The sequence below is a fragment of the Candidatus Nanopelagicales bacterium genome, assembly GCA_041393815.1.
In the GTDB taxonomy this organism is placed as follows: Bacteria; Actinomycetota; Actinomycetes; order S36-B12; family JAWKJK01; genus JAWKJK01.
The window spans coordinates 513188-570230 of the sequence record JAWKJK010000003.1 but is presented as its reverse complement, the minus strand read 5'-3'; the positions used below and the strand labels follow the sequence as shown (position 1 = coordinate 570230).

General features: G+C 74.1%; 55 protein-coding genes (1 of these 55 only partly in view). 29 read left to right on the top strand and 26 right to left on the bottom strand.

What is annotated here, in order from left to right; all coding sequences use genetic code 11:
* Positions 1 to 47, bottom strand: partial view of a sugar kinase gene (locus R2737_12305; GenBank protein ID MEZ5117038.1) — the start only. Its footprint begins 862 nt before the window's first position; 47 of the gene's 909 nt are visible here — the first part of the coding sequence; it begins with the start codon at positions 45 to 47; the stop codon falls past the left edge of the window.
* Positions 44 to 1018 carry a pseudouridine-5'-phosphate glycosidase gene (locus R2737_12300; protein MEZ5117037.1) on the bottom strand — a complete coding sequence of 325 codons (975 nt, stop codon included), beginning with the start codon at positions 1016 to 1018 and terminating at the stop codon, positions 44 to 46. The genes R2737_12305 and R2737_12300 overlap by 4 nt, the downstream gene beginning before the upstream one ends.
* 77 nt (positions 1019 to 1095) lie before the next feature.
* On the opposite strand from R2737_12300, the gene R2737_12295 reads away from it, so the two are divergent.
* The 6 genes from R2737_12295 (at position 1096) to R2737_12270 (ending at position 8340) form a co-directional block, all read left to right on the top strand.
* Positions 1096 to 3768: a GNAT family N-acetyltransferase gene (locus R2737_12295; GenBank protein ID MEZ5117036.1), complete on the top strand. Its 2673-nt coding sequence runs from the start codon at positions 1096 to 1098 to the stop codon at positions 3766 to 3768.
* 72 nt (positions 3769 to 3840) lie between these two features.
* Positions 3841 to 5166, top strand: a complete 1326-nt coding sequence (locus R2737_12290) for an MFS transporter (protein ID MEZ5117035.1) — start codon at positions 3841 to 3843, stop codon at positions 5164 to 5166.
* Positions 5167 to 5179: 13 nt separating this feature from the next.
* Positions 5180 to 5764, top strand: coding sequence for a DUF5998 family protein (locus tag R2737_12285; protein MEZ5117034.1), 585 nt, complete (start codon positions 5180 to 5182; stop codon positions 5762 to 5764).
* Positions 5765 to 5811: 47 nt separating this feature from the next.
* Complete coding sequence (locus tag R2737_12280; protein ID MEZ5117033.1) at positions 5812 to 6945, top strand: alkaline phosphatase family protein; 1134 nt, start codon at positions 5812 to 5814, stop codon at positions 6943 to 6945.
* A 4-nt stretch (positions 6946 to 6949) separates the two neighbouring features.
* Complete coding sequence (locus R2737_12275) at positions 6950 to 7594, top strand: thymidine kinase (protein MEZ5117032.1); 645 nt, start codon at positions 6950 to 6952, stop codon at positions 7592 to 7594.
* Positions 7595 to 7599: 5 nt separating this feature from the next.
* Entirely contained in the window at positions 7600 to 8340 is a 741-nt protein-coding gene (locus tag R2737_12270) for an acetolactate decarboxylase (protein MEZ5117031.1), read from the top strand.
* A gap of 39 nt (positions 8341 to 8379) precedes the next feature.
* Here R2737_12270 and sepH read toward each other — a convergent pair whose 3' ends face one another.
* Both sepH and R2737_12260 read right to left on the bottom strand, forming a co-directional pair.
* Positions 8380 to 9294 (bottom strand): septation protein SepH, encoded by a 915-nt coding sequence (gene sepH, locus R2737_12265; protein MEZ5117030.1) that lies wholly within the window; start codon positions 9292 to 9294, stop codon positions 8380 to 8382.
* Positions 9295 to 9400: 106 nt separating this feature from the next.
* Positions 9401 to 10708 carry an MFS transporter gene (locus tag R2737_12260; protein MEZ5117029.1) on the bottom strand — a complete coding sequence of 436 codons (1308 nt, stop codon included), beginning with the start codon at positions 10706 to 10708 and terminating at the stop codon, positions 9401 to 9403.
* A 64-nt stretch (positions 10709 to 10772) separates the two neighbouring features.
* Here R2737_12260 and R2737_12255 point away from each other — a divergent pair, with 64 nt between their 5' ends.
* Together R2737_12255 and R2737_12250 are read left to right on the top strand one after the other, a co-directional pair.
* On the top strand, positions 10773 to 11927 hold the full coding sequence (locus R2737_12255; GenBank protein MEZ5117028.1) for a ferrochelatase: 1155 nt from the start codon (positions 10773 to 10775) through the stop codon (positions 11925 to 11927).
* Positions 11924 to 12760 carry an inositol monophosphatase family protein gene (locus tag R2737_12250; protein ID MEZ5117027.1) on the top strand — a complete coding sequence of 279 codons (837 nt, stop codon included), beginning with the start codon at positions 11924 to 11926 and terminating at the stop codon, positions 12758 to 12760. The genes R2737_12255 and R2737_12250 overlap by 4 nt, the downstream gene beginning before the upstream one ends.
* A 162-nt stretch (positions 12761 to 12922) precedes the next feature.
* Here R2737_12250 and R2737_12245 read toward each other — a convergent pair whose 3' ends face one another.
* Positions 12923 to 13441: a gamma carbonic anhydrase family protein gene (locus R2737_12245; GenBank protein ID MEZ5117026.1), complete on the bottom strand. Its 519-nt coding sequence runs from the start codon at positions 13439 to 13441 to the stop codon at positions 12923 to 12925.
* Positions 13442 to 13731: 290 nt separating this feature from the next.
* Between R2737_12245 and R2737_12240 the strand changes: the two genes are divergently transcribed.
* A complete protein-coding gene (locus R2737_12240; protein ID MEZ5117025.1) occupies positions 13732 to 14028 on the top strand; it encodes a DUF4193 domain-containing protein in 297 nt (98 codons plus the stop codon).
* Positions 14029 to 14130: 102 nt separating this feature from the next.
* Here R2737_12240 and R2737_12235 read toward each other — a convergent pair whose 3' ends face one another.
* Positions 14131 to 14448: a DUF4235 domain-containing protein gene (locus tag R2737_12235; GenBank protein ID MEZ5117024.1), complete on the bottom strand. Its 318-nt coding sequence runs from the start codon at positions 14446 to 14448 to the stop codon at positions 14131 to 14133.
* Positions 14449 to 14564: 116 nt separating this feature from the next.
* Positions 14565 to 15140, bottom strand: coding sequence for a DUF3093 domain-containing protein (locus R2737_12230; protein MEZ5117023.1), 576 nt, complete (start codon positions 15138 to 15140; stop codon positions 14565 to 14567).
* 80 nt (positions 15141 to 15220) lie between these two features.
* Between R2737_12230 and R2737_12225 the strand changes: the two genes are divergently transcribed.
* Genes R2737_12225 through R2737_12215 form a run of 3 tightly spaced genes read left to right on the top strand, consistent with a single transcriptional unit; the run spans position 15221 to position 17153 of the window.
* Positions 15221 to 15826 (top strand): PaaI family thioesterase, encoded by a 606-nt coding sequence (locus tag R2737_12225; protein ID MEZ5117022.1) that lies wholly within the window; start codon positions 15221 to 15223, stop codon positions 15824 to 15826.
* Positions 15823 to 16299 carry a dUTP diphosphatase gene (dut, locus tag R2737_12220; protein MEZ5117021.1) on the top strand — a complete coding sequence of 159 codons (477 nt, stop codon included), beginning with the start codon at positions 15823 to 15825 and terminating at the stop codon, positions 16297 to 16299. Before R2737_12225 ends, dut begins: the two co-directional genes overlap by 4 nt.
* 56 nt (positions 16300 to 16355) lie before the next feature.
* Positions 16356 to 17153, top strand: a complete 798-nt coding sequence (locus R2737_12215; GenBank protein ID MEZ5117020.1) for a DUF3710 domain-containing protein — start codon at positions 16356 to 16358, stop codon at positions 17151 to 17153.
* On the opposite strand, the gene R2737_12210 is transcribed toward R2737_12215, so the two are convergent.
* On the bottom strand, positions 17150 to 17929 hold the full coding sequence (locus R2737_12210; protein MEZ5117019.1) for a hypothetical protein: 780 nt from the start codon (positions 17927 to 17929) through the stop codon (positions 17150 to 17152). The two genes, R2737_12215 and R2737_12210, sit on opposite strands and share 4 nt — an antisense overlap.
* 38 nt (positions 17930 to 17967) lie before the next feature.
* Here R2737_12210 and R2737_12205 point away from each other — a divergent pair, with 38 nt between their 5' ends.
* Positions 17968 to 18360: an OB-fold nucleic acid binding domain-containing protein gene (locus R2737_12205; GenBank protein ID MEZ5117018.1), complete on the top strand. Its 393-nt coding sequence runs from the start codon at positions 17968 to 17970 to the stop codon at positions 18358 to 18360.
* Positions 18357 to 19130 (top strand): DUF3159 domain-containing protein, encoded by a 774-nt coding sequence (locus R2737_12200; protein MEZ5117017.1) that lies wholly within the window; start codon positions 18357 to 18359, stop codon positions 19128 to 19130. Before R2737_12205 ends, R2737_12200 begins: the two co-directional genes overlap by 4 nt.
* 25 nt (positions 19131 to 19155) lie before the next feature.
* Here R2737_12200 and R2737_12195 read toward each other — a convergent pair whose 3' ends face one another.
* A complete protein-coding gene (locus R2737_12195; GenBank protein MEZ5117016.1) occupies positions 19156 to 19818 on the bottom strand; it encodes a TrkA family potassium uptake protein in 663 nt (220 codons plus the stop codon).
* Entirely contained in the window at positions 19815 to 20483 is a 669-nt protein-coding gene (locus R2737_12190; GenBank protein MEZ5117015.1) for a TrkA family potassium uptake protein, read from the bottom strand. The genes R2737_12195 and R2737_12190 overlap by 4 nt, the downstream gene beginning before the upstream one ends.
* Before the next feature lie 86 nt (positions 20484 to 20569).
* Between R2737_12190 and R2737_12185 the strand changes: the two genes are divergently transcribed.
* From R2737_12185 to R2737_12160, 6 genes are all read left to right on the top strand, one after another.
* Complete coding sequence (locus R2737_12185) at positions 20570 to 22645, top strand: APC family permease (GenBank protein ID MEZ5117014.1); 2076 nt, start codon at positions 20570 to 20572, stop codon at positions 22643 to 22645.
* Entirely contained in the window at positions 22635 to 23909 is a 1275-nt protein-coding gene (locus tag R2737_12180; protein ID MEZ5117013.1) for a class I SAM-dependent RNA methyltransferase, read from the top strand. The genes R2737_12185 and R2737_12180 overlap by 11 nt, the downstream gene beginning before the upstream one ends.
* A gap of 76 nt (positions 23910 to 23985) precedes the next feature.
* A complete protein-coding gene (locus R2737_12175; GenBank protein MEZ5117012.1) occupies positions 23986 to 26763 on the top strand; it encodes an aconitate hydratase in 2778 nt (925 codons plus the stop codon).
* A 41-nt stretch (positions 26764 to 26804) separates the two neighbouring features.
* Positions 26805 to 27176, top strand: coding sequence for a hypothetical protein (locus R2737_12170; protein ID MEZ5117011.1), 372 nt, complete (start codon positions 26805 to 26807; stop codon positions 27174 to 27176).
* Positions 27177 to 27291: 115 nt separating this feature from the next.
* Positions 27292 to 29232, top strand: a complete 1941-nt coding sequence (gene dxs, locus R2737_12165) for a 1-deoxy-D-xylulose-5-phosphate synthase (protein ID MEZ5117010.1) — start codon at positions 27292 to 27294, stop codon at positions 29230 to 29232.
* 72 nt (positions 29233 to 29304) lie between these two features.
* Positions 29305 to 32289, top strand: coding sequence for an EAL domain-containing protein (locus tag R2737_12160; protein ID MEZ5117009.1), 2985 nt, complete (start codon positions 29305 to 29307; stop codon positions 32287 to 32289).
* 89 nt (positions 32290 to 32378) lie between these two features.
* Here R2737_12160 and R2737_12155 read toward each other — a convergent pair whose 3' ends face one another.
* The 7 genes from R2737_12155 to R2737_12125 all read right to left on the bottom strand — a co-directional run bounded on the left by R2737_12155 (position 32379) and on the right by R2737_12125 (position 40184).
* The gene (locus R2737_12155) at positions 32379 to 34496 is read right to left on the bottom strand and encodes a 3-hydroxyacyl-CoA dehydrogenase NAD-binding domain-containing protein (protein MEZ5117008.1); all 2118 of its coding nucleotides are present in this window, start codon (positions 34494 to 34496) and stop codon (positions 32379 to 32381) included.
* 2 nt (positions 34497 to 34498) lie between these two features.
* Positions 34499 to 35701: an acetyl-CoA C-acyltransferase gene (locus R2737_12150; protein ID MEZ5117007.1), complete on the bottom strand. Its 1203-nt coding sequence runs from the start codon at positions 35699 to 35701 to the stop codon at positions 34499 to 34501.
* Positions 35702 to 35852: 151 nt separating this feature from the next.
* Entirely contained in the window at positions 35853 to 36245 is a 393-nt protein-coding gene (locus R2737_12145; GenBank protein MEZ5117006.1) for a hypothetical protein, read from the bottom strand.
* A gap of 18 nt (positions 36246 to 36263) precedes the next feature.
* Positions 36264 to 37112 carry an iron uptake transporter permease EfeU gene (efeU, locus tag R2737_12140; GenBank protein ID MEZ5117005.1) on the bottom strand — a complete coding sequence of 283 codons (849 nt, stop codon included), beginning with the start codon at positions 37110 to 37112 and terminating at the stop codon, positions 36264 to 36266.
* A gap of 59 nt (positions 37113 to 37171) precedes the next feature.
* Complete coding sequence (locus R2737_12135) at positions 37172 to 38584, bottom strand: ribonuclease D (GenBank protein MEZ5117004.1); 1413 nt, start codon at positions 38582 to 38584, stop codon at positions 37172 to 37174.
* A 196-nt stretch (positions 38585 to 38780) separates the two neighbouring features.
* Positions 38781 to 39401, bottom strand: a complete 621-nt coding sequence (locus R2737_12130; GenBank protein ID MEZ5117003.1) for a response regulator transcription factor — start codon at positions 39399 to 39401, stop codon at positions 38781 to 38783.
* A gap of 195 nt (positions 39402 to 39596) precedes the next feature.
* The gene (locus R2737_12125) at positions 39597 to 40184 is read right to left on the bottom strand and encodes a DUF3000 domain-containing protein (GenBank protein MEZ5117002.1); all 588 of its coding nucleotides are present in this window, start codon (positions 40182 to 40184) and stop codon (positions 39597 to 39599) included.
* Between the two features lie 99 nt (positions 40185 to 40283).
* Here R2737_12125 and R2737_12120 point away from each other — a divergent pair, with 99 nt between their 5' ends.
* Both R2737_12120 and hemE read left to right on the top strand, forming a co-directional pair.
* A complete protein-coding gene (locus tag R2737_12120) occupies positions 40284 to 41114 on the top strand; it encodes a DMT family transporter (GenBank protein MEZ5117001.1) in 831 nt (276 codons plus the stop codon).
* Between the two features lie 143 nt (positions 41115 to 41257).
* Positions 41258 to 42364, top strand: a complete 1107-nt coding sequence (gene hemE / locus R2737_12115; GenBank protein MEZ5117000.1) for a uroporphyrinogen decarboxylase — start codon at positions 41258 to 41260, stop codon at positions 42362 to 42364.
* On the opposite strand, the gene R2737_12110 is transcribed toward hemE, so the two are convergent.
* Positions 42337 to 43338: a DUF4349 domain-containing protein gene (locus R2737_12110; GenBank protein MEZ5116999.1), complete on the bottom strand. Its 1002-nt coding sequence runs from the start codon at positions 43336 to 43338 to the stop codon at positions 42337 to 42339. The two genes, hemE and R2737_12110, sit on opposite strands and share 28 nt — an antisense overlap.
* 121 nt (positions 43339 to 43459) lie before the next feature.
* Between R2737_12110 and hemG the strand changes: the two genes are divergently transcribed.
* Both hemG and hemQ read left to right on the top strand, forming a co-directional pair.
* Positions 43460 to 44956 carry a protoporphyrinogen oxidase gene (gene hemG / locus R2737_12105; protein ID MEZ5116998.1) on the top strand — a complete coding sequence of 499 codons (1497 nt, stop codon included), beginning with the start codon at positions 43460 to 43462 and terminating at the stop codon, positions 44954 to 44956.
* Positions 44949 to 45689 carry a hydrogen peroxide-dependent heme synthase gene (gene hemQ / locus R2737_12100; GenBank protein MEZ5116997.1) on the top strand — a complete coding sequence of 247 codons (741 nt, stop codon included), beginning with the start codon at positions 44949 to 44951 and terminating at the stop codon, positions 45687 to 45689. The genes hemG and hemQ overlap by 8 nt, the downstream gene beginning before the upstream one ends.
* A gap of 49 nt (positions 45690 to 45738) precedes the next feature.
* On the opposite strand, the gene msrB is transcribed toward hemQ, so the two are convergent.
* The gene (msrB, locus tag R2737_12095) at positions 45739 to 46191 is read right to left on the bottom strand and encodes a peptide-methionine (R)-S-oxide reductase MsrB (GenBank protein MEZ5116996.1); all 453 of its coding nucleotides are present in this window, start codon (positions 46189 to 46191) and stop codon (positions 45739 to 45741) included.
* A gap of 69 nt (positions 46192 to 46260) precedes the next feature.
* Positions 46261 to 46887: a LysE family transporter gene (locus tag R2737_12090; GenBank protein ID MEZ5116995.1), complete on the bottom strand. Its 627-nt coding sequence runs from the start codon at positions 46885 to 46887 to the stop codon at positions 46261 to 46263.
* 93 nt (positions 46888 to 46980) lie between these two features.
* Between R2737_12090 and ligD the strand changes: the two genes are divergently transcribed.
* On the top strand, positions 46981 to 48054 hold the full coding sequence (gene ligD, locus R2737_12085) for a non-homologous end-joining DNA ligase (protein ID MEZ5116994.1): 1074 nt from the start codon (positions 46981 to 46983) through the stop codon (positions 48052 to 48054).
* A 2-nt stretch (positions 48055 to 48056) separates the two neighbouring features.
* On the opposite strand, the gene R2737_12080 is transcribed toward ligD, so the two are convergent.
* Together R2737_12080 and R2737_12075 are read right to left on the bottom strand one after the other, a co-directional pair.
* Positions 48057 to 48500 (bottom strand): MarR family transcriptional regulator, encoded by a 444-nt coding sequence (locus R2737_12080; GenBank protein MEZ5116993.1) that lies wholly within the window; start codon positions 48498 to 48500, stop codon positions 48057 to 48059.
* The gene (locus tag R2737_12075; GenBank protein ID MEZ5116992.1) at positions 48487 to 49098 is read right to left on the bottom strand and encodes an HXXEE domain-containing protein; all 612 of its coding nucleotides are present in this window, start codon (positions 49096 to 49098) and stop codon (positions 48487 to 48489) included. The genes R2737_12080 and R2737_12075 overlap by 14 nt, the downstream gene beginning before the upstream one ends.
* Positions 49099 to 49352: 254 nt before the next feature.
* On the opposite strand from R2737_12075, the gene R2737_12070 reads away from it, so the two are divergent.
* From R2737_12070 to R2737_12060, 3 genes are all read left to right on the top strand, one after another.
* Positions 49353 to 50717: an MmgE/PrpD family protein gene (locus R2737_12070; protein MEZ5116991.1), complete on the top strand. Its 1365-nt coding sequence runs from the start codon at positions 49353 to 49355 to the stop codon at positions 50715 to 50717.
* Between the two features lie 490 nt (positions 50718 to 51207).
* Complete coding sequence (locus tag R2737_12065; protein ID MEZ5116990.1) at positions 51208 to 51453, top strand: hypothetical protein; 246 nt, start codon at positions 51208 to 51210, stop codon at positions 51451 to 51453.
* Positions 51454 to 51606: 153 nt separating this feature from the next.
* Entirely contained in the window at positions 51607 to 52773 is a 1167-nt protein-coding gene (locus R2737_12060) for a chondroitinase-B domain-containing protein (protein ID MEZ5116989.1), read from the top strand.
* A 19-nt stretch (positions 52774 to 52792) separates the two neighbouring features.
* Here the strand turns inward: R2737_12060 and R2737_12055 are convergent, their stop codons facing one another.
* From R2737_12055 to R2737_12040, 4 genes are all read right to left on the bottom strand, one after another.
* On the bottom strand, positions 52793 to 53569 hold the full coding sequence (locus R2737_12055; GenBank protein ID MEZ5116988.1) for a sigma-70 family RNA polymerase sigma factor: 777 nt from the start codon (positions 53567 to 53569) through the stop codon (positions 52793 to 52795).
* A 34-nt stretch (positions 53570 to 53603) separates the two neighbouring features.
* Positions 53604 to 53843: a DUF2892 domain-containing protein gene (locus R2737_12050; protein MEZ5116987.1), complete on the bottom strand. Its 240-nt coding sequence runs from the start codon at positions 53841 to 53843 to the stop codon at positions 53604 to 53606.
* Between the two features lie 189 nt (positions 53844 to 54032).
* Positions 54033 to 55151 carry an ATP-dependent DNA ligase gene (locus tag R2737_12045; GenBank protein MEZ5116986.1) on the bottom strand — a complete coding sequence of 373 codons (1119 nt, stop codon included), beginning with the start codon at positions 55149 to 55151 and terminating at the stop codon, positions 54033 to 54035.
* Positions 55148 to 55942, bottom strand: a complete 795-nt coding sequence (locus tag R2737_12040) for a pyrimidine reductase family protein (GenBank protein ID MEZ5116985.1) — start codon at positions 55940 to 55942, stop codon at positions 55148 to 55150. The genes R2737_12045 and R2737_12040 overlap by 4 nt, the downstream gene beginning before the upstream one ends.
* 42 nt (positions 55943 to 55984) lie before the next feature.
* On the opposite strand from R2737_12040, the gene zapE reads away from it, so the two are divergent.
* Positions 55985 to 57022, top strand: a complete 1038-nt coding sequence (gene zapE / locus R2737_12035) for a cell division protein ZapE (GenBank protein MEZ5116984.1) — start codon at positions 55985 to 55987, stop codon at positions 57020 to 57022.
* Positions 57023 to 57043 lie beyond the last annotated feature (21 nt).

Genomic DNA, 57043 nt, shown 5'->3' with positions numbered 1-57043 from the left:
ACGACCACGAAGCGCACCGGGTCGGCGCGCTCGACGGGCTTCGTCACGCCAGGACCTCCGCCTGCACGTGCGGCGCGGGTGCAGGGGCCGCGCCGTCGGCCAGCGCGCCCGCGATCCCGGCGGCGAGCTCGGCGTTGCGCAGCACGATCCGGACGTTGGCCTCCAGGCTCGCGCCGTGCGTCGCCCGGTGGAAGTAGTCGAGCAGGAACGGCGTCACGTCCTTGCCGCGGATCCCGCGGCGGCCCGCGAGCGACAGCCCCTCGGCCAGCACCCGGTCGTGCAGGTCCGGGTCCACCTGCTGGTCGCTGGGCAGCGGGTTGGCGACGACCAGCCCGGCCGACAGCCCCAGGGCCGCACGGGAGCGCAGGACGTCGGCCACCTGCTCGGGCGTGTCGACCTGCCACTCCAGCGGGTGCCCCGAGTCGGTGAGGTAGAAGCCGGGGAACCGCCGGGTCCGGTAGCCGACCAGCGCGATGTTGAGCGTCTCCATCCGCTCCAGCGTCGCGCCGACGTCGAGGATCGACTTGACCCCGGCGCATACCACCGCGATCGGCGTCGAGCCGAGGGTCGTCAGGTCGGCGGACTCGTCCCAGGTGTCGCGCGCCTCGCGGTGGACGCCCCCGAGCCCTCCGGTGGCGAACACGCGGATCCCGGCCAGGACGGCGAGGTGGCTGGTGGCGGCGACCGTGGTCGCGCCCGTGCCGCCGACGGCCACGAGCGTCCCGAGGTCGCGTACGGAGACCTTGACCACGTCGTCGCGGAGCGCGATGGCCTCCAGCGCCGGGTCGTCCAGGCCGATGCACGGCTCACCGTCCACGACCGCGATCGTGGCCGGGACCGCGCCGTGGTCGCGGACCGCCTGCTCGACCTCGCGGGCGACGCGCAGGTTCTCGGGGCGGGGGAGCCCGTGGCTGACGATCGTCGACTCCAGCGCCACGACCGGACGACCCGTCGCGAGGGCCTCCGACACCTCCGGCTGGACGCGGAGCGGCAGGCCGAGGGAGGCGGCGGAGGTCACCGTCCCACCGTACTTGGTGCGACCCCCGCCGCTGGAGCGGTCGGTGTCACCCGGGCCGCACGCGCTAGCGTGGCGGCGTGGTGTCGTACCCGGCGCACTGGGAAGCCGACGTGGTGCTGCGGGACGGTCGGCCGTGCCACCTGCGGCCCATCACTCCCGAGGACGGGGGAGCGCTGAGCCGCTTCCACGCGCAGCTGTCCCCGGAGACGATCTACTACCGGTTCTTCGCGCCCTACCCGGAGCTCACCGAGCGGGACGTGTCCCGGTTCACCACCGTTGACTACGCCGACCGCGTCGCCATCGTGGCCACCGTGGCCGGCGATATCGTCGGTGTGGGCCGGTACGACCGGATCGACCGGCTGGACGCCGAGGTGGCATTCACGATCCGTGACGACCACCAGGGCCGCGGGCTGGGTTCGATCCTGCTGGAGCACCTGGCGGCCGCGGCGCGCGAGCGCGGCATCCGCCGGTTCGTCGCCGAGGTGCTCCCGGCCAACCGCCGGATGATCGCGACTTTCGAGGAGGCCGGCTACCGGGTCGCGCAGGAGTTCTCCGACGGGGTCGTACGGCTGCAGTTCGAGATCGAGCCGACCGCGGAGCAGCGCTCGGTGCGCGAGGCCCGCGAGCACCGCTCGGAGGCGCGGTCGGTCGAGCGGCTGCTCGCCCCGCGGTCGGTCGTGGTGATCGGCGCCTCCCGGCGCCCGGACTCCGTGGGCCAGGCGCTGCTGCGGCACGTGGTCGAGGGGGGCTTCACCGGGCCGGTGTACGCGGTGCACCCCGAGGTCGACGAGCTGCTCGGCGTGCCGGCCTACCGCAGCCTCGACGACGTCCCCCGGCCGGTGGACCTGGCGCTGGTCGCGACGCCCGGCGACGCGGTCCCCGAGGTCGTGCAGGCCTGCGCCCGGGCCCGGGTGGTCGGGATGATGGTCGTGACCGCGGGCTACGCGGAGACCGGCCCGGAGGGCATGGCCCGCCAGCGCGAGCTGGTGGAGCTGGTGCGCGGCAGCGGGATGCGCATCGTCGGCCCGAATGCGCTCGGACTGCTCAACACCGCACCGGGCGTGTCCCTCAACGCGTCCCTGGCCCCGGCGATGCCGCTGCGCGGCCGGATCGGGTTCTTCTGCCAGTCCGGTGCCCTCGGCAGCGCGATCCTGCGCCGCGTCACGACGCGCGGCATGGGCCTGTCGACGTTCGTGTCCGCGGGCAACCGGGCGGACGTGTCGGGCAACGACCTCATGCAGTACTGGGAGGAGGACGACGCCACCTCGCTGGTCCTGCTGTACCTGGAGAGCATCGGCAACCCGCGCAAGTTCGCCCGGGTCGCCCGGCGGCTGTCGCTGCGCAAGCCGATCGTGGCGGTGCGCTCCGGCCGCACCGGGCAGGCGCTGCCGCTGGGCGGGTGGACCCGGCGCAGCCAGCTGCCGCCCGAGGCCATCGACGCGATGTTCCGGCAGTCGGGGGTCATCCAGACCGACTCGCTAGACCAGTTGCTGGACGTCGCCGGAGTGCTGGCGTTCCAGCCGCTGCCCAAGGGACCCCGGGTCGCCGTCGTCGGCAACTCCGACGCGCTGGCGGTCCTGGCCACCGACGCCCTGGCGGTCAGCGGGCTGACCTGCGCGGGTGACCCGGTCATCCTGCGGTTCGACGCCCCGCCGGAGGAGCTGGGGCGGGTGCTGGCCGGGGTCGTCGACGACCCGGCCGTCGACTCCGTCGTGGTACTGCACGCGCCGCCGCTGATGGTCGTCGACCAGGAGGTGCGCGACGTCATCCTGGCCGCGGCCCGGCGCGCCGCGAAGCCGGTCGTCGCCGTCCTCGTCGACCAGGAGGACGTCACCAGCCTCATCCCGGTCCCGGGCTCGGACGGCATCCCGACCCACGGCTCGGTGCCGTCGTTCGCCGACGTCGAGGACGCGGTACGCGCCCTCGCGGCCATCGCGGGGTACGCCCGGTGGCTGGACACCCCGCGCGGGGAGCTGACCGAGTTTGGCGGCATCGACCCGGAGCGGGCCCGCATCCTGGTCGAGCGGACGCTCGCCGAGGCCGACGCCCTTCCCGGTGGCCCCCCGCTGCGCGCCCGCCGGGACACCGCCGCCGAGCTGCTGGCGGCGTACGGGGTCTCGCTGTGGCCGTGCCGGTCGGTGGCGACCGAGGACGAGGCCGTCGCCGCGGCCGAGGAGCTCGGCTACCCCGTGGTCCTCAAGACCACCGCACCGGGCCTCGTGCACCGCACCGACCTCGGCGGCGTACGCCTGAACATCGAGAACGAGCGGGCGCTGCGCACCACGTACCTGTCGATGGTGGCCCAGCTCGGGGCCGAGGTGGCGAGTCGGCTGGTGGTGCAGCGGATGGCACCGCCCGGCGTCGCCTGCGTCGTCGAGTCGACCGAGGACCCGCTGTTCGGGCCCGTGGTGGCGTTCGGCGTCGGCGGGGTCGTGACCCGGCTGCTGGGCGACCGGGCCTACCGCAACCCGCCCATCACCGACGTGGACGCGACGACCATGGTGCGCGAGCCCGGCGCCAGCCCGCTGCTGCGCGGGTACGACAGCGCCGACCCGGTGGACGTCGCCGGCCTGGAGGACCTGCTGCAGCGGATCGGCCGGCTCGCCGACGACCTGCCCGAGGTGGCCCGGCTGGAGCTGAACCCGGTGGTCGCCTGGGCCCGCGGGGTCGCGGTGCTCGAGGCCGAGCTGGAGCTGGCGCAGCCGGAGGTGCGGACCGACCAGGAGGTGCGCCGCCTCACCACCGGCTGACGGCAGGACGGGCGGGGTGACCTGCGCGATACCCGGTCGACCGGGCGGGCCGCGGCGCGGCAGGCTGGCCGCGTGACCGGGACCGACGCTGCGACCACCGCGGGCCGGGTCCGGCTGGGACCGGAGGTCCGGCGGCTGCTGGTCGGGGTCTCCGCGGCCGCCGTCGGGAACGGACTCACGCTCCCGCTGCTCGTGGTCTACCTCAGCCAGGTCCGCGAGCTGCCGACCACGACCGCCGGCCTGGTGCTGGCCTGGGTGTCGGTCATCGGCCTGGTGCTCGTCCCCTTCGTGGGCAGCCTGGTCGACCGGGTGGGTCCGCGGCCGGTGCTGGTGGTGGGACTGCTGGTGGAGGCCGCGGGCGTGGCCCTGCTGGCGACGGTCCACACCTCGCCGCAGGCCTTCGCGGTCGGCACGCTGCTCGCCGCCGGCGCGTCGGCCAGCTGGGCCCCCCAGTCGGCCCTGATCGGACGTCTGACCCGAGGGCCGGAGCGCCAGCGCGCCTTCGGCGTGCAGTTCATGCTGCTGAACCTCGGCATCGGCGTCGGCGGCCTCGTGTCGGCCGTGGTCGTCGACGTCGCGCGCCCCGGCACCTTCGAGGTGCTGTACGTCGTCGACGCGCTCACCTACCTGGTGTACGTCGCCGTGCTGCTGCGGATGCGCGGGGTGGGACGCCTCCCGGTGGCGCCCCAGGCGGTCGTCGATGGGGACGACCCGGGGAAGCCGGCGGTCGGCCCAGATGACCCGGCCCCCGTGGGGTCCGGGGGCTACCGGGAGGTGCTGCGGGACCGGCGTCTAGTCCGGTTCGCCCTGGTGTCGCTGGCGATGCTGACCTTCGGGTATGGATCGGTCGAGGTGGGCATCCCGCTGGTCACCACAGTGGAGGCAGGCCTCGACGTGTCCTGGGTGGGGATCGCCTACGCGGCCAACACGTTCACCATCGTCGCCGTGCAGCTGGTGGTGCTCCGGCGGATCGAGGGACGCTCCCGCAGCCGGCTGATCGCGCTGGTCGCACTGCTGTGGGCCGGCTGCTGGGCGGTGGTCGCGCTGTCGACGCTGAGCGCGGTGCCGCTGGTGGCAGGGCTGATGATCTGCCTGGCCACCGCGGTGTTCGCGATCGGCGAGACGATCTGGTCCCCGGTGGGGCCCGCCCTCACCAACGACCTCGCCCCGGAGCACCTGCGCGGCCGATACAACGCGGTCACCTCGCTGCTGTGGAACGCATCCGGCGCCCTCGGCCCCGGCGTGACCGCCGTGCTGCTCGGGTCCGGCGCCATCGGGCTGTGGGCGGCCCTGGTTGTGGGCGGCTGCCTGCTGGCCGGCTGGGCCGCCCTGGGGATGACGCGCGTCCTCACCCCCAGCCAGGATGGTCGGGCCGTGCCGGGACCCGTACCGGGGTGAGAGGATCTGCCGCGTGACGGAGGCGACCCTGCAGGACCGGCTGCGCCGCGACATCGAGCGCAGCGGCTACTACCCCGACCTGGTGGCGGACGCGCTGGAGACCGCGCTGGCCGGCGAGCCGCTGGTGTCGTACGTGGTCCACCACGAGGCCACGTTCGACCGGGACGAGCTGCGGCGGCACGTGACGGTGATGGCGCTGAGCCCGACCCGGCTGGTCGTCGGGCACACCGACGAGCACCCGGCCGACGAGACCTGCCCGACGCCCTACGCCACCGCGAGCACCGAGGCGGTCCGGCTGGAGAAGGTCGACTCGGTCGTGGTCACCCGGCTGGTGGGGGAGCCGGCGAAGCACCGCCCCGGCGGCCCGCTGCGCGAGCTCGTGCTGACCATCGGCTGGGGGGCGGTCAACCGGATCGACCTGGAGCCCGCCTCCTGCGGCGACCCCCAGTGCGAGGCCGACCACGGCTACACCGGGACGTCCAGCAACGACGACCTGTCGCTGCGGGTGTCCGAGGCCGCGGACGGTGCCGACGTGGTGGCGCAGGCGCTGGTGTTCGCGCAGGCGCTGTCCGAGGCGACCGCGGCCCGGCTGCGCTGAGCGCGCCGAGCCGACTCGAGCCGACCCGACCCGACCTGCCGACCCTCGTGACCGTCGCCGCCGGCCTGCCGGCACCGCCGCCGTACGGCTCGGGGACCCTGGCGGACGTGCTGCCGTCGGTGGCTGCCGGCCTCGGCGTCCCGGGCTTCCACGACCTGCTCGGCCTGGGCGACGCCGACCGCGTGGTCGTGCTGCTGGTGGACGGGCTCGGTGCCCGGCTGCTGCGCGCGCACACCGACGCCGCTCCCTTCCTGTCCTCGCTGCCGTCCGCGGTCCCGGCGCTGTCGGCACCGTTCCCCTCGACGACCCCGGCCGGGCTCGGGTCGCTGGGGACCGGCCTGCCGCCCGGTGGGCACGGGCTGGTGGGCCAGTCGTTCCGGGTGCCCGAGTGGGGCCGCACGCTGTGGCCGCTGGGCTGGAAGGACGAGCCCAACCCGGTCGCCACCCAGCCCGAGCCCACCGTGCTGGAGCGCGCCGGGGCCGCCGGGGTGGCGGTGTCCAGCGTGTCCCCGCGGGCCTTCCAGGACTCCGGCCTGACCCGGGCGGTGCTGCGCGGCACGGACTACCGCGGCGCGGACTCGATCGGGGAGCGCGTCGGGGAGGTGGTCGGTGCGGTGCGGGCGGGCGACCGGTCCCTGGTCTACGCGTACTGGGGCGACCTGGACCGCACCGGTCACGTGCACGGGGTCGACTCCGACCACTGGCGGGCCGACCTGGCGGTCGCGGACCTGCTGGCGGCCCGGATCGCCGACACCCTGCCGCCCGGCGCGGTGATGTACGTGACCGCGGACCATGGGATGGTCGACTGCCCGGACGACCGGCGGGTGGACCTCGACGCGGACCCACGGCTGCGGGAGGGCGTGGCATCGCTGGCGGGGGAGCCGCGGGCCCGCCACGTCTACGCCCAGCGCGGCGCGGCCGACGACGTGCTGGCCGCCTGGTCGGAGGTGCTCGGCGACGCGGCGTGGGTCGTGTCGCGTGACGACGCCGTGGCGGCCGGCTGGTTCGGCGAGACGATGCCGGAGTACGACGACCGCATCGGCGACGTGGTGGCCGTGGCACGCGACGACGTCGCCCTGGCCAGCGTCCGCACCGACTCCCTCATCTCCGGCCTGCGCGGGCAGCACGGGTCGCTGACCCCGGTCGAGGTGGAGATCCCGCTGCTGGCCGTGCGAGCCTGACGCCATGGCGGAGCTGGTCTTCTTCTCCGGGACGATGGACTGCGGCAAGTCCACCCTGGCCCTGCAGACCGACCACAACCACGCCAGCCGCGGTCGTTCCGGCGCCGTCTTCACCTGCCACGACCGGGCGGGCACCGAGGTGCTGTCCAGCCGGCTGGGGCTGAAGGTCGCCGCGCTCGAGGTCACCGACGACCTGGACTTCCGGGCCTGGGTGGTGGCCCAGCTGTCCTCGGGCCGCCGGCTGGACTACCTGATCTGCGACGAGGCCCAGTTCTACACCCCGCAGCAGGTGGAACAGCTCGCCCAGGTCGTCGACGACCTCGACATCGACGTCTACGCCTTCGGCATCAGCACCGACTTCCGAACGAGGCTGTTCCCCGGGTCCGCGCGGATGGTCGAGCTCGCCGACCGGGTGCAGGTGCTGCAGGTGGAGGCGCTGTGCTGGTGCGGCCGGCGGGCGACCCACAACGCCCGCACCGTCGACGGCGTGATGGTCGTCGAGGGGGAACAGGTCGTCGTCGGCGACACCCGCTCCGACGCCGTCGTGGCGTACGAGGTGCTGTGCCGCCGGCACCACCGCCGGCACATCACCGCCGCATCCGCGGGCCGGGCGCACATCTCGCCCGAGCCGCTGCCGTTCGGGGAGTGAGCGTCATGGTGAGGCATCGCACGACGGTCACCCTCGGGCTCGGGGTCCTCGGGGTCGCGCTGCTGGCCCCGTCGGCCGTGTCCTCCGCGCTCGTCCCGGCCGGGGACACGGCGGCGGCGAACCACGTGCAGCAGGCGGGCACGTACGTCGCGCTCGACGGCGGCGACCTGACCGGGCCGGTCCGGGCGCACGCCCTGGTCGGACCCGGGAGCATCGGCCTCGGCACGTTCAACGGGCTCGACGGCGAGGCCGTCGTGGTCGACGGCCGGTTGTACCGGGTGACCACCGCCGGCACCCCGGTCCCGGTGCCGCGGTCCGTGCGCACGCCGTTCCTGCAGACGGTGCGGTTCCAGCCCCAGGCCACCGCCCGGGTGCCCCGAGGCACCGCCTGCGCGGACCTCGGGGTCCTCGTCGACCGGCTGGCGCGGACGACCCGCGGCGTCGTCGCGGTCCGGGTCGAGGGCCGCTTCTCCGACCTGGTCACCCGCAGCGTGCCGCGGCAGCCCGACGGGACGCCGCTGGTGCAGGCCCTGACCGAGCAGGTCGTGTTCCCGCTGGGAGCCCGCCGGGCCACGCTGGTCGGCTTCCGGTCCGGTCCGGACGTGGCGGGCCTGACGCCGACCGGCGTCCACCTGCACGGCATCACGGCCAACGGCGCCCGCGGCGGGCACGTGCTCTCGTGCGTGGTGTCCCACGCCACCCTGTCGGTGCAGCGCACCGCGGGGGTACTGGTCCAGACCGGCTGAGGTTCGCCGCCCGCCGCGGAGGACAGCGTCGGACGGGCGCTACTCGTCCTCGCGCTTGCCCGAGCCGAACAGGATCTCGTCCCAGCTCGGCACGCTGGGCCGCCGCCCGCGGCCGGACCGCGGTCGCTCGGCGGGGATCGGCTTGGGCCGCGCAGGCTTCGGCTCGGCCTGTTCCGCGGCCGGTTCCTCCGCGGGCCCGGGCTCCGGCGATGCCGCGGCCGCGGGCTGCGGCTCGGCCTCCTCGAGCGGCTCCGGCTCGGGTGCGGCCGTGGCTCCCGTCGTGTCCACCGTGAGGGTGTCGCGCTGGTCGTCGCCCTCGCCGGTCGGGACGCTGACCAGCCGCGGCCGGCCCTCGTCCCCCGCCTCGGCGGCCCCCTCGTCGGCAGCCGGGTGCTCCGGCTGCTCGGTGATCCAGCGGGCCTCCTCGTCGTCGGCGACCAGGGTCCGCCCGTCGGGGTCGTACAGCCAGGTCGCGACCCGGTCGCCCTGCCCCGCCGGGTAGGCCAGCAACACGGCCCAGCGGCCGTCGTCGCGCTTCCACGCGTCCCAGCGCAGGCCCTGGGCGTCCACGCCCCGGGTCTCCAGCCGCTCGGCGACCAGCGCGTCCAGCGGCGCGTCCCCCTCCGGCCGGCGGATCTCGGTGGCCCTGGCCCGCTCGGAGATCCAGGCGCGCTCGGCCAGCGGCGGCCCCTCGAAGCGGCGCACGCGCTCCAGCTCCCAGCCGGACTCCTCGGCCACCTCCTCGGCCGAGGCGCCGGCCCGGATGCGCGCTTGGATGTCGCGGGGCCGCATGTCCTGCAAGGCGATCTCCATCTGGCCGCCGCGCGCGCGGTCCCGCCGCAACGCCGCCGACAGCCGCTCGTCGAGGGGGGCGACGACCTTCTGACCGTCGGGCAGGCTGAAGACCAGCCCGGCACCGTCGTCGGTGAGCCCGACGAACGTCAGGGTCCGCATCGCCTCTCCTCATCCGGGTGGAACGGGCGTCCGCCATCCTCGTCCCTCGGCTGCCCGGATTCCAGCACCTCTCGCCGCGCGCCCGGGAGCCGGGCTGCGCCCGGGCTCAGGAGCGGGCCCCGGGTTCGTCTCGGACGCCGCCAGGCTCAGGCCCCGGCACGAGGTCCACCGAGGCCGCGATCGGCGCCTGCGCCGCAGGGTGCTCGGCAACCGCGGCCCGCCGCTCCGCCCGCCCCACCAGCGGTGCGCCGATCGCCGCCGCGGCCAGCACGAGGAGGCCGGAGACGGCGGTCACCAGGTACGCCGTCGACGGGCCGGACGCGTCCACGAGGGCGCCGGACAGGCCGGCCGCCGCGGCCAGGCCCACCCCGATCCCGGAGGTCCCCCAGGTGAGCCCCTCGGTCAGGCGCGTCGACGGGACCAGCCGCTCGATCAGGGCGAAGGTCGCGATGAGGACCGGGGACACCGCCAACCCGGCCAGCGTCGCCCCGACGCCCACCCACAGCGCGGTCGGCAGGAACGGGAACGGCGCCGAGACGACGGCCAGCAGGGCCGAGGAGACCACCAGCTGCCGGGTCAGGGTCGCCTTCGGGCGGATCGCGCCGATCACGATGCCGGAGGTCATGCTGCCGAAGGCGTACAGGGCCAGCAGCAGCCCGGTGGCCCCGGGGACCCCGCGGTCCTGGGCGAAGGCGACCGTCACCACCTCGAAGGACCCGAAGACGCCTCCGATCGCCACCATGACGACCACGAGGACGGCCATGCCGGGGTACGCGATCGCCGGCCGGCCGCCGCTGCGCCGACGCGGGCTGGGCGGGGGCTCGGTGGCGCGCTGCAGCGACAGCAGGGCGCTGCCTACCGAGACGAAGACGGCTGCGGCGAACAGGGCGGCCCACGGCGCCACCTGCAGGGCCAGGACGGTGGCCAGCGGCGGGCCGACGACGAAGAGGACCTCGTCGAGGATGCTCTCCAGCGCGAAGGCGGTCCGCAGCGACGCGCTGCCGGCCAGCAGCGCCGCCCAGCGGGCGCGCACCAGCGAGCCGATGTTGGGCATCAGCGCCCCGGCGGCCGCCGCGGTGGCGAACATCGTCCACTCGGGCAGCCCCCGCACGACGGCGACGACGAACAGCAGCAGCGCCACGACGTGCCCCGTCGCCAGTAGCGGCACGACCCGGTGCTGCCCCCACCGGTCCACCAGGCCGGAGGCGTACGGCCCGACGAACGCCGTCGACAGGGCCGCGGCGGCGGACAGCGCCCCGGCCAGCCCGTACGACCCGGTCTCCTGGCTGACCAGCAGCACGATGCCCAGGCCGATCATCGCGATCGGCAGCCGGGCGATCAGCCCCGCGGACGAGAACGCGAGCGCTCCGGGGCGGCGCAGGACGTCCCGGTACGGCGAGAGCAGGGCGGGCATAGGCCGGTGACGCTACCGGTCCGACGGGCTCGCGAGCGGGCCCGTTTCCGGCCAGGATCGAGGGGTGAGCGATGCGGTGAGCGGGATGGTGAGCGACGTCACCCGGGAGCCGGAGCCCTACGACGCGGTGCTGCTGGTCTCGTTCGGTGGCCCCGAGGGACCCGACGACGTGGTGCCGTTCCTGGAGAACGTCACCCGGGGACGGGGCATCCCGCGGGAGCGGCTGGTCGAGGTCGGCGCCCACTACGACTCGTTCGGCGGGGTGTCGCCGATCAACGGGCAGAACCGGGAGCTGGTGGCCGCGGTCGAGCGGGACCTGGCCCGGCGCGGCCTGGACCTGCCGGTCTACTGGGGCAACCGCAACTGGCACCCGCTGCTGCCCGAGGCGATCCGCCGGATGCGCGACGACGGGGTGCGCAGGGCGCTGGCGCTCGTCACGAGCGCGTACGCCTCGTACTCCGGCTGCCGGCAGTACCGGGAGAACCTCGCCGCGGCGCTGGCGGAGGTCGCGGCCGACGACACCGGCGGCCAGCTGCCGGTGATCGACAAGATCCGGCACTACTTCGACCACCCCGGGTTCATCGAGCCGATGGTGGACAACGTCCTGGACGCGCTGCGACGCCTGCAGGCCGACCACGGCGTCGGCGCCGAGGGCGTGCGCCTGGTGTTCACGACGCACTCGATCCCGGTGGCGTCCGCGGCGACGAGCGGGCCGCCGGGGTGGTACGACCCCGAGGCGGGGGGCGCGTACGTCGCCCAGCACCGCGCGGTGGCCGAGCTGGTGGCGGGCTCGGTAGCGGCGACGACGGGCGTCGGGCACGAGTGGGACCTGGTCTACCAGTCCCGGTCCGGGCCCCCGTCCGTGCCGTGGCTGGAGCCGGACGTGTCCGACCACCTGGCGGCGCTGGTCGAGGCCGGCGTGCCCGGGGCCGTGCTGGTGCCGATCGGGTTCATCAGCGACCACATGGAGGTGGTCTGGGACCTGGACACCGTCGCGCTCGGGGACGCCGTGCGGCTCGGCCTGCCGTGCGTGCGGGCGGCGACCGTGGGCACCGACCCGAGGTTCGTCGCGGCGGTGGGGGAGCTGGTGGAGGAGCGGCTGCGGGGCTGGCCGGCGCGGGCGCTGTCCCCGCTGGGACCGTCGTACGACGTGTGCCCGGCCGGGTGCTGCGCGAACCCGCGCGGACCGCGGCCGGCGGTGGCGGGGAGCGACGGATGAGCGGGACGGACTCGGGCGGGACGCTGACCGGCCCGGAGCTTGCGGACCTGGCGGTGCTGGCGGAGGCGGCGGCCCGGGAGGCGGGCGACCTGCTGGTGCACGGTCGGCCGCAGCGGCTGGAGGTGGACACCAAGACCTCCGCCACCGACGCGGTGACCGAGATGGACCGGCGCTCCGAGCGGCTGCTGGTCGAGCGGCTGCTCGGCCCGCGGCCGGACGACGGGCTGCTCGGGGAGGAGGGCGGCGAGCGGCCCGGGTCGTCGGGGGTGCGCTGGGTCGTCGACCCGCTGGACGGGACCGTCAACTACCTGTACGGGCTGCCGATGTGGTCGGTCGCGGTGTGCGCCGAGGTCGACGGGGTCGCCGCGGTCGGGGTCGTGCACGCGCCGGCGCTGGAGGAGACGTACGTCGCCGTCCGCGGGTCCGGGGCGGTGCGCATCGACGCGACCGGTCGGCACGCGCTGGCGGTCAGCGACCAGGACCGGCTGGACCTGGCGCTGGTGGCCACCGGCTTCGGCTACACCGTGGCGCGCCGCACCGCCCAGGCCCGGGTGGTCGCCGCGCTGCTGCCCCGGCTGCGCGACATCCGTCGCGGCGGGGCCGCGTCGGTGGACCTGTGCTGGCTGGCCTCGGGCCGGGTGGACGCGTACTTCGAGCGCGGCCTGCAGCCGTGGGACCTGGCGGCGGCCGGGCTGGTGGCGGCGGAGGCCGGGGCCCGGGTCGAGGGCCTGCACGGCCGCCCCGCGGGGGAGGACCTGGTCGTGGCGGCCGGCCCCCGCCTGTTCCCCGCCCTGCACGACCCCCTCGCCGACCTGCACGCCGACCGCGACTGACCGCGACCCACCCACGCCGCGAGCCCCTCGGCACGCGAGCCCGTCGGCACGCGACCTCCTCCGACGGAATGAGTCCCGGCGTCGCGTGTGGGGCCGAATTCGGCCCCCCAGCGACGCCGGGACTCATTCGGCCGAGAGGTGACGCGGGGCGGGAGGGCCGGGCTACTCCAGGCGGCGGAGGTCGGCGTTGTACCAGTGCGCGTTGTGGACGTAGACCGCGACCGCGTCGGCGTGCGCCCCCTCCGGCACGGCGTCCGGGCGGATCCTCGCGGGGACGCCGAGGGCCAGGGCGAACCCCGGGACCTCGGTGTCGTTGGTCACCAGTGCCTGCGCGCCCACCAGGCAGCCGCTACGCAGCACGGCACGGTGCAGCACGACGGCGCCGGACCCCACCAGGCAGTCGTCCTCGATCGTGCAGCCCTCGAGGTGGACCCGGTGCCCGATGACGCAGCGCTGCCCGATCACCGTGTCCAGCGTCGCGGTGCAGTGCACGACCGTGCCGTCCTGCACGGAGGTCTGCGCGCCGACCCGGATCGCGCCATGGTCCCCGCGCAGCACGGCACCGGGCCACACGCTGGCCTCCGGCCCGATCGTCACGTCGCCGATCACGACGGCGTCGGGGTGCACGAACGCGCGGGGGTCGATGGTCGGCACGCGTTCGCCGAGGGCGTAGATCGGCATCCGGGGCGGTCCCTTCGGTCCAGTCGGTCGGTCCTTCGGTCCGGTCCGCGGGACGATCCTGCCGCGGGCGGGGGCCGGTGCCCACGGTACGGGTCGCACATCGCCGTCAGGTGTGTCCGAGGTCACCCGACCGGCGCGACCCGGACACCCCCCGACGCCCACTCCGGTCACGTTCGTGGTGCAGAATGCCTCGCCCGCGGGCATGAAACGGCCCGACCGCGCGTTATCGGGCACCGACGGCGCTCGACCCGCACCGCCCACCACCGCGAACCACTGGGGGGACATCCTCGATGGCCACCGACTACGACGCACCGCGCAAGACGGACGACGAGCTCGCCGAAGACAGCATCGAGGAGCTCAAGGCCCGGCGCGTCGACAAGTCCGCGTCCGCCGTGGACGTCGACGAGGCGGAGCTGGCCGAGTCCCTGGAGCTGCCGGGCGCGGACCTGTCCGACGAGAACCTCACCTACCAGGTGCTTCCGCGCCAGGCGGACGAGTTCACCTGCTCCAAGTGCTTCCTGGTGCACCACCGCAGCCAGCTCGCGTACGAGCGCGACGGCATGCTGGTGTGCAAGGAGTGCGCCTGACGCACCCCGGCGCCCCCACGACAGCGACGGCCGGCCGGGTCCTCCCGGGCCGGCCGTCTGACGTTCCGGGTGCGGGGAGCGGACTTCCCCGCAGCGCCGGCGTCAGGCCTTCGGTGCGACCCGCCGGCTGGCGGCCCGGAAGATGGCCACCTCGACCGCGGCCGCGGTGGCGGCGGTCGCGGCGCTCCACAAGATGGCGCGCACCACGTTGGTCGAGGGGTCGTCGGCCTGCGGGGGCTTGCGGCCCGTCGTCGTCTCGTACATGGTGTTGAGCACCTTGCGGGCCAGCCACACGCCCGCGATCGCCGCCAGCGGCGCGACGACGTGCATGAGCGGCGACATGGTCGGCTCCTCGACCGGGGTGGGCAGGTCGGTGCCGGCTGCCGGGGTGATGTCGCCGCTGCCGAGCAGGTCGCTCATGGTGCCTCCGCCGTTCGTCGTCGCCGGTCTGGTCGGGCGTACGGGCGCCAGCCTGCCGCATCGGGGTCCCCGGGTGTGACCCGCCCGCCCAACTCGTCTGCCCGCGCGGCAGAGCCTCAGGCCCCCGGGGACGGCTCGGGGGCAGCACCCGCCGGCGCGCCGGTACCCCGGGCCCGGTCGCGGGCGGCGATCAGCGCCGCCGCCAGTGCCTCCGGGCGTCGCGAGGACACCAGCCAGTACGGGTGGGGGTCCTCGGGATCGGTGACCTCGGCCAGCACCGAGGTCCCGGTCGTCCAGGTGCGCAGCAGCAGGTACGCCGCGGGGTCGCCCTTGGTCCCGCGCGCCTCCCGGGAGCGGACGGCGTCCAGCGCCGCCACCCGTCCCACCCACGGCAGCGGCAGCCGCGCCCGCCCGGCGCGCAGCACCCGCTCGTCCACCCGGACCGTCGGCGCGGACCACACCAGCGCGGCCACCAGCACCGCCGTCAGCGGCACGAACAGTCCCCAGCCCCACACCGCTCCGTAGGCGAACCCGTACGCGATGCCCAGGAACCCGGCGAGCGACACGGCCACCGCCCACACCCACCACGACGGCCACAGCCGCTCGCGGTAGGCGACGTCGGCCCCGTCGCGCCCCTCCGCCCAGGTGTCGGAGGCCGGGCCCGAGCCGGTCGTCGCCACCGAGTCCTCCACTGCGTCGCGCCTCGTGCCGCGCCGGTCGCGCGGGCCCACCGCCGACCAGCCTCGCACAGCCGCCTCGGTAGGGTCCCCACGTGAGTGACCCCGTCCCCGCGCCCGCCTCCTCGGGACTTCCCACCACGCCGCCGCCGGACGCCCCGCTGCCGGCCAGGTCGCCGGTGGCCCCGGCACCGGGCACCGTGATCCCCAGCCACTACCGGCACTGCTTCGGCTGCGGGGAGGACCACCCTGCCGGGCTGCACCTCGCGCTGACCGCGGGGGAGGGCCTGGCCGTCGAGGGCACCATGACCGTGGGGGAGCACCACCAGGGGGCGCCCGGGCTGGCGCACGGGGGGATCCTGGCCGCGGCGTTCGACGAGGTGCTCGGCGCGCTCAACTGGCTGATGGCCGCCCCGGCCGTCACCGGCCGGCTCGAGGTGGACTTCCGCCGCCCGGTCCCGGTCGGCTCGGTGCTGCACCTGCACGCCGAGATCACCGGTGCGACGGGCCGCAAGGTGTTCACCCGGGCCGTCGGCAGGATCGGGGCGCCGGACGGCCCGGTGGTCGTCACGGCGGCTGCGCTGTTCGTGCAGGTCCCCCTCGAGCACTTCGTCGAGCACGGTCGTCCGGAGGACGTGCAGCGGGCCGTGGCGGACCGCGCCGACGGGTCCACCGAGTTCCGCCTCGAGGTCAACCCGTGAACCCCGCGCCCCGTCCCGACCACGCCGTGGACGTACTCGTCCAACGACTCGACCCGCAGGTGGCGCTCCCGTCCTACGCGCACCCCGGCGACGCCGGGCTGGACCTGGTGACGACCGAGGACGCGGAGCTGGCGCCGGGGGAGCGGGCGCTGCTCCCCACCGGCATCGCGATCGCGCTGCCGCCCGGGTACGCCGCCTTCGTGCACCCGCGCAGCGGGCTCGCCGTACGGCACGGCGTGAGCCTGGTCAACGCCCCCGGCACGGTCGACGCCGGCTACCGCGGCGAGATCCGGGTCAGCGTCATCAACCTCGACGCGACGGCCCCGGTGACCTTCCGGCGCGGGGACCGGATCGCGCAGCTGGTGGTGCAGCGGGTCGAGCACGCGGTCCTGCACGAGGTCGAGCGGCTCCCCGGTTCCGACCGCGGGGAGGGCGGGTTCGGTTCGACCGGCGGGCACGCGGGTACCGTGTGAGGGCACGCCGCGGCCGCTCACCGGCCCGGCATCCCCACGGACGAGAGGCACACCAGGTGTTCCGACGCCGCCGCCGCGCCGGCGAGGACGACGCGCCGACCGCAGCCGAGCAGGACGAGGCGTACGAGGACGACGCGTACGAGGACGACGCGTACGACGAGTCCGATGACGAGGCGGCGTACGAGGACGACGACGCCGAGGACGGCGACGAGGACGCCGGTGCCGCGGCCCGGACCGGCGGCCCCTGGGACGAGTCCGAGGTGGACCTCGAGGACGGCACCGCCCGGCTGGACCTCGGCTCGCTGGTCGTGGCCGGTGTGCAGGGCATGGAGCTGCAGGTCCAGGTCGACGAGGGCACCGGTGCGCTGGTGGCCGTCACGGCGGTCCTCGGCACCAGCGCCGTGCAGGTGCAGCCCTTCGCCGCACCGAAGTCCGCCGGCATCTGGGCCGACGTGCGCGCGGAGATCCGCGGCGCGATCTCCGGTTCCGGCGGCACCGTCGACGAGGTCGAGGGACCGTTCGGGGTCGAGCTGCGCACGAAGGTGCCTGCCCAGCAGCCGGACGGGAAGTCCGGCGTGCAGCCGGCGCGGTTCGTCGGCGTCGACGGCCCGCGGTGGTTCCTGCGGGGGGTCTTCCTCGGGCAGGCGGCCACGGACCCGGACGCGGCCGGTCCGATCGAGGACGTGTTCCGGTCGATCGTGATCGTCCGCGGACCTGAGGCCATGGCACCCGGCGACCCGCTGCCGCTGCGACTGCCGCAGGAGGGGGATGGCCAGGCCGAGGCCCCCGCGGGTGCGGAGCGGCCGCCGCTCAACCCGTTCCAGCGCGGCCCCGAGATCACCGAGATCCGCTAGGGCCCCACGCCCGGCCCGGACCGGGCCCGCTGCAGCGCCTGCGCCGCGGCGCGCCCGAGCACGGCGCGGTCGGCCGCCGGCGCGTCGCGTGCCACCACCTCCACCGCGGCGGTCCGCAGGACGGTTGACCAGCGGCGGGCCACCCGCTCCGGGTGCAGCGGGTCGTCCGCCAATGCCACCAGCCCCGCCGGGACCGGCAGGGCCCGCAGCACCGCGTCCGCGGGACCGGCGGACAGCGCCGCGGCCCGCAGGCAGGCCACCAGCCGCCGGTCTCCGTACCCGGGCCAGGCCCGCGCCAGCTCGGCGACCACCCAGTCGCCTGCCAGCACAGGGTCGCGGCGCAACCGGCGCAGCACCCCCGCGACGCCGTGCTCGGCGACGTCGTCGGCGGCCGCGGCGGTGGCCGCCGCGACCTCGTCGGGCGCCCCGGACCACGCGGGCAGGGCGAGCAGCAGGCCGGCGGGGGGAGCGCCCGACGACGCCAACCGGTCGGCGGCCAGGACAGCGGCGTGGGCGCCGAGGCTCACGCCGCCGAGCACGACCTCCCGTCCGGCGGCCCGCTCGCGCACGGCCGCGGCGACGACCGCCGCGGTCACCCGGGCCACGTCCCCGGTCCGGTCGTCGAGGGCCACCACCCGGGTGACGGACGCCGCCACCAGGGCGGTGCGAGGGAACGCGCGCCGGACGAACTCCGCGGTCGACCCCGCGCCGTGGGCGAGGACGGCGGTCGCGCCCGGGGCGGACCGCGGACCGGGCGGGACGGCGGACGCGGGCACAGACGGAATCCTGCCGCGGCGGGGTTAGCCTTGACGACGTGACCGACGCGCAGACGGCCCCCCGGGGCCGGTGGAGCCGCCTCGTCGGCCGCTGGACCACACCGCAGAGCGAGGTCGAGGCCCAGCGGCTGCGCGAGGACACCCATGTCGCGGGTGCCCAGGAGATCTCGGCGTGCCCGCGCGGCGAGCCCGCGACCGTCTACGGGACGCTGCGGTCGGTGATCCTCCGGCCGCGCGCCGGGGTGCCGGCGCTGGAGGCTGAGCTGTACGACGGGTCCGGGACCATCCGGCTGATCTGGCTGGGGCGCCGCCGCATCGGCGGCATCGAGCCGGGCCGCACGCTGGTCGCCACCGGTCGGGTCACCTGCCACGAGGACGAGCCGATGATGTTCAACCCGCGCTACGAGCTGAAGCCGCTGAGGTCGGAGTGACCCCGAGCGAAGGATCGGGCGCGGAGGAGACCGGCCACCGCGGCGAGCCCGTCGTCGAGCACGACGGGCGGGTCGAGGAGCTGGTCGAGGAGGTCGAGGCCGAGCGAGCGCTGCTGGCCAAGGCCATCGGCGGGTGGCGCGGCCTGTTCGACTCGGGCCTGCCGGCGGCGGTCTTCGTCGTCGTCTACCTGGTCGACGGCAACGTCCTGGCCCCCGCGCTGTGGGCCGCCGTCGGCTCCGGCGTGGTCATCGCGGTGTGGCGGATCGTGCGCCGGGAGAGCCTGCAGCAGGTCCTCGCCGGGTTCGTCGGCGTCGCGGTCTCCGCGTTCGTCGCCGCCCGGACCGGCCGCGCCGAGGACTACTTCCTGCCCGGCCTGCTCACCAACCTCGCGTACGGCACCGCGTTCCTGGTGTCGATCCTGGTGCGCTGGCCGCTGATCGGCGTCGTCGTGGGCATGCTGACCGGCGAGGGCACCTCCTGGCGCTCCGACCCGGACCTGCGGCGCGCCTACACCGTCGCCAGCTGGGTCTGGGTGGGCGTCTTCTTCGGCCGGATGGTGGTGCAGGTCCCGCTCTACCTGGCCGGTGCCGTCGGTCCGCTCGGGGTGGCCAAGATCGTCATGGGCTGGCCGCTGTTCCTTGCCGCGGCGTACGTCACGTACCGGCTGCTGCGTCCGGCCCTGCACGCGGCCCGCGATCGCGCCGCTGCCGCGTCGCCTGCCGGTCCGGCCTCGCGCGCCGCGCTGGCGGCCGACGACGACCAGGACTGACTCGCCCGCCAGGCCCGACCGGGTGCTAGTGGTTCGGAGCGAGCAGCTCCTGCAGGGCCGGCTCCTGGTCCGGCGCGCACACGAACAGCAGCTCGTCGCCCGGCTCGATCGGGTCGTCCGCCGACGGGGCGAAGACCCGGGGACCCCGGACGACCGCCACCAGGGCCACGTCCGGCGGCCAGGCGATGTCACCGACCCGGCTGCCGGCGACGTCGGTCTCCGACGGCAGGGTCAGCTCGACCAGGTTGGCCTCGCCCTGCCGGAAGGTGAACAGCCGCACCAGGTCTCCGACGGTGACGGCCTCCTCCACGAGCGCGGACAGCATCCGCGGGGTCGACACGGCCACGTCGACGCCCCAGGACTCGTCGAACATCCACTCGTTCTTCGGGTGGTTGACGCGCGCGACGACGCGCGGGACGCCGTACTCGGTCTTGGCCAGCAGGGACACCACCAGGTTGACCTTGTCGTCGCCGGTCGCCGCGACGACCACCTGGCAGTGCGGCAGGTCCGCCTCGTCCAGGGACGTGATCTCGCAGGCGTCGGCGAGCAGCGTCTCCGCACCGTCGACGGCCCCCGGCCGCGCCTTCTCGGCGTCCCGGTCGATGAGCAGGACCTCGTGCCCGTTGGCCAGCAGCTCCCGGGCGATCGAGCGCCCGACCTTGCCCGCACCGGCGACGGCGACCCTCATGACTCACGCTCCACCGGTGCCGTGCCCAGGGTCCCGTCCACCCGCTCGCGGTCGGCCGGCGGGTACAGAACGTGGACCAGGTCGCCGTCCTGCAGCAGGGCGTCGGGTCCGGGCAGCAGGCCGGACCCGTAGCGGGTGAGGAACGCCACCCGGCAGCCGGCCTCCTCCTCCAGCCGGGAGACGCGCTGCCCGATCCAGGACGGGTCGATGTGCACCTCGGCGAGGACCACGGTCCCGCTCGGATCGCGCCACTCCTCCTGCGCCCCGGAGGGGAGCAGTCGGCGCAGCATCTGGTCGCTGGTCCACGCCACCGTCGCCACGGTGGGGATGCCCAGCCGCTGGTAGACCTCGGCCCGGCGCGGGTCGTAGATGCGGGCGACCACGTTCTCGACGCCGTACGTCTCCCGAGCGACGCGCGCCGCAAGGATGTTGGAGTTGTCGCCGCTGCTCACCGCGGCGAACGCATGTGCCCGGTCGATCCCGGCCTGCGTCAAGGTGTCCCGGTCGAATCCGATCCCCTTGACCGTGGCGCCGGTGAACTCCGGCCCGAGCTTGCGGAAGGACTCGGCGTCCTGGTCGATGACGGCCACGGAGTGGCCGAGGTCGTCCAGGCGTTGGGCGAGGCTGGAGCCCACCCGGCCGCAGCCCAGGATGACGATGTGCACGGTGCCTCTCCGGACGGGTGTCGCGGGCGGGCGCGGTGGGCGCCCGGTGGGAACGCTACACGGGCTGCTGGTCCTACGATGCGGTCGTGTCACTAACCGACGCCGTCAAGCGGCTCGCGTTCGGTCGGGCGCTCCGCAGCGACAAGCTGCACGAGACCCTCCTGCCCAAGCGGATCGCCCTTCCGGTGTTCGCGTCGGATGCGCTGTCGTCCAACGCGTACGCCACCCAGGAGATCCTGCTCGTCCTGTCCCTGGGCGGGCTGTCGCTGTACGCCTTCGGTCCCTGGATCGCCGGACTGGTGATCCTGGTGTTCTTCACCGTCGTCGCCTCGTACCGGCAGAACGTGCGCGCCTACCCCAGCGGCGGCGGTGACTACGAGGTCGTCTCGGTCAACCTCGGGCCCAACTGGGGCGTCTTCGTGGCCAGCGCGCTGATGGTCGACTACGTGCTCACGGTCGCCGTGTCGATCTCGTCGGCGGTCGCCAACCTCGGCTCGGTGTTCCCCGTCATCAACGAGCACAACGTGTGGTGGGCGGTCCTGGTCATCCTGGTCATCACCTTGATGAACCTCCGCGGGGTGCGGGAGTCCGGCGTCGCGTTCGCCATCCCGACCTACGGGTTCATGCTCAGCATCTTCCTCATGGTCGGCTGGGCGCTGACCCGGATCGCGATGGGCCAGACCCTGCGGGCGGAGAGCGCCGACTGGGAGGTCATCCCCGAGGCGACCTTCGCCGGGGCGGCCCTGCTGTTCCTGCTGGCGCGCGCGTTCTCGTCCGGCACGACCGCGCTCACCGGGATCGAGGCCATCGCCAACGGCGTGCCGGCGTTCCGCAAGCCGAAGTCGAAGAACGCGGCGACGACGCTGCTGCTGCTGGGCCTGATCTCGATGACGATGTTCGCCTCGATCACCTGGCTGGCGCTCTACACGGGGGTCCGCGTCACCGAGTTCGACCGGGACCTGATCGGCCTGCCCGAGGGGCAGGCGCAGAAGACGGTCATCGTCCAGATCGCCGAGGCCGTGTTCGGCGACGTGACCGTCCTGGTCCTGCTGCTGTCGATCATGACCGCGCTCATCCTGGCCCTGGCGGCCAACACCGCGTTCAACGGCTTCCCGGTCCTCGGGTCGATCCTGGCCCGGGACGGCTACCTGCCGCGCCAGCTGCACACCCGCGGGGACCGGCTCGCCTTCAGCAACGGGATCCTCACCCTCTCGGGCCTGGCGATCCTGCTCGTCGTCGTCTACCAGGCCAGCGTCACCTCGCTGATCCAGCTCTACATCCTCGGCGTGTTCGTCTCGTTCACCCTGTCGCAGACCGGGATGGTCCGGCATTGGACGCGGCTGCTGCGGACCGAGAAGGACCCCAAGGAGCGGGGTCGCATGGTGCGGTCGCGGCTGATCAACGGGTTCGGCCTGGTGATGACCGCGAGCGTGCTGGTCATCGTGCTGGTGACGAAGTTCACCCGCGGCGCCTGGATCGTGGTCATCGCGATGCCGCTGCTGTTCCTGCTGATGCGGGCGATCCGCGGGCACTACGACCGGGTCCGCTCCGAGCTGGTCCCGCGGGAGGACGAGAAGGTCACCCTGCCGTCCCGCGTCCACGCGATCGTGCTGGTCTCGAAGATCCACAAGCCCACGCTGCGTGCGCTGGCGTACGCGCGGGCCACCCGCCCCGCCGTCCTCGAGGCCGTCACGGTCAATGTGGACCCGGACGACGTCCGCGCGCTGGAGCGGGAGTGGGAGCGGCGGGACATCCCGGTGCAGCTGAGGGTGCTGGACTCGCCGTTCCGGGAGATCACGCGGCCGGTGGTGGAGTACGTCCGCGCGCTGCGCCGGGACAGCCCGCGGGACCTGGTCACCGTCTACATCCCCGAGTACGTCGTGGGGCACTGGTGGGAGCAGCTGCTGCACAACCAGTCCGCGTTACGGCTGAAGAGCCGGCTGCTGTTCACCCCCGGCGTCATGGTGGTCTCGGTGCCCTGGCAGCTGCTGTCGTCGGAGGGCGCGGCGGACCGGGACGAGGGGGATGCGCCCGGCGCCGTGCGCCGGGGCGAGCCGGAGGCGCCGCTGGCCGAGGCGTACGTGGCGTCGGAGTTCGCGCCGGAGGAGGGCTCGCCCCCGCCGGCGCCGCGCGGGAACGTCCCGCGGGGCCGTGACCGCTGAGCCCCCGCAGGTCGGCGACGTGCTGGACCTGCAGATAGGCGCGGTGGGGCACGGCGGCTTCTGCGTGGCCCGGCACGACGGCCGGGTGGTGTTCGTCCGGCATTCACTGCCGGGGGAGCGGGTCCGCGCCGCCGTCACCGAGGTCGGGCGGCGCGGCCGGTTCCTGCGGGCGGACGCCGTCGAGGTGCTGTCGGCGTCCCCGGACCGGGTCGACCCGCCCTGCCCGCACAGCGGGCCCGGTGGTTGCGGCGGCTGCGACTGGCAGCACGCATCGCTCGGGGCCCAGCGGCGACTGAAGGCGGACGTGGTGCGCGAGCAGCTGGTCCGCCTCGGCGGGGTCGACCCTGCCGCGCTGTCGGAGCTGGTGGTCGAGCCGGTGGCCGGGGACAGCCACGGGCTGGGCTGGCGGACCCGGGTGCGCTGGGCGGTCGACGGAGCGGGTCGGGTCGGCCTGCGCCGGCATCGCTCGCACGACGTGGTGCCGGTGGCGCACTGTCCGCTCGTCACCGCTGCGGTGGACGCGACCGGCGTCGGTGCCCGGACCTGGCCGGGCCAGCGGGAGCTCGTCGTCGTGGGCTCCGCGGCAGGGGACCGGCTGGTGGTCCCGGACCCACCCGTCCCGGCGGACGCGAGCGCCCGGGCGGACGCGGTGGCCGGGCTGCCCGAGGACGTCGCGGTGGCGGGGGTGCGCGGCCGGGGCTGGGTGACCGAGCGCGCCGCCGGGCGGGACTGGCGGGTCACCGGCGGCGGCTTCTGGCAGGTCCATCCCGGCGCCGCCGACGCGCTCGTGACCGCCGTCGCGGACTCACTGGAGCCACGGCCGGGGGATCACCTCGTCGACCTCTACAGCGGCGTGGGGCTGTTCGCCGGCGCGCTGGCGCCGGTCCTGGGTCCCGGCGGCCGCGTGGACGCGGTCGAGGCGGACGACCGTGCGCACGCGGATGCGCGGCGCTGCCTGCACGACCTGGCCACGGTGCGCCTGCACCACGCGCCGGTCGCCGCCTGGCTGGCGCACGCCGCCCCGCGCCGGTGCGACCTGGTCGTGCTGGACCCGCCGAGGTCCGGTGCCGGAGACGACGTGTTGCGGCGGCTGGTGCGGCTGAGGGCCCGCCGGATCGCTTACGTGGCCTGCGACCCGGCCGCGCTGGGACGGGACGTGGCGACGTTGCGCGGGCTGGGCTGGGCGCTCGCGGGCCTCCGAGCGCTGGACCTCTTCCCCATGACGCACCACGTGGAGTGCGTGGCGACGTTCGAGCCCGAGTGACCTCGGCCCGGGGGTGGCGGAGCCGGCGGAGACCCGTTATCTTGACGTCAAGATACCCGTGAGGAAAGGGACGCCCGTGGCCAGCGTGGACAGCTTCTCCGCCCGCAGCACCCTCGAGGTGGGGGACGCCTCGTACGAGGTCTTCCGGATCGACGCGGTGGAGGGTTCGGCCCGGCTCCCGTTCACCCACAAGGTGCTGCTGGAGAACCTGCTGCGGACCGAGGACGGCGCCAACGTCACCGCCGAGCAGATCCGCGCGCTGGGCGCCTGGGACCCGCAGGCCGTCCCCAGCGAGGAGATCCAGTTCACGCCCGCGCGGGTGATCATGCAGGACTTCACCGGCGTGCCGTGCGTCGTCGACCTGGCCACGATGCGCGAGGCCGTGGCCGAGCTCGGCGGCGACCCGGACCGGATCAACCCGCTGGCCCCGGCCGAGCTGGTCATCGACCACTCGGTCATCGCCGACTTCTTCGGCAGCCGCGACGCCGCCACCCGCAACGTGGAGCTGGAGTACCAGCGCAACCGCGAGCGCTACCAGTTCCTGCGCTGGGGCCAGAGCGCGTTCGACGAGTTCAAGGTCGTCCCGCCGGGCACCGGCATCGTCCACCAGGTCAACATCGAGCACCTCGCCCGCGTCGTGATGGCGCGCAACGGCCAGGCCTACCCCGACACCGTGGTCGGCACCGACTCGCACACGACGATGGTCAACGGGCTGTCCGTGCTCGGCTGGGGCGTCGGCGGCATCGAGGCCGAGGCGGCCATGCTGGGCCAGCCGGTATCGATGCTCATCCCGCGGGTCGTCGGGTTCAAGCTCAGCGGCCAGCTGCCCGAGGGCGCGACCGCGACCGACCTGGTGCTCACGATCACCGAGATGCTGCGCCGGCACGGCGTGGTGGGCAAGTTCGTCGAGTTCTACGGCGAGGGCGTCGCGGCGGTTCGGCTGGCCGACCGGGCCACGATCGGCAACATGAGCCCGGAGTACGGCTCGACGGCCGCGATCTTCCCGATCGACGACGCGACGCTGGACTACCTGCGGCTGACCGGCCGCAGCGACGACCAGGTCGCGCTGGTGGAGGCCTACGCGAAGGCGCAGGGCCTGTGGCACGACGCCGCGCACGAGCCGGTCTACTCCGAGTACCTCGAGCTCGACCTCGCCTCCGTCGTGCCCTCGCTCGCGGGGCCGAAGCGCCCGCAGGACCGGGTCCCGCTCACCGACAGCAAGGCCGCGTTCCGCGGCGCCCTCGCCGACTACGTCCCCGCGGCCACCGACCTGCCCGACGAGGCCGTCGTCGAGTCGTTCCCCGCGTCCGACCCGCCCGCGGTCGACCGCGACGACCCGGCCCAGATCCCGTCCGCGGCGGTGCTCGCGGACGGCCGGCCGAGCCGCCCGGTCCCCGTCACCCTGGCCGACGGCACGTCCATGGTGCTGGACCACGGCGCGGTCGTCATCGCGGCCATCACCTCCTGCACCAACACGTCCAACCCGTACGTGATGATCGGGGCCGCGCTGCTGGCCAAGAAGGCGGTCGAGCACGGACTGACCCGCAAGCCGTGGGTCAAGACCACGCTGGCGCCCGGCTCGAAGGTCGTGTCGGACTACTACGACCAGGCGGGCCTGACCCCGTACCTGGAGAAGCTCGGCTTCGACCTCGTCGGCTACGGCTGCACCACGTGCATCGGCAACTCCGGCCCGCTGCCCGCGGAGATCTCCGCGGCCATCAACGAGCACGACCTGACCGCGGTCTCGGTGCTGTCCGGCAACCGCAACTTCGAGGGCCGGATCAACCCCGACGTCAAGATGAACTACCTCGCCTCGCCGCCGCTGGTCGTCGCGTACGCCATCGCCGGCTCGATGGACGTCGACCTGTACGCCGACCCGATCGGCCGCGACGCCGAGGGGACCGACGTCTTCCTGCGCGACATCTGGCCCACGGCCGCGGAGGTGGACGCGGTCGTCGAGTCCGCCATCGACGCGGACATGTTCAGCCGCCGCTACGCAGACGTGTTCGCCGGCGACGAGCGCTGGCAGTCGCTGCCGACGCCGTCGGGCGGCACCTTCGCCTGGGACCCGGCGTCGACCTACGTGCGCAAGCCCCCGTACTTCGAGGGCATGCAGCGTGACCCCAGCCCGGTCAACGACATCACCGGCGCCCGCGTGCTGGCCAAGCTCGGCGACTCGGTGACCACCGACCACATCTCGCCGGCCGGGTCCATCAAGGCTGACAGCCCCGCCGGCCGCTACCTGGCCGACCAGGGGGTCGCGGCCAAGGACTTCAACTCCTACGGCTCCCGCCGCGGCAACCACGAGGTCATGATCCGCGGGACGTTCGCTAACATCCGGCTGCGCAACCAGCTGCTCGACGGCGTCGAGGGCGGGTTCACCGTCGACTTCCTCGACCCGGCGAAGCCGCAGACGACGATCTACGACGCGGCGATGGGCTACCAGCAGCGCGGCATCCCGCTGGTCATCCTGGCCGGCAAGGAGTACGGCTCCGGCTCGTCGCGCGACTGGGCCGCCAAGGGCACCGCGCTGCTCGGGGTCCGCGCCGTCATCGCCGAGTCGTTCGAGCGGATCCACCGGTCCAACCTGATCGGCATGGGCGTGCTGCCGCTGCAGTTCCCGGACGGGCAGGACGCCGACAGCCTCGGGCTGACCGGTGAGGAGGTCGTGACGATCCGCGGCGTCGAGGAGCTGAACTCCGGGACCACGCCTCGGCAGGTCTCGGTGGAGGCCGTGCGCGAGGACGGCTCGGTCACCGAGTTCACCGCCACGGTCCGGATCGACACGCCGGGGGAGGCCGACTACTACCGGCACGGCGGGATCCTGCAGTACGTGCTGCGCTCGCTGCTCTGAGAGCGGGCGGACGGCACGCGAGCGCGGACGCGGCGGCGACGATGGGAACACCCGCGGTCCCGCCCGGCTGGCCGCCGGACCTGCCGCCCGCCGAGACCGACGAGTTCGGCGAGCGGGTCGTGGGCTGGCTGCTGGACCGCTGCCCCCCGGACTACCGGCTGCACGACGTGCTGCGGGCCAACCCGCGTGCCCTCGCCCGGCTGACGGCGCACCACGTCGACGCCACCCTGGAGGGCGCGAGGCGGGCCTACGCCGGCGTGCGGCGCGAGCTGCGCGACCGCCTGACGCCCGAGGCCGTCGACGCGGTGCTGGTCGCGCTGGAGCGGGAGGGCACCCGGCTGCTGGTGGAGCAGCGCCAGGTGGCGCTGGTCGAGGAGGCCCTGGACGGCCGACGCTGGGTGCGCCGGCTGTGAGGGAACCCGCACCGGGGACGAGGCTCGCGTGGACGTGCGCCAGCGGGTCGGGCGCCTAGACTCGAACCCGCCGCGCGGGGGTCCTCCCCGCGCCTCGTGACGTCGGAGGTCGGCCGTGGGACTGCTGGAGGACATCCACGACCCGTCCGACCTGCGCCGGGTCCCGGAGGACCAGCTGCCGGACCTGGCCGAGGAGATCCGGTCCTTCCTGGTCGACAAGGTGTCCCGGACCGGCGGCCACCTCGGCCCGAACCTCGGCGTGGTGGAGCTGACGCTGGCGCTGCACCGGGTCTTCCAGTCGCCCGAGGACGTCATCCTCTGGGACACCGGGCACCAGGCCTACGTGCACAAGATGCTCACCGGCCGCCAGGCCGACTTCGACCGGCTGCGGCAGCGGGGCGGGCTGTCGGGCTACCCCAGCCGGGCTGAGAGCCCCCACGACGTCATCGAGAACTCGCACGCCTCCACCGCGCTGTCGTACGCCGACGGGGTGGCCAAGGCCTTCGAACGGCGCGGAGTCCTCGGCAAGCGGCACGTGGTCGCCGTCATCGGCGACGGGGCGCTCACCGGCGGCATGGCCTGGGAGGCGCTGAACAACATCGCCGCGGACGACCGTCCGCTCGTCGTGGTGGTCAATGACAACGCGCGCTCGTACTCGCCGACGATCGGCGGCCTGGCGCACCACCTGGCGACCCTGCGCACCACCCGCGGCTACGAGCGGTTCCTGCTCTGGGGCAAGAAGTGGCTGCGCCGGACTCCGATGGTGGGGCAGCCCGTCTACGAGACCCTGCACGGCGTCAAGAAGGGCGTGAAGGACATCGTCGCGCCGCAGGGGATGTTCGAGGACCTGGGGCTGAAGTACATCGGGCCCGTCGACGGGCACGACGTGCAGGCGCTGGAGCACGCGCTCACCCGCGCCAAGGGCTACCCGGGTCCGGTCATCGTGCACTGCATGACGGTCAAGGGCCGCGGCTACGCGCCCGCCGAGCAGGACGAGGCGGACCGCTTCCACGGCGTCGGCGTCATCGACCCGGATACCGGCAAGCCGCTGTCCTCCGGCGGCCCGACCTGGACCGGGGTCTTCGCCGAGGAGCTGGTGTCGCTGGCGCGGACCCGCCCGCAGGTCGCGGCCATCACCGCGGCGATGCTCGGACCGACCGGGTTGGACCGCTTCGCCGAGGTGTTCCCCGAGCGGACGTACGACGTCGGCATCGCCGAGCAGCACGCGGCGACCAGCGCGGCCGGGATGGCCTACGGCGGGCTGCACCCGGTCGTGGCCGTCTACGCCACGTTCCTCAACCGCGCGTTCGACCAGGTGCTCATGGACTGCGCGCTGCACCGGGCCGGGGTCACGTTCGTCCTCGACCGGGCCGGTGTGACCGGTGATGACGGCGCCAGCCACAACGGCATGTGGGACATGTCGATCCTGCAGGTCGTCCCGGGTCTGCGGATCGCGGCGCCCCGCGACGCCGCCCGGCTGCGCGAGGAGCTGGCCGAGGCGCTGGACGTCGACGACGCCCCGACCGTGGTCCGCTTCCCGAAGGGTGCGCTGGGTCCGGACGTCCCTGCCGTGCGCGACGTCGACGGCATCGACGTGCTGCTCGAGTCCGGCAGCGACGTGCTGGTCGTCTCCGTCGGCGCGCTGGCGCCGCTGTGCCTGGAGGTGGCGGACCGGCTCGCGCACCAGGGGATCGGGGTCACCGTGGTCGACCCCCGCTGGGTCAAGCCGGTCCCGTCCGCAGTGGTCGACCTCGCCCGCGGGCACCGGCTCGTGGTCACCGTGGAGGACAACGGCCGCGTCGGTGGCGTCGGAACCGCTGTGGCCCAGGCACTTCGAGACGCCGGCGTCGACGTACCGGTGCGTGAGTTCGGGGTCCCGCCGCGCTTCCTCGACCAAGGTCGACGGGCTGATGTGCTCGCCGAGTGCGGCCTCACCGCGCAGGACGTGTCCCGCGTCGTCGTGGAGACCGTCGTACGGCTGGGGCCGGAGCAGGCGGTGGAGCGCGCCACGGACGACGCCGGGGCCCCGTCCGCCGCGGACGACCCCAACGGCTGATCGGCGCCGGTCGCCTCGCCAGACCCCTCCCCGACGGCTAGCCTGTCCTCGCCGGTGGGTCGGGGGGTGTCGATGACCGCACGGGTCGAGCCGACGTGGGCGTGGCGGGGTGTCGCAGCGCGCCCTGTCGTGGTGTGGTCGATCGTCGCCCTCCCCCTCGTCGTCGCGCTCGGTCTCCTCACCGACCTGCACGGAATCGGGCTGGTGTCGCTGGGGGCGGGCTACGCGGTCGGACTCGTCATGTTGGTGCGCCGTTGGCTATCCGTCGCTGGCGTCCTGCTCACGTACCTCACCGTCCTGCTCGCCCTCAGCGCCGTCGCTGGCAGGTCCGGCCCCCTGGCGGTGGCGGTGCCGCTCACCCTCGTCGTCGAGGTGGCGGTCCTCGGACTGACGGGACGCTGGCTCGGGCTGCGACGCGTGGAGGGACCGGGGGACGTCGGTCGGGTCGGTCTGCTCGCGGTCGTGGGCGGCGCCCTGACGGTCCTCGCCCTCTGGGTGAACGCCCGGGTCGTCGACGCGGTCGCCTTCGACACCGCCACGGCCCGGCTGACCTGCCTGAGCCTGGGCATCGGGCTGCTGGTCTGCGTCCCCTTGGCCCTGGGTGCGGCCGCGGGACCGCCCGACGTTCGGGGGTGGCGGCGTCGCGCGGAGCTGGCAGTGCTGTGCGGCGTCATCCTGGTCGTCCTGCTGGGAATGGCGCTGCCGCCCGTGGAGGTATTCGGACGCCTCGGCCTGCTCTTCGTCCTGGTGCTGGCCGTGGGCTGGCTGGCGTTGCGATTCGGCACCTTCGCCACCGCGGTGGCGCTGCTGGTCGTGTCGGTGGCGCTGTCGTACATGGTGGTGCACTTCGTCGGGCCGTTCCTCCCCGGTTCGGTGTCGCTGGCCGAGGCGATCGCCGGGATGCAGGCCTACCTCGTGGTGACCGCGTTCGGCTGCCTGCTGATGGCCGCGTTCGCCGAGCAGGCCCGTGAGCGGCAGCAGACGGCGGTGGAGACCGCCGAGCTGCTGACCAGCGCGGTGGAGGGATCCGAGGCCGAGCTGTTCGTCAAGCGGTACGACCCGGCGAGCGACCGGTTCGTCTACGTCGAGGCGAACACGACGCTGGCGCGCGAGCTGGGGATACCGGTCGGCGACATCGTCGGACGCAGCGACGACGAGCTCATGGACGCCGATGCTGCCGCGCACTTCCGGGCCGAGGACGACGAGGTGCTCCGCTCGGGGGAGCGCCGCCAGTTCATGTCGTCGGTGGTCTTCCGCGGCCGGCTGGTGCACTACCTCGCGATCAAGTTCCCCGTGCGTGACTCGGACGGCACCGTGGTGGGGGTCGGCGGCGTCAACCTGGACCGCACCGAGCAGCACCGGCGCGAGCAGTTGCTCGGCGTCGTGTTCGCGAGGTCTCCCGTGCCGACGGCGCGGCTGCGCTGGACGGGGACCGGGGTCGGTGAGGTCCTCGAGGTCAACGACGCCTTCGCGACGCTGCTGGGAGACACGCCGACGTCCCTGGTGGGCAAGGCCCTGGACCGGTTCCTCGCGGATCCGACCCGCGTGGGCGGATCCACCGCGGGGTTCGCGCTGTCGGGGGTCCGCCGTGAGCTGCGGCTGCGTCGCGCTGACGGGTCGGAGCTGCTCGTCCTGGCGACCAGCACCGTCGTGTCCCCCGGCGGCGAGCTGGACGCCTTCGTCCTCGTGATCCTCGAGGACGTCACGGCGCAGCGCGCCGCCGAGGCCGGGCTGGTGCACCGAGCGACGCACGACGGTCTCACCGACCTGCTGAACCGCCAGGCCCTGGCGCGCGGCCTGGCGGCGATGTGCGTCCGAGCCGGTGAGGGAGGCCGGAAGGTCGCGGTCCTGTGCTGCGACCTCGACGGTTTCAAGCACTTCAACGACTCGCTGGGCCACGACACCGGTGACCGCGTGCTCCTGGCCATGGCCGAACGCGTGCGTGCGATCGTGCGCCCCGAGGACGCCGTGGGACGGTTGGGCGGCGACGAGTACGTGGTGGTCTGCGAGGTCGAGGACGAGCAGGCGGCCGTCAGCGTCGGCGAGCGGTTGCGGGCCGCCGTCGCCGAGCCGCTGGACGTCGATGGCCGGGTCTACGCGCTCACCGCCGGGATCGGCGTCGTCGTCGACGACGGCAGGGGCGAGCCGGAGGACCTGCTGCGGCGCGCCGACGTCGCGCTGTCGCACGCGAAGCAGACCGGACGCGACCAGCTCCAGGTCTACCGCCCCGACGTGGACCAGCGGATCCGGGTGCGGATGGCCATGCGCGAGACCCTGCGCCTCGCGCTGTCGGAGAACCGGGTCGAGGCCTTCATGCAGCCGGTGATCGACCTGGGCACCGGGCGGGTCCGGGGCGCGGAGGCACTCGTGCGGCTGCGCGACCTGGACGGGTCCCTGCTGTCGCCCGCGGCGTTCGTCGCGGTCGCCGAGGAGAGCGGCCTGATCCTGCCTCTCGGGCTGCGGGTCCTCGACCTCGCGCTGGCCACCAGCGCCCGCTGGGCGGCAGCCGGGCACGACCTCACCGTCGCGGTCAACGTGTCGCCCCACCAGCTGGTGGAGTCCCACCTCGCCGTGACGGTCTCCACGCTGCTCGAGACGCACGGCGTCCCGCCTTCGGCGCTGGTCCTGGAGGTCACCGAGAGCGCGGTGGTCGACGCCACCGGCCCCACGCTGGCCGTTTTGCGCCGGCTACGGGAGCAGGGCGTTCACGTGGCGATCGACGACTTCGGCACCGGCTACTCCAGCCTGTCGTCGCTGCGCAGCCTGCCCGCCGACGTGGTGAAGATCGACCGCTCGTTCATCTCCGGGGTGCTGCGCGACGGCGGTGACGAGGCGATCGTGCGCGGTGTCATCGCGATGGCGCACGCGACCGGACGGACGGTCGTCGCCGAGGGGGTCGAGACCGAGCAGCAGGCGGCCCGGCTGGCCCAGCTGGGGTGCGACCTGGCGCAGGGCTACTGGTACTCCCGCCCGGTGCCCGCGATCGACGTCGACCCGACCCGGGTCTACCCGCGGCCGGTGCCGCACGCCAGGACCCACACCGCGTCCGACCGCTGACGCGACGAGGGGCCCGCACCGACCGGATCGAACCGGTCGGTGCGGGCCCCTCGTCGTCACGCGTCCGCGCGTCTGCGCGGCGGGGACGGTCAGGCGGGGACGCTGGCCACCCCGGGGGCCAGGAAGCGGTGGCCCGTCACGCGCTCGGCCACGCCGGACCGGTCCAGGTAGGGCGTCAGCCCGCCCAGGTGGAACGGCCAGCCGGCGCCGAGGATCATGCACAGGTCGATGTCCTGGGCCTGCGCCACGACCCCGTCGTCCAGCATCAGCCGGACCTCCTGGGCCAGCGCGTCCAGCGCCCGGTCACGCACCTGCTCCTCGGTCAGCGGCTGGTCGCCCTGCTCGAACAGCGCCGCCACCTCGGGGTCGACCTGCTGCACCCCGCCGTCCCAGGTCCAGATCGCGTTCTTGCCCGACTCGACCAGGCGCCGCATGTTGTCGGAGACGTAGTAGCGGTCGGGGAACGCCTCGTGCATGGACTCCGACACGTGGTAGGCCACCCCGGCGCCGACCAGCTGCATCAGCACGAAGGGCGACATCGGCAGCCCCAGTGGGTCCATCGCCCGGTCCGCGACGTCGAACGGTGTGCCCTCGTCGACGGCGCGGACGATCTCGCCCATGAAGCGGATCAGCAGGCGGTTGACCACGAACGCCGGAGCGTCCTTGACCAGCACGCACGACTTCTTCAGCGTCTTGCCGACGGCGAACGCCGTGGCGAGGGTCTCGTCGTCCGTGCGCTCGGCGCGGACGATCTCCAGCAGCGGCATCACCGCGACCGGGTTGAAGAAGTGGAACCCGACGACCCGCTCGGGGTGCGCCAGTCCCGAGGCCATCTCGGTGACCGACAGCGAGGACGTGTTGGTCGCCAGCACGCAGGTGTCCGAGACGACGGCCTCGACCTCGGCGAACACCTGCTGCTTGACCTTCATGTCCTCGAACACGGCCTCGATCACGAAGTCCGCGTCCGCGAAGGCGTCCTTGCTGACCGACCCGCGGATCAGAGCCTTGAGGCGGTTGGCCTTGTCCGGGTTGACCCGGCCCTTGGCCTGCAGCTTGTCGATCTCGCCGTGGGCGTAGGCCAGGCCCTTGTCGATGCGCTCCTGGTCCAGGTCGGTCATGACGACGGGTACCTCGAGCCGCTGCGCGAACAGCAGCGCGAGCTGGCTGGCCATCAGGCCGGCCCCCACGATGCCGACCTTGGTCACCTTGCGCGCCAACGACTTGTCCGGCGCGCCGACCGGGCGCTTGGCCCGCTTCTGCACCAGGTCGAAGGAGTACAGCCCGGCGCGCAGGTCGTCGCCCATCACCAGGGCCGCCAGCGCGTCGTCCTCGGCGGCGAAGCCCTCGTCCTTGGTGCAGGTGCGGGCGGCCTCGACCAGGTCGAGCGCGAGGTAGGGGGCCGGGGTGGCGCCGTGAAGCTTGGCGTCCACCTGGGCCCGTACCGCGGCCACGGTCTGCGTCCACGCCTCGCCGCGGTCGATCTCGCGGCGCTCGACCGCGACGTCGCCGCGTAGCACCTGCGCGGTCCACAGCAGCGACTGCTCCAGGTAGTCCGCGGGGGCGAACATCGCGTCGGCGATGCCGAGTTCCATCGCCTGCTTGGGCTTGAGCATCCGGTTCTGCGCCAGCGGGTTCTCGACGATGACCTTGAGTGCGTCGGCCGGGCCGATCAGGTTGGGCAGCAGCCAGGCGCCGCCCCAGCCGGGGATCAGCCCGAGTGCCACCTCGGGCAGCGACAGCGCGGCCGCGCCGGAGGACAGCGTGCGGTAGGTGCAGTGCAGCGCCAGCTCGAGGCCGCCACCCATCGCAGCTCCGTTGACGAACGCGAACGACGGAACGCGGAGCTCACCGAGGCGTCGGAACACCCGGTGCCCCATCTCGCCCACCGTGCGCGCCTGCTCGGTCGAGGTGAGCTGGCCGACGCCGGACAGGTCCGCTCCGACGGCGAACACGAACGGCTTGCCCGTCACGCAGACCGCGACCAGGCCGTCGACGGCGAGCGCCTCGTCGATCGCGCTGTCCAGGGACTGCATTCCCCCGATGCCGAACGTGCTCGGTCGGGTGTGGTCGTGGTCGTTGTCGATCGTGATCAGCGCCGCGGTGCCGGCACCGAGGGGAAGGTCGACCAGCCGTAGCCGGGCGTGGGTGATGACCTCGTCGACCGCGCCCTCGGGCGCGGCGGTGGGTGCGTTGCTCGGAGTCGTCATCGTCACGCGTCCTTCGTGCCGTCGAAGTGGGGGTTCTCCCAGATGACCGTGCCGCCCATGCCCAGGCCGATGCACATGGTCGTGAGGCCGTAGCGGACCTCGGGGTGGTCCTCGAAGTCGCGGGCGAGGTAGGTCATCAGTCGGATCCCGCTGGAGGCCAACGGGTGTCCGACGGCGATCGCACCGCCCATCGGGTTGACCCGCGGGTCGTCGTCCGCGATGCCGAAGTGGTCGAGGAAGGCCAGCACCTGCACGGCGAAGGCCTCGTTGACCTCGAACAGGTTGATGTCCTCGATGGACAGCCCGGCCCGGGCCAGCGCCTTCTCGGTGGAGGGGACCGGGCCCACGCCCATGACCTCCGGGGCGACGCCGGCGAAGGCGTACGACACCATCCGCATCTTCTTCGCCAGGCCCAGCTCGTCGGCGACGTCCTCGGCGACCAGCAGGGCCCCGGTGGCGCCGTCGTTGAGACCGGCGCTGTTGCCGGCGGTGACGCGGCCGTGCGCGCGGAACGGCGTCTTCAGCGTCGCCAGGCCCTCCAGCGAGGTCCCCGGGCGCGGCGGCTCGTCGACGGTGACCAGGCCCCACCCCTGCGCGCTGCTGCGGGCGGCCACGGGGACCAGGTCCGGCTGGATCTTGCCGTTGGCGTACGCCTTGGCCGTCTTCTCCTGGGAGGCGACCGCGAACGCGTCGGCTCGGTCCTTGGTCAGGTGCGGGAACCGGTCGTGCAGGTTCTCCGCGGTCTTGCCCATGAGCAGCGCCTCGGGATCGACGATCTTCTCGGCGAGGAAGCGCGGGTTGGGGTCGACGCCCTCGCCCATCGGGTGGCGCCCCATGTGCTCCACGCCGCCGGCCAGGACGGCGTCGTACGCGCCCGCCATGATGCCGGCGGACAGCGTCGTCACCGCGGTCATGGCGCCGGCGCACATCCGGTCCACGCTGTAGCCGGGCACGGTGTTCGGCAGCCCGGCGAGCAGGGCGGCGCTGCGCCCGATCGTCAGGCCCTGGTCGCCGATCTGGGTCGTCGCGGCGACGGCGACGTCGTCGATGCGCTCCGGCGGCAGCTGCGGGTTGCGTCGCAGCAGCTCGCGGAACACCTTGACGACCAGGTCGTCGGCGCGGGTCTCGGCGTACACGCTGTTCGCCTTGCCGAACGGCGTGCGGACGCCGTCCACGAAGACGACGTCACGGACGGCACGGGCCACGGCTGTCTCCCTCGGGTGAGCGGTCTCCCAGGCCGCGCCGGCCGCCTGGGCCGACGCCGGGACCGGCGAGGTTACCCGCCGGTAGCACCGATGCTACTCGTCGGTAACCACCGTCGGTACCCCGCCCCCGGCGGGCTCGCGGAGCGGGGTGTCAGGAGGCGCGGTTCGCGGCCTCGATCGGGACCCGGATGCCGTCGGTGGCGCTCACCAGCTTGCAGGAGACCTCGTACTTGCCCTCGGCCAGGTCCACGGTGAACGTCTTGGTCAGCCCGTCGGTCAGGTCCTCGATCTCGCCCACGACCTTGGTGAACGAGCCGTTCTCCTCGCCGTAGACGTAGACCTCGCCCGGGCCCTCGCCGGACCAGTTGACTTGCACGTTCACCGGTCCGGGCTTGACCACCTGGGGCTTCACCAGGCACTGGTCCTTCGCGGCCTGCACGCCGATCGGGCTGCCCTCGTCGGCGGAGGAGGAGCACGCGGCGAGCACGGGCAGCGCGCCCAGCGTCACGGCGGCGAGCACGGCAGTACGACGGGGGAGCGTCATCGCAAACCTCTCGGTCGGTCAGGCGGAGGCGTCGGCCGGGGCCGCCACCGGTGCGGGGCGCCGCTGCGCGGACCGTACCGGACGGAAGTACAGCACCATGGTGGGCACCAGGTACGCCAGCCAGACGATGAGCTCCAGCCACGTCGTGCGGGGCGAGAAGTTGACCGTGCCCTTGAGCACGGTGCCGTACCACGAGTCCGGCGGCACCGCCCCGCTGACGTCGAAGGCCAGGTTGGTCAGCCCCGGCAGGATCCCGGCCTCCTGCAGGTCGTGGACGCCGTACGCCAGCACGCCGGCAGCGACGACGATGAGGGCCGCGCCGGTCCAGCGGAAGAACGTGGCCAGGTTCAGGCGCAGCGCGCCGCGGTAGAGCAGGTAGCCCAGCACGACCGCCGTGGCCAGGCCCAGCGCCCCGCCCAGGATCGGCTGCGTCGTGGTGCCCGTCGCCTTGACGGCGGTCCACAGGAACAGCGCGGTCTCCAGCCCCTCGCGCACGACGGCGACGAAGGCCACGACCGCGAGCGCGATCCCGCCGGCGGTGAGCGCGCGGTCCAGCTGGCCGTGCAGCTCGCCCTTGATGTGCCGGGCGGCGCGCTTCATCCAGAAGACCATCCAGGTCACGAAGGCGACCGCCACGATCGACAGCAAGCCGCCGAACGCCTCCTGCGCCTGGAACGACATCGTCCGGGAGGTGAACGTCAGGACGGCGCCGAAGGCGAGGGACAGCCCGACCGCGAGGGCCACGCCGGACCACAGGATCGGCAGCTTGTCGCGGTTGCCGGTGCGGACCAGGTAGGCGACCAGGATGCCGACCACGAGGGCGGCCTCGAGGCCCTCCCGCAGGCCGATGAGGAAGTTGGCGAGCACCCGCGCCTCCCGAGAGCTACTTAGGTATGCCTTACTTCAGCAGAGGGCGGGCCTCGCGGTCAAACCTGTCGGGGCGGCCGGCGTCGCCGACGGGACCGGGCCGCGGGCTGTACGGCGGGCTGTGCGGCGGCGTCCGCGGCACCGGTCCCGTCGGGCTCCTCGGCGGCCGGGTCCGCCGGGGAGGCATCGGCCGTCGCAGCGGATGCGGCGGACGCGGCGATCGCGGCAGCGAGGGCGTCCGCGAGCAGGGCCGCGGTCAGCTCCACCTGCCAGACCCGGGCGCCGCGCTCGGTCAGGAACCGCGCCACCACCCCGGCGTCGAGCGGGTCCGGCGGCTGCCACGCCAGCCGACGGACCGCGTCGGGGGACAGCAGGTTCTCCACGGGCAGGCCGTGCTGGTCCGCCACGTCCCGCAACGCGCCCCGGCAGGCGTCCAGCCGGGCCGCGGCGTCGGGGTCCCGGTCGCGCCAGGCGCGGGCCGGCGGCGGCCCGTCGGCCCGCGGCGCGGGCGGGGGCAGCGCGGCGTCGGGCAGCTGGCGGGCCGCGTCCACGGCCTTCCACCAGGTCGCGATCCGGCGGCGCTGGCCGCGACCGCTGAAACCCGGGAGAGCGCCGAGCGCCTCGGCCGACGGAGGCTGCGCGGCGGCCGCCTCCACGATCGCGGCGTCGGGCAGCACCCGCCCGGGGGAGACGTCCATCCGCCGGGCGAGAGCGTCGCGTGCCTCCCACAGCGACCGTACGGTCGCCAGCTGGCGGCGCTGCCGCAGCCGGTGCACGCCCGAGGTACGCCGCCAGGGGTCCACCCGCGGCGGCGGTCCCGGGGCGTCGAGCAGCGCCGCGAACTCCTGCCGCGCCCACTCCTGCTTTCCCTGGTCCCTCAGCTGCTCCGCGAGGACGTCGCGCAGCTCCACGAGCACCTCGACGTCGAGGGCCGCGTAGTGCAGCCACGGCTCGGGCAGCGGCCGGGTGGACCAGTCCGCGGCCGAGTGGCCCTTCTCCAGGGCCAGGCCCAGCTCGGTCTGGACCAGAGCCCCGAGCCCCACACGCGGATGGCCGAGCAGGCGCCCGGCCAGCTCGGTGTCGAACAGCCGCGCGGGCACCAGGCCCACCTCGGCCAGGCAGGCCAGGTCCTGCGAGGCCGCGTGCAGCACCCATTCCTCGTCGCCGATCACGGCCTGGACCGCGGACAGGTCGGGCAGCGCGATCGGGTCGATCAGCGCGGTGCCCGAGCCCTCCCGGCGCAGCTGCACCAGGTAGGCGCGCTGGCCGTAGCGGTAGCCCGAGGCCCGTTCGGCATCCACCGCGACCGGGCCGGTGCCGCGTGCCAGGGCGGCGACGACCCGGTCCAGAGCCTCCGCGGTGTCCACCACCGGGGGCAGCCCGTCGCGCGGCTCCAGCAGCGGGACGGCGGTGGGCGCCTCGCCCTCGTCGGCCGGCGCGGTGCCGTCGGGGGCGGGGTCGGCGGCCGTCACGCGGACCACGGTACGTCCCCGAGCCCGCCAACCCCGGCACCCCGCCGGTGGAACGTACGACCACGCGAACCGCCGTGGTCGGTGGCGAGGCGTTCCACCGGTGGGGGCGGACGGGGCAGACGGGGCGGACGGGGCGGACGGGGAAGACGGAAGCCGCCCGAGGGAGACGTGCGGGCCGGGTCGGAGTCCCCGGCCGTCAGTGGAGGAGACCGGCGCGCATCGCGATCGCGACGAGCTCGGCCCGGTCGCCGGTGCCGAGCTTGCGCGAGATGCGCGCCAGGTGGCTCTTCACGGTCAGCCCGGACAGGCCGAGCTCCTCGCCGACCGCGTGGTTGCTCAGGCCGTCGGCCACCTTCTGCAGCACCTCGACCTCGCGGTCGGACAGCTCGTCCGGGGACCCTCCGCGGGTGCGACCGCGGACGGGGGAGGGCAGCACCAGCGCCTCGTCCTCGGCGGGGACGCGGACGTACCCCCGCACGCCCTGGGACATGGCCGCACGGACCGCGTACGGGTCGTCCCGCGACGAGAGCAGCACCAGCCGGGTCCAGCCGCGCCGCTGCGCCTCCTGGACCAGGGCCTGGGCGGAGGTGTCGGGGTGAGTAGCGTCGATGAGGCACACGTCGTGCTGACCCGGGTCGGCCAGCTCACCGAAGCCGTCGCCGGGGTCCACGGCGCGGACGAGCGCCACCGCGCCGATGGCGCGCAGCCGGCCGACGATCGCCGTGCGGCGGGCCGCCGAGGGGGACAGGACGACCGCGTCGACGCGGGTACGGGGCAGCGGGATGGGGAAGGCAGACCGGTCGACGACGGCAACCATGGGTCCTGCGCCTCCTCGCTCGCCGGGTCCCCGGTGGTCCGGGGATCCCGCGGATGGGGTCAGCAGGGATATCGGCCCCCGTCGCCGAGGACTTGAGGCCTGGCGGCGTTCACTCGGACGGAGCAGCCGTCCCACACCCGTCCGGGCTCGGGCCCGGCGCCGTCAGGGAGCGGGCTGAGTCAGGATCAGACGGCGTCAGGAGCGGCGGGACCGGGGCGAGGGCAGCGCGGTGACGCCGGGAGGCAGCGGCGGCAGGCCCACGGCCAGGGCGAGGACCTCCGCCCACGCCCGGGCATGCGGGGTCAGGTCGGTGTCCAGCGGCGTCCACGACGCCCGGATCTCCACCTGGCCCTCCACCGGGCGGTCGGAGATGACGCCGTACGACTCGCTGGTGGTCCGCGTGACCGTGCCGCCGAGCGCGGCGAACGGGGCCTCGTGCAGCGCCAGTGCGTCCCGCAGCCAGCTCCACCCGACCTCTGCCAGCAGCGGGTCGGAGGCCAGCTCGGGCTCCAGGTCCGCCTTCACGAAGGCCACCACCCGGAACTCGCCCTCCCACGCCTCCACGCCGTCCGGGTCGTACAGCACCACCAGCCGGCCCCCGCCGACCTCGACGTCGTCGTCGTCGAACACCTCGGCCGTGAGGGCCACGGCGTACGGGGCCAGCCGCTGCGGCGCCGGGGTCTCCAGCACGGTGAGCTCGGGGCGGTAGGCCACCGACCGCAGGGTCTCCAGCGCGCGCCGGAAGTCCTCCGGCTCGCTGTCGGCGTGTCGGCCCGCGGTCACGCCCCGAGGCTAGGCCGCCCGCGGCCCCGGCGGCCGTCGGCGCGCCGCACGGGTCCGGGCCCGGCGGGACCCGGTCCCGACACGCCATAGGGTCCGCTCGTGCCCGCCCTGCTCGCGCTGCTGTCCAGCCTGCTGTGGGGCACCGCCGACTTCCTCGGCGGGACGCTGACCCGTCGGGTGCGGGCGCTGGCGGTGTACGGCGCGTCCCAGGTGGCCGGGTTCGCGCTGCTGCTCGTGGCGGCGACCGTCACCGGGTCCTGGGGGACCGACCCGGGGTACTGGCCGTGGGCCGTCGCGGCCAGCGTCGTCGGGCTGCTGGGGATGACCGCGTTCTACACCGCGCTGGCGACCGGGCGGATGGGGATCGTCTCCCCGGTGGCCGCGCTCAGCGCGGTGGTGCCCCTGGCCGTGGGGCTGTGGCGCGGGGAGTCGCCGGCGTCGCTGCAGGTCCTCGGGGTCGTGCTCGCGATGACCGGCGTGGTGCTGGCCAGCGGGCCCGAGCTCAGCGGCGGCGCCGCCGTGCGGCCGATGGCGCTGGCGCTGCTGACCGCGGTGCTGTTCGGCGTCATGTTCGTCCTGATGGCCGAGGGCAGCGCTCACGACCCGGTCATGACGATGACCGGGATGCGGATCACCACGATGGTGATCTTCGCGGTGATCCTGGCCGTCACCCGCAGCCTCGGCGGCATCGAGCGGCGCGACGTCCCGTCGCTGGCGGTGATCGGCACCTTCGACGCGGCCGCGAACCTGACGTACGGCGTGGCGACGACGATCGGGCTGCTGTCGCTGACCTCGGTCCTCGGCTCGCTGTACCCGGTCGTCACCGCGGTCCTGGCGGCCGTGTTCCTGCACGAACGGCTCCGGCCGGTGCAGTACGCCGGGGTGTCCGTGGCCATCGTCGGTGTCGTGCTCATCAGCGGCGGCGGCTGACGCGGCACCCCGGACCCACGACTGTGACGTGGTGCCGAGACACGCCGGCGTGTCTCGGCAGAACGTCACATCGGCGGTGACGCGTGGGACGTACGGGAGCGCGCGGGCGCGGCGGCCGGCGGTCCGTGGGACGATGCGCCGCGATGACGCCCACCGCCACCACCCGGCTGCCCGGGACCCACCCGCTCGTCGACGGCCGCACCTCCGGAGCGGGCCTGGTCCGCGCGGCCCGCCGCGAGCCCGTGGCGCAGACGCCGGTGTGGTTCATGCGCCAGGCCGGGCGGTCGCTGCCCGAGTACCGGCGGCTGCGCGCCGGGGTGCCGATGCTCACGGCCTGCTTCACCCCCGAGCTGGTCACCGAGATCACGCTGCAGCCGGTGCGGCGGCACGGGGTGGACGCGGCCATCTTCTTCAGCGACATCGTGGTCCCGTTGAAGGCCGTCGGCGTCGACGTCGACATCGTCCCCGGGGTGGGCCCGGTCATGGGGCGGCCGGTGCGCGCGGCCGCCGACCTCGACCAGCTGCGGGCCCTGACCGAGGAGGACGTGGCCCCGGTCCTGCAGGCCGTCCGGGACCTGGTCGCCGAGCTCGGCTCCACGCCCCTGATCGGCTTCGCCGGGGCGCCGTTCACCCTGGCGTCGTACCTGGTGGAGGGCGGCCCGAGCCGCGACCACGCCCGCACCAAGGCGCTCATGTACGGCGACCCCGAGCTGTGGCACGCCCTGTGCGACCGGCTCGCCGCGATCGCGGGGGAGTTCCTGCGGCTGCAGGTGGTCAACGGGGCGTCCGCGGTGCAGCTGTTCGACTCCTGGGCCGGCGCGCTGTCGGCACGGGACTACGCCGAGCTGGTGTCGCCGCACTCCGCCCGCGCCCTGGCCGCCGTGGCCGGGCTGGTGGATGCGGACGGCGTGCACCCGCCGCGGATCCACTTCGGCGTCGGGACCGGGGAGCTGCTGCCGCTGATGGCCGCCGCCGGGACCGAGGTGGTCGGCGTGGACTTCCGCGTCCCGCTCGACACCGCATCCGCGCGGGTGGGGCCGGACCACGCCCTGCAGGGCAACCTCGACCCCGCCGCGCTGTTCGCCCCCTGGGACGCGGTCCAGCAGCAGGTGCTCCGCGTGCTGGACGACGCCGCCGGGCTACCGGGGCACGTCTTCAACCTCGGCCACGGGGTGCTGCCCGACACCGACCCGGACGTACTGACCCGGGTGGTCGAGCTGGTTCACGACCGGACCGCCGCATCCTCCTGAGCCGGGGCCGCCGGGCCCGCGGGCGCCTGGCCCGGGACCGGCGGGGTCGGCCGGCTGCGGCGGTGCTGCCGGCGCAGCCACCAGGCCAGCGGGATCAGCACGACGAGCAGCACGGCCAGGAACGGCAGCAGCACCCCGAGGGCCGTCAGCCCCACCGTCACGGCATCGACGAACGCCTCCCAGCCGCGGCGCAGCCCGGCGAGGAACCCCAGGTCCTCGTCCGGGTCCACCACGACGACGCGCGGGCCGATGAGCGACACGGTCACGGTGGCCAGCGCCGTCTGGTCGGCCAGCGCCCGCTGGCGGGCCTGCAACGCCTCCAGGTCGGCCTGGCGCCGGGACAGCTCCGCCTCCAGGGCCACCACGTCGCCGATGTCCTCGGCGCGGGCCAGCAGGGTGCGGATGCGCGCCAGGCTGGCCTCGGCGTTCTTCACCCGGGCGTCGACGTCGGCGACCTCGGCCGTCACGTCGCTCACCGACCGGGTCACGGTCACCACCGAGCCCAGCTTCCCGAGGTCCCCGAGGACCGCGTCCACGTCGGCCGGCTGCACCCGGAGCACCAGCGTGCTGGTGGCGTCCACCGCGACGTCGTCGCCGCGCTCGTCGGCCGTCGTCTGCTGCGCGACGACCAGCGCGTCGTACCGGCGGGCGATGTCCAGCGCGGCAGCGGTGGCCGCCGAGACGTCCTCGGCGCGTACGGTCGTCGCGGCCGTCACGATCAGGGACCGGCCCTGCTCGACGCCGGCCAGCGTGCTGGACCCGCTGGAGTCCTCCGCCACGGCGCCGCCGTCGGCTCCCTGCTCGCCCGCCTCGGGTGCGGCGCGCTCGGGGGTGGGTAGGGCGACGACGTCGCCGCCGGACGCCGAGTCCGAGGAGGCCCCGCAGGCCACCAGGCCCAGCGCGGCCACCACCGCCAGGGCGACCACTCCTCCGAGGCGGGCTGCGGACCGGGACCGACGAGGGTGCGGGCTCATGGCGTCTCCCTTCCGCCCGGTGCGATGCTCGCACGCGGCGAGCGGTTCCTGGTCCGGTGATCACGATCACGTGACGATCCCCGGCGTGCTCCCGCACCGCCCCGGGTGGGATCGTGGGCGGGTGGCCGGACCGCTGCACGTCGTCCCCGAGGCGGGGGAAGGGCCGTCGCACGTCGTGGTCGTCGGCGGCGGCATCGCGGGCCTGGCCGCCGCCCACGCCCTGGTCCACGGCAACCCCGCCCCGCCGCGCGTGACGGTGCTCGAGGGGTCCCCGCTCCTCGGCGGGAAGCTGCGGGTCGGACAGGTCGCCGGGGTCACCGCGGACGCGGGGGCGGAGTCGATGCTTGCCACCCGGCCCGAGGCATTGCGGCTGGTCCGCGAGGTCGGTCTCGACGACCGGATCGTCGCCCCCGCGACCACCAAGGCCGGGCTGTGGTCGCGGGGCCGGGTGCAGCCGCTGCCGTCGGGGCTGGTCATGGGTGTCCCCACCGACCTGCGCGCCCTGGCCCGCAGCGGCACGCTGTCCCTCCCTGGGCTGCTGCGCGTCCCGCTGGACCACCTGATGCCGCGCACCCCGCTGGACTCCGACGTCTCCGTCGGGTCGTACGTCGCCGCCCGGATCGGCGACGAGGTCGTCGACCGGCTGGTCGACCCCCTGCTCGGCGGCGTCTACGCCGGGCATGCGCACGGGCTCTCGCTGCAGGCCACCCTGCCCGCGCTGTTCCGGGAGCTGGCCGACGAGCGCTCGCTGCTGGCCGCGGCCCGCCGCGTGGTGTCCACCGGCGCCTCGGGGTCGGGGGCGCGACGCGGCCCGGTGTTCGTCGGGCTGCGCGGCGGGGTCGGGCAGCTCCCGCTGGCGGTCGCCGCTGCCCTGCGCGACAACGGCGTCGACGTACGCACGTCCGCCACCGTCCGCGGGCTGGAGCGGCGCACCAGCGGCTGGCGGGTGCTGGTCGGCGATACCCGCAACCCCGAGACGATCACCGCCGACGCGGTCGTCCTGGCGGTCCCCGCGGCACCGGCCGCCCGGCTGCTGACCCCTGTGTGCGCGCCCGCGGCCGCCGAGCTCGGCGAGGTCGAGTACGCCAGCGTCGCCCTCGTGACGCTGGTCTATCGCGCCCGCGCGGTCGAGGGGCGGCTGGCCGGCAGCGGCTTCCTCGTCCCCAGCGTCGACGACCGGGCGATCAAGGCGGCGACCTTCACCTCGGCGAAGTGGGACTGGGAGGCGGAGGAGGCGGCGACCGGTGGCGACGTCGGCGAACCGCTGGCGGTGCTGCGGGTGTCGTTCGGCCGCTACGGCGAGGAGTCGATGCTGCAGCGGGACGATGCCGAGCTCGCCGAACTCGGGCACGCCGACCTGCGTGCGGCACTCGGCGTGACGGAGCCCCCGGTGACGTCGGCCGTGACCCGCTGGGGCGGCGGGCTGCCGCAGTACGCCGTCGGGCACGTGGCGCGGGTCGAACGGATCCGGCGGGCGGTGTCCGAGCAGCCCGGGCTCGCGGTCTGCGGTGCGGCGTACGACGGGGTCGGCATCGCCGCGGTGATCGGCTCGGCGCGGGCGGCGGCCGCCCGGGTGGCCGAGCACCTCGGCGCCCGCAGACAATGGCGCCATGCCTGACGCCCCCGAGAACCCGCACGCCCCCGACCCGGCGGCCGCAGCCACGGCCAGGCCGAAGGCGCGCGACCTCAACGCCACCATCCGCTACACCATGTGGTCGGTCTTCCGGGCCAGCACGCCACTGCCCGACGACCGCGCGGCGCTGTCCGCCGAGGTGGAGGCGCTGGTCGACCAGCTGGCCGCGAAGGACGTGGTCGTACGCGGCTTCTACGACGTCGCCGGGCTGCGGGCCGACGCGGACCTGATGGTGTGGTGGCACGCGGAGTCCTCCGACGACCTGCAGGACGCCTACCAGCGGCTGCGGCGCACGGCGTTCGGGCGGGCGCTGGAGCCGGTGTGGTCGGTGATGGCGCTGCACCGCCCGGCGGAGTTCAACAAGTCGCACATCCCGGCGTTCCTCGCCGAGGAGGAGCCGCGCGGCTACGTGTGCGTCTACCCGTTCGTGCGGTCGTACGAGTGGTACGTGCTGCCGGACGAGGAGCGGCGCGAGCTGCTGGTCGAGCACGGCGTGATGGGCCGCGACTACCCCGACGTCCGGGCGAATACGGTCGCGTCGTTCGCCCTCGGCGACTACGAGTGGATCCTGGCGTTCGAGGCCGACGAGCTGTACCGGATCGTGGACCTGATGCGGCACCTGCGTGGCTCGCGGGCCCGGCTGCACGTGCGCGAGGAGATCCCGTTCTACACCGGGCGCCGCCGCCCGGTGGCCGACCTGGTGGCCGCCCTCCCGTAGCCGGCGCCCCGGCACCACAAGCGAGTGGGCGGGCGGGAGAGCGGGGGTCTCAGTCGGTCGTCGGGGTGTGGCGGACCGACACGCTGTTGATGCAGTAGCGCAGGTCGGTCGGGGTGCCGTACCCCTCGCCGGAGAACACGTGCCCGAGGTGGCTGCCGCAGGCGGCGCACCGCACCTCGACGCGCACCATGCCCAGGGACCGGTCCTCGATCTCGACCACGGCGTCCCCCGCCAGCGGGGACCAGAACGACGGCCACCCGCAGTGCGACTCGAACTTGTGCTCGCTGCGGAAGAGCTCGGCGTCGCAGGCGCGGCAGGAGTAAACGCCCTCGGTCGTGGTGTCGACGTACTCGCCGGTGAAGGCGGGCTCGGTGCCGGCCTCGCGCAGCACGTGGTACTCGAACTCGGTCAGCGCCTCACGCCACTCGTCCTCGTGGCGGACGACGTCGTACGGCGTGCCGTCGGGCTTGGTCGCGGGCATCGACGTGCTCTTGCGGAACATGGGTCCTCCTCGTAGCCGACGGTACGTCGCTACGCGGGCGCCGGCCACCGCGGAGGGCCGCACCCCGCCTTACGAGTCGCGGACGGTTCGAACGGCCAGTAGCCCGCCGAACGCGATCAGGCCCAGGCCGCTGATCGCGTCGACGACCAGGAGCCCGCGCTCCCCGACGCGCCCGCCCAGCACGGCGAGCGCTCCGGAGAGGACCAGGTGGAACAGCAGCGAGCCGATCCCGATGCCCACCACGAACGCCACCGCGGACGATGGGGTGCCCGCTACGTCGGCGACCGCGGCGCCGCCGAACACCGCACCCCACGACACGATGGTCAGCGGGTTCGACGCGGTGGCGACCGCCCCGGTGCGGAAGGCCCGCTTCGGATCCGCGACCTCCTCCACGGATTCCGCGCCCGCCCGGATCCGGAACGCCGCGTGCAGGGTGCGCGCGCCGAGCCAGACCAGCACGGCCGCCCCCCCGAGCCCGAGCACGATCCGCATGGGTGCCGCCTGTAGCAGGACCGCCGCCCCGAGCGCGCCGAGCACGGCGTAACCGAAGTCCACCAGGGCGGCCGCCAGGCCGATCGCGAACCCGGGGCGGAAGCCGTACCGGGCCGAGGTGCGCGCGCACAGCAGCCATATCGGGCCGACCTGGGCGGCGACGAGCGCGCCAAGACCGAGCCCGGCGACGAGTGCTGCGGTCACGTGGGAACCCTGGCAGTCGGGAGGACGGGTGTCACGCCGATTGGGCCTGGCCGATGGCCGCTGCGCGGCCCCCGCAGCGGCTACGGTCGGCGGATGGCGGCGGCGAAGTTCGGTGACCCGGTCGAGCTGGAGGTGGCCGGCCGGCAGGTGCGCGTGTCCAACCCGGAGCGTCCCTACTTCCCGCACGTGGGCCTGACCAAGCTCGACGTGGTCGGCTACTACGCCGCGGTCGCGCCGGTGATGCTGCGCGGGCTGGACGAGCGCCCCACCACGTTGGAGCGTTGGCCGGGGGGAGTGCTCGACGGGGTGACGCTGGCGCAGCGTGACGGTACCCGCGGAGATGCGTTCTACCAGAAGCGGATCCCGTCGGGGGCGCCGTCGTACGTGGAGACAGCGAGGATTGCGTTCCCGAGCGGGCGCACGGCCGACGAGGTGTGCCCCACGGAGCCGGCGGTGATCGTGTGGGCCGCGAACCTGGGCACGATCACGTTCCACCCGTGGCCGGTGCGGCGCGCCGACGTGGACCACCCGGACGAGCTGCGGCTGGACTTCGACCCCCAGCCCGGCACCGACTTCCACGACGCCGTCGAGGTGGCGCTGGCCGCGCGCGAGCTGCTGTCGGAGGTCGGGATGACCGGCTACCCCAAGACCAGCGGCGGTCGCGGCGTCCATGTGTACGTACGGATCGAGACGCGCTGGACGTTCACCGACGTCCGCCACGCCGCCATCGCGGTCGGTCGGGAGCTGGAGCGGCGGATGCCCGGCCGGGTGACCACCGCCTGGTGGAAGGAGGAACGCGGGTCGACGGTGTTCGTGGACTACAACCAGAACGCCCGCGACCGCACCATCGCATCGGCGTGGTCGGTACGGGCGAGACCCTGGGCACCCGTGTCGACCCCGGTCACCTGGGACGAGCTGTCCGATGTGGACCCGCGCGACTTCACGGTCCGGACGGTGCCCGAGAGGCTTGCCGAACGGGGCGACCCGCACGCGGCGATCGACGACGAGGCGTACGACCTGACCCCGCTGCTGGAGTGGTGGGAGCGGGACGAGCGCGACCACGGCCTGGGCGACCTGCCGTATCCGCCCGAGTACCCCAAGATGCCGGGGGAGCCCAAGAGGGTCCAGCCCAGCCGGGACACGCTGCGGCACGGGGAAGGGACCTGACGCTAGGTCGTGTCTCCGCGGGGGCCGGCGAAGTGGCGGACCGCGTTGGCGTAGAACGCGTCCAGGACGCGGTCGATGACCCGAAGGTCGGCCGGGGCGACGCCGTCGCTGACGATGGTGAGCCAGGTCCGGATCGCGCGTTCGGTGGCGTCCGCAGCGGCGCGGCCCGTGTCGGTCAGCGACACCCGGAGCATTCGGCCGTCCGACGGATCGGGTCTCACGTCCACGTACCCGTCACGGGACAACAGGCGCAGCGAGCGGGTCACGTGCGCCTTGTTCACGCCGACGGCGTGGGCCAGGGCGGCCGGGTGGCGATCACCACCATCACGCAGTTCCAGCAGCAGCGGTGCGGTGCCACTGGTCAGACCCGTGCCTGCGAGCGCCTGATTGAGGTACCGCTCACCCATGCGGAACAGCAGGGGCACGTGCCGGTTAACCGACGGCATGGGCCTGCATCGTCTTGAGCCGGGCCAGCCGACCCCGGGTCTTGGTGCCGAAGAAGGCGGCGATGCCCAGGCCCAGGATGATCGACAGCGCCCAGTCCAGTGGGGTGAAGAACCCTGTGGCGGTGAGCAGCGTCCAGGTCCCGAACGGCAGCAGCAGCAGGCAGTTCGTGACCAGGCCGGGGTTGTAGGTCGGCTTGTCGCCCTGGAACAGGATCGTGTGCATGACGTTGTTGATCACGAGTTCGAACCAGATCATGGAGAACCCCAGCCAAGGAGCCACCGGCGCAAGGATCGCTCCCAGGATGATGACCGGCCAGGCCAGCACGATGTTCACCTGGAACACGTACGAGTCGTCCAACGGGTAGTCGGGGTCCGTGCCCGAACCGAACGCGGTCTTGAGGTTGAAGAACTGCTGGAAGCTCATCGGGGCGAGCACGTACTCCTCCGCCTCGTGGAGCATCAGCAACGGAAGGTGCAGCCACATGAGCCACTGGTACGGCTCCATCGACGGCCGGAACCAGATCAGGACCACGATCAGGATGGGAGCGATGAACAGCGTCGAGGACTGCCAGTACCGGTTGACCGTATGGAAGTTCATGCCCAGCCCCTTCGCGTCGCCACGCGGAACTCGTTGACTTGGCAACGACGCTAGGACCCGGCTCACGGGGAGTCAACGCGACGACGAAGCCCCTCCTGTGATCTTCCGCACGATCACCACGGGGCTCTGAGGACGGTCCGGAGGGGCCGAAGCCCGCCCGAGGTCGGGTTTCCGGTTCCTAGACTGCGAGCAGCCTTCTGCCAGGGGAGGGGGGCGCCGCGACGGTGTCTCACGGCCAGCGACGAGGAGCGCGGATGGCGGCATCGACAGCGCCCACGATGGAGGAGGAACTGTCCGCACGGGTCCTCTCCCTCTCCCGGCAGGAGTTGGACGACGGGCTGCGCCACCTCCTGAAGCGCAACATCCTCGACTCCTACGCCGGGATCTGCGGATCGCTGCGCGACGCCCGGATGCTCGCCACGTTCGACCGCCTCGCGGACGCCTCGTCGGGCGACATCGCCGTCTGGGGGATCGGCAGGCCGGCGGCGCTGGGCGACGCCGTCTTCGCCAACGCCATCCTCGGCCGGCGCTCCGACCTGCTGGACACCTACCTGGCGCCCAACGGCATGGGTGGCGCCCACCCGTCCGACAGCGTCGCCCTCGTTCTCACCCTGGCCGACTGGCTGGGACTCACCGGCGACCAGGTGCTGACCACGGCGCACGTCGCCTTCTGGCTCTCGGCCACCTTCGCCACCTACTACGACCCTGAGTCGAGCGGATTCGACCACGACGCGGTCGCCACGTTCTCCACGGCGCTGACCATCGGCCAGGCCCTGGGATGCACGGCCGACGAGCTCACGCTGGCCCAGCGGATCGCGGGCATGCTCGGCCTGGACACCAACCAGGCCGCTCTCGGGCAGGTCACCGACTGGAAGCACTGCACGTACGCGTCCTGCGCCGTACGCGGTCTGATGGCCGTCCGGCTCGCGCGCGCCGGGTTCGAGGCTCCGCCCGACATCTACGGCGGCGTTGCCGGCGTCGACCGGTTCTTCCGGCACGCCGACGCCCTGTTCGAGCCACCCGCAGACCTGGGGCGCATCGTCTTCAAGCGCTGGCCGGCGCTGGTCTTCTGCCAGACGCCGATCGACGTGGCGCTGAGCCTTGCCGACCGGGTGACCGACCCCGCCGCCATCACGGACGTCGAGGTGCGCACCTACCAGGTGGCCGCCCGCAACGGCGCCACCGCCGCGGCTGCCCATCCGACCAGCCGGGCGGGACGTACCCACTCGATCCCGTACTGCGTCGCGACCGCGCTGCTCGGCCGGGTCGCCTACGAGGACTTCGACAAGCCCTGCAGCTCCGACCCCACACTGCAGTCGCTGATGGGGAAGGTCCGGGTCGTGGTGGACGACGAGATGGACGCCGGGTACCCGCAGGGGGCCCCGTGCGCGATCACGGTGACGCTGTCGGACGGCGCCACCGTCGAGGCACGCAGGGACCGTCCGGTCGGCGACCCCGGCGATCCGCTCACCGACGCGCAGCTCGAGGCGAAGCTGCGTCAGCAGCTGTTCTTCGTCGACGAGCAGGAGCAGGACGTGGTGATCGCCTGCCTGCAGACGCTCGAGGCGCGACCGGACGTGCAGCCGCTGCTGGCGCCACTCCGGCGGCGTCTGGTCTGACTCTCCCGGACTCGCGCGAACGAGGACGGACGGGGCGGTCTTCGGGGGCCTGTCGGCGGTGTCCCGGACCCGCCCGTGGGGTACGGCGATCGCCCCGTCCGTACCCGGGGGTCTGCATGCCACTGGGGGGTAAGCACGCGTCGGGGTCGGACGGGGCGATCGCGGGCATTCTTACATGGCGGGAGGCCGCCCCCAGCAGGCGACCCCCGCGTGTCGTGACGTTCCGTCCCTGTGACACCACGTTGAGTATTCACATGTCGCACTACCACCCCGTCAACCTCGTGGGTCACGCCATGTAAACGGAGGGTGACCTTCTGGCGTCGCGGCGGCGGCTCCGTCGGCAGCGGCCCGGGCCAGCGAGCCGCATGTCGGGTGCACTTGGCTCGGCACGGCCTAGGCCGGCCGGACCTGCACCGGCACCGAGTTCACCGACGTCGGCACCACGAGCCGCACGACCTGCCTCAAGCGGAAGCCGCCGAAGAAGAGCGTCGTGCAGCGGTTCGTGAAGGGTCGCTGGGTCGGCCAGTACACCAACACCTGGTTCACCGCGAAGAGGTCGTCCTCGTGCCCGCGCAAGCAGCCGTGGCTGACGACCGTGGTGCTGGAGCTCGACGCCGACGAGGCGGGCCAGACCCGGTACCACCGGCTCTACATGCCGCTGTCGAAGACGACGGTCGCGGTCTGGAACGTGCAAGCGTGCGCGGTCCCGTCCGGGTCCGACCTCGCCTGCTCCTAGGACTCTCGCAACCCTGCCCTTAGCAGGCCCTCACGTTGAGTGGGGGTCTTGCTCCGATCGGGTGATTCCGGCCAACGGTCGGCCGCGGGCGCAAGACGGCGTGTCCGGATGCCGATGAAGCGGGTGTCGGACCGAAAACCGAGGGGAGCCGTGATGTCGAGCCGCGGGACCGCCCGCACCGTGGGGATGGGGTTCGTCGCCCCCGTCCTGTCGGTGCTGGTACTCGCCGCCGGCGCGCTGCTCCAGGCGCCCCCAGCGACCGCCTCGGCGCCCTCCGTGGCCGGCACGGCCTACCGGCTCACCGCGGTGGACATCGCCGACAATGGCGGTCGGATCCAGTGGGTCGGCCCGAACGGCGAGGACTATGACCCCCGCTGGAACCCGGACAAGGTCAACACCCGCGAGACTCCCTGGAAGTCCATCTACTGGGCGATCCGCCAGGCCCAGCCCGGCGACACGATCGTGGTGCTCGAGGGCACGTACGTCGAGGCGGCCGGCTGGGGTGCACGTCGGGGGACTGCCGCGCGACCGATCACGCTGCAGGCCGAGCCGGGTGCCAAGGTGACCCTGGTCGGGACGCTGCAGCTGGATCGGGCCGACTACTGGACGGTCACCGGCCTGACCATCACGGACAACCTCTCCCGGTCGATGCCGGCGTTCCTGGTGAAGTTCAACGGTGGGACGGGCTGGCGGTTCGTCAACAACGAGGTGTACGGGTCGCGGTCGGTCTCCAACGTGATGGTCACCGGCACGCTGGAGCCTCCCCGCAACTACCTGATCGCGGGCAACTGCATCCACGACGTCAAGCCGGGGTCGCGGACGAAAGGCAACGACCACAACCTCTACCTGATGCCGGGAGTCTCATCGGGGCCCGGCGTGGTGGAGCGCAACGTCATCTTCGGCGCGCCCAACGGCGCCAACATCAAGGCGGCCGGCAACGCGTCCTCCGCGTCCCCGCACGAGGTCTCGATCCGCTACAACACCCTGGCCAAGGCGGCGGCGGGTATCACCGTCGGGCTGAAGACGACCGAGGTGAGCATGACGCGCAACCTGATCGGGCTGCGCATGCCGTTGAACACCGCACAGTGGGGCGGGTTCGACGCCGGCGTGAAGGGGTACTCCCTCAGCGGCCGGGGCAACAGCGTGACCGACTCGGCGATCTACTCCTACCCGAATCCCGTGCGGGTCAACGCCGCCTCGTCGGCGAAGATCGCGACCTCCGGGGTGAAGAAGATCGACCCGAGGTGGAACGCGGTGGGCTGCTCGGCGCTGGTGCCGACCAACAGCGCCGCCGCGGCCTACGGGCACCTCGCGCGCTAGCGCCTGTCGCAGCTTGGGCTCAGCCGGTCCCGAGTCCCCGGGTGCGCAACCGCTCCGCAGTCCCCGGTTCGATGACGGAGTCCGGGTCCCGGGTGCGCGACATGCCGTCACGGACGCCGACGAGTGCGGCGTACAGCGGCGGACAGGTCGGGCAGGAGGCCAGGTGCCGCTCGAGCTGCCGGGCGACGTCGGGGGTCACGTCGCCGTCGAGGTAGTCCGACACCCAGCGGCGCGCGTCCCAGCAGCGCAGCGGGACGCCCTGGGTGGCGATCCGGCGCTCGTGCCCGTCGGCCAGGGCGGTGACCAGCATCATCCGGCCCCGCCGCAGTCGCTGCTTCGCGGCGGGCAGCTCGACCCCGGTGACGTCGGCGACCTCCGCCACCGTCATGCCCTCCGCGTCGTGGAGCACCACGGCCGTGCGGTAGATGAACGGCAGCCGTACCAGCGCGTCCTCGACCTCCGCGCGGGTCTCGGCCCGCTCGACGACCGCGGCGGTGTCCACCGTGTACTCGTCGCGCATCCAGCGCTCCTCGACCTCGTCGACGGTGAACTCGCGGGTGCGCCGGGCCCGGTCGACGGCCAGGTTGTGCACCACCCGGCGCAGCCAGGCGCCGAGGTCCCGGACGTCGTCGAGGGAGTCACGGCGCTCCCACGCCCGGGTCAGCGCCTCCTGCACCAGGTCCTCCGCGGCGCTCGGGTCGCGGACGAGGGAGCGGGCGAATCGCGACAGCCGGGGGACCTCGGCCTCCAGTCGGGAGGCGAGGTCCCCAGTGGCCTCGAACGGACCGTGGGTCATGGGTCCAGTCTCGACCGGGCGGGACGGCGCGCGGTCAGGCGGCCACCTTCGACCGGGACGCGGCGGACCGGTTCGGGGCGGGGCAGGTGCTCAGGCCCACCAGCCGGTACAGCGGGCAGAAGCCCACGGCGGCGGTCACCAGCATGACCGCGGCCACGGCCAGCAGCACCCACGCCCAGACCGAGCCGAAGCCGACCAGCCACGCGCCCACCACGGCCGCGATCGCGATGACGACCCGGATCGCGCGGTCGATGGTTCCCTCGTTCTTCGTCATGACTCCTCCTCGGGAGCTCGTGCCCCCGCGGGTGCGGGTGGCGTCGTCTGCGAGGAGGACGCCCGAGCCGCTGCCAGGGATACCGGATCCGGCGAAGTGGGGACCAAGGTCCCGAACCCGACCGTCACTCCGGGCTGTTGGCACGGGCGGGTGGAGGCTGTGGCACCGTCCGCACGCCGGGCTGGTCGGTCAGGTGTCGCCGAGGATCGATGCGAGGTCGAAACGCACCGGGCGCTCCAGTTGGTCATAGGTGCAGGAGAGCGGGTCGCGGTCGGGGCGCCACCGTTTCCACTGCGCCACATGGCGGAAGCGGTCGCCCTCCAGGTGGTCGTACCCCACCTCGGCCACCAGATCGGGGCGCAGGGGCGTCCAGGACAGGTCCTTGCCGCCGGTCCAGCGGGACACCGCACCCGGCATGCGACCCGAGGCATGGGCCTGAGCGTCGGCCCACTCCGACCACGGGTGCTCCGACAGGTCGTCGAGCGCGTACGCGGCCAGTTCGTCCACGAGATCAGCACGCCTGGCTGCGGTGAACGACGAGGCGACCCCTACGTGGTGCAGCCGGCCGGCGTCGTCGTACAGACCCAGCAGGAGCGAGCCGACCACGGGCTGCCCGTCCGGTCCGGGCTGCTTGTGCGCCCGCCAGCCGGCGACCACGACGTCGGCGGTCCGCGCGTGCTTGACCTTGAGCAGCGCGCGGACGCCTTCGCGGTACGGGTCCGCGAGCGGCTTGGCGATCACGCCGTCGAGCCCGGCGCCCTCGAACACCTCGAACCAGCGGCGGGCTTCGTCAGGGTCGCGGGTGACCGGGGTCAGGTGGAAGGGCGCGGGGACTGTGTGCAGGAGCTGCTCCAGCCGGTCGCGTCGGTCCGCGTAGGCCCGCTCGCGGAGGTCCGTGTCGTCGTCCGCCAGCAGGTCGAAGGCGACGTACGACGTGGGCCACTGCTCGGCGAGCTCGGCGATCTTCCAGCCGCCGGCCTCCTTGCGCGGGCGGATCCGCTTCGTGAGGGACTCGAACGACAGCCGGTCGTCGACCACTACGACCAGTTCCCCGTCGAGCACGACCCGCTCGGGCAAGAGGCGCCGGGCGGCGTCGACCATCTCGGGGAACGCGTACGCGAGGTCGTCCCCGCTTCGGCCCTGGACGACGACGTCGTCGCCGTCACGGAAGAGCACGCAGCGGAAACCGTCCCACTTGGGCTCGTACGCCAGGCCGCCGGCGACCGAGTCCGGCGCCGGAACGCGGGCACCGGTCGGCTTGGCCAGCATGGGGGAGACCGGGGGCAGCACCGGAAGCCGCAGCGTCATGCGGTCACCCGGTAGCGCAGGAACAGCGTCCCGTCGTCCTCGAGCAGGTGCCCGATCCGCAACGCGCGCGGCGGGTCCGGGAGCGGGACCCCGTGCAGGATGCGGGACACGTCGGCCAGGTCTGGGTAGGCACCGCCGGCCAGCACCGGGGTGACGGTCAGGCACAGCTCGTCGAGCTGGCCGGCCGCCGCCAGCCCAGCCAGCAGGGTGGGTCCGCCCTCGCTGTGGATGCGCGTGAGCCCGCGAGCGACGAGGGCGGCACGCGCGAGACCCGGGTCGACGGAGGTGTCACCGCACATGACGACGTCGGCCACGCGCTCCAGCGCGGCCCGCCGTCCGGGATCTGCTGACTGCGTGGTCAGGACGATCGGGCGCTCGGCCGGGTCGGCGAACATCGCCGCCCCGGTGTCCAGGTCCAGCGACCTGCTGACGAGGGCCATGACCGGTGCTGGGCGCTGGCCGGCGGTGCGCCGTGCGTCGGCGAAGGCGGCCTTGGGGCGGGCACTGCGGTAGCCCTCCGCCCGGACGGTCTGGGCGCCGACGAGGATCGCGTCGGCACGGCCGCGGAGCAGGCCGAACACCCGCATGTCCGCGGCGTTGTTCAGCGGCCCACTCAGCCCGTCCGGACCCCGGGCCGCGCCGTCGACGGAGGACACCATGTTGCAGCGCAGCCAGGCGCCGTCCGCGGCGACCGGGGTCCCGGCGTCCTGCGGCCAGGCGTCCTGCGGCCAGGCGTACGCCGCGACGATCGCCTCGTCGGTCAGGTCCGCGCCGGTCTCGGGCAGCAGCATCCGCACGCGGGTGATCGTGCCACGCCTCGTAGGCTGCCGTCCGTGCCCGCCCGTCTCGTCGACCGTGATCCGCGGGTCGACCGGGACCGACTGATCGGCGAGTTCGTGCCGCCGCCGCGGTTCGACTCGGTGCGCTTCGAGACGTACCTCCCGGATCCCGCGCAGCCCACGCAGGCGGCCGCGGTCGCGGGACTGCGGGCGTTCGCCAACCGGCTCGCGGCCGGGGCCGGCAGCGCCGAGCGGCGCCGTTGGTTCCGGCGCGCCGCCCCTCCGGAGGGGCGGGCGGGGGTCTACCTCGACGGCGGGTTCGGCGTCGGGAAGACGCACCTGCTGGCCTCGCTGTGGCACGTGGCTCCGGGGCCGAAGGCATTCGGCACCTTCGTGGGATACACGCACCTCGTCGGCGCCCTGGGCTTCCAGGCCGCCGTGGAGGCGCTGGCCTCGATGCGGCTGGTGTGCATCGACGAGTTCGAGCTCGACGACCCCGGCGACACGGTGCTGATGTCCACCCTGCTGGCCCGCCTGGTCGAGCGCGGGGTTGCCCTGGCGGCGACGTCCAACACGCTGCCGGACCGGCTGGGGGAGGGCCGCTTCGCCGCGGAGGACTTCCTGCGTGAGATCCAGGGGCTGTCGGCGCACTTCGACGTGCTGCGCATCGACGGCGAGGACTACCGGCACCGTGGCGTGCCGGACGCGCCGCGGCCGGTGGACGTCGACGTGTTGGAGCGGCGCGCGGACGCGACCCCCGCGTCGACGCTGGACGACTTCGCTGACCTGGTGGTCCACCTGTCCCGGGTGCACCCGTCGCGCTACGGGGCCCTGCTGGACGGCGTGGACGCGGTCTTCCTGCGGGACGTGCGCACCGTCACCGACCAGGCCGAGGCGCTGCGGCTGGTCGTGCTCGCCGACCGGCTGTACGACCGGGACGTGCCGGTCGTGGCCAGCGGCGTACCCCTGGACCGGCTGTTCTCCGCGGAGATGCTGCGCGGCGGCTACCGGAAGAAGTACTACCGGGCGCTGTCCCGGCTGGTCGCGCTGGCCCGTGAGGGCGGCGGGCTGGCCGCCCGCGGCGAGGCCTGAGCCGCTCCGCGCGTGCGCTGC

Bases quoted from the DNA above. Each gene is read 5' to 3' on its own strand.
- R2737_12080 (MEZ5116993.1), bottom strand. From the start codon at position 48,500: ATGCCGTCGGTTAACCGGCACGTGCCCCTGCTGTTCCGCATGGGTGAG.
- R2737_12235 (MEZ5117024.1), bottom strand. From the start codon at position 14,448: ATGAGCGACCTGCTCGGCAGCGGCGACATCACCCCGGCAGCCGGCACC.
- R2737_12130 (MEZ5117003.1), bottom strand. From the start codon at position 39,401: ATGGTTGCCGTCGTCGACCGGTCTGCCTTCCCCATCCCGCTGCCCCGT.
- R2737_12245 (MEZ5117026.1), bottom strand. From the start codon at position 13,441: ATGCCGATCTACGCCCTCGGCGAACGCGTGCCGACCATCGACCCCCGC.
- hemQ (MEZ5116997.1), top strand. From the start codon at position 44,949: ATGCCTGACGCCCCCGAGAACCCGCACGCCCCCGACCCGGCGGCCGCA.
- msrB (MEZ5116996.1), bottom strand. From the start codon at position 46,191: ATGTTCCGCAAGAGCACGTCGATGCCCGCGACCAAGCCCGACGGCACG.
- R2737_12145 (MEZ5117006.1), bottom strand. From the start codon at position 36,245: ATGACGCTCCCCCGTCGTACTGCCGTGCTCGCCGCCGTGACGCTGGGC.
- R2737_12045 (MEZ5116986.1), bottom strand. From the start codon at position 55,151: ATGACGCTGCGGCTTCCGGTGCTGCCCCCGGTCTCCCCCATGCTGGCC.
- R2737_12260 (MEZ5117029.1), bottom strand. From the start codon at position 10,708: ATGCCCGCCCTGCTCTCGCCGTACCGGGACGTCCTGCGCCGCCCCGGA.
- R2737_12110 (MEZ5116999.1), bottom strand. From the start codon at position 43,338: ATGAGCCCGCACCCTCGTCGGTCCCGGTCCGCAGCCCGCCTCGGAGGA.
- R2737_12060 (MEZ5116989.1), top strand. From the start codon at position 51,607: ATGTCGAGCCGCGGGACCGCCCGCACCGTGGGGATGGGGTTCGTCGCC.
- R2737_12055 (MEZ5116988.1), bottom strand. From the start codon at position 53,569: ATGACCCACGGTCCGTTCGAGGCCACTGGGGACCTCGCCTCCCGACTG.
- R2737_12155 (MEZ5117008.1), bottom strand. From the start codon at position 34,496: ATGACGACTCCGAGCAACGCACCCACCGCCGCGCCCGAGGGCGCGGTC.
- R2737_12160 (MEZ5117009.1), top strand. From the start codon at position 29,305: ATGACCGCACGGGTCGAGCCGACGTGGGCGTGGCGGGGTGTCGCAGCG.
- R2737_12050 (MEZ5116987.1), bottom strand. From the start codon at position 53,843: ATGACGAAGAACGAGGGAACCATCGACCGCGCGATCCGGGTCGTCATC.
- hemE (MEZ5117000.1), top strand. From the start codon at position 41,258: ATGACGCCCACCGCCACCACCCGGCTGCCCGGGACCCACCCGCTCGTC.
- R2737_12240 (MEZ5117025.1), top strand. From the start codon at position 13,732: ATGGCCACCGACTACGACGCACCGCGCAAGACGGACGACGAGCTCGCC.
- R2737_12075 (MEZ5116992.1), bottom strand. From the start codon at position 49,098: ATGAACTTCCATACGGTCAACCGGTACTGGCAGTCCTCGACGCTGTTC.
- R2737_12040 (MEZ5116985.1), bottom strand. From the start codon at position 55,942: ATGCTGCTGCCCGAGACCGGCGCGGACCTGACCGACGAGGCGATCGTC.
- R2737_12275 (MEZ5117032.1), top strand. From the start codon at position 6,950: ATGGCGGAGCTGGTCTTCTTCTCCGGGACGATGGACTGCGGCAAGTCC.
- R2737_12070 (MEZ5116991.1), top strand. From the start codon at position 49,353: ATGGCGGCATCGACAGCGCCCACGATGGAGGAGGAACTGTCCGCACGG.
- R2737_12170 (MEZ5117011.1), top strand. From the start codon at position 26,805: ATGGGAACACCCGCGGTCCCGCCCGGCTGGCCGCCGGACCTGCCGCCC.
- R2737_12195 (MEZ5117016.1), bottom strand. From the start codon at position 19,818: ATGAGGGTCGCCGTCGCCGGTGCGGGCAAGGTCGGGCGCTCGATCGCC.
- sepH (MEZ5117030.1), bottom strand. From the start codon at position 9,294: ATGCGGACCCTGACGTTCGTCGGGCTCACCGACGACGGTGCCGGGCTG.
- R2737_12250 (MEZ5117027.1), top strand. From the start codon at position 11,924: ATGAGCGGGACGGACTCGGGCGGGACGCTGACCGGCCCGGAGCTTGCG.
- R2737_12270 (MEZ5117031.1), top strand. From the start codon at position 7,600: ATGGTGAGGCATCGCACGACGGTCACCCTCGGGCTCGGGGTCCTCGGG.
- ligD (MEZ5116994.1), top strand. From the start codon at position 46,981: ATGGCGGCGGCGAAGTTCGGTGACCCGGTCGAGCTGGAGGTGGCCGGC.